Source organism: Marinobacter sp. V34 (assembly GCF_055524115.1).
The window spans coordinates 170,994-217,113 of the sequence record NZ_JBUPZY010000009.1; the positions used below are offsets into that span (position 1 = coordinate 170,994).

Genomic DNA, 46,120 nt, shown 5'->3' on the forward strand with positions numbered 1-46,120 from the left:
CGCCACCGATACCGTGACCTACTTTTTCTACCTGATCGCTGGCGCCACCTCCATTCTTGTGGTCATTGGCTGGAATTCGATTCGTGACATGCGCAATCAGCTCACCAGCCTCGCCGAGAAGCGGGTCAATGAACTGGTCGTTGAATATGAAAAGCGCCTGGAATTCATCGAGGACCAGCTGAGACAGAAATCTGACATCATTCATCAGAACCAGGCCGAAATCGAACGCACCAACGAAGTGCACTCCCTTTGGCTGAAGGCCAGCCAGGAAACCTCTCAACAGAACAAGATTTCTGCCTACGATACCATCCTGGATCTTCGGCCTGACGACGTGGAAGCATTGAGTTACAAAGCCGATGCGGTGCTGGAAATGCAGGAACCACTGTGGGCCATCAGTCTTTGCCAGCGCGCCCTGAAGTTGGCGCCTGAAAACGGCCATGCCCACTATCAGTTGGCCTGCGCCTACGCCGAGATCGGACGCTGGGACGATGCCGTGATGACACTGCAAAAGGCGATTAATATCTCTGAGGCGTACAAAGACGACGCGTCCGTCGACCCAAGCTTTGAACAACTGAGAGATCACGAAAGCTTCCGGAAACTGATTTTCCCGGACGACGGGGAGCAGTCTGACGCCTGACACGACAGGCCGGCACGCTCTTTGCTCGTCCACTGCCGGGAAAACGACCCTCGACGGTCCGGCGCATTCACTAAATTTGCCTGCTTGACAAGGTGGCAGGTGTGGTGTTTGTTTACATCGCTGAGAACATAAGAAAAACCCTGACACAAAACAGGACAGACCCAATGAGAACACCAGTCAAGAAACTCGTAACTGCAATTGGTACTTCTATCGCTGTAATGGGCGCGGGCCAAGCGGCCGCCGAAATCAAAATCGGTATCGCAGGGCCAATGACCGGCCCTGTCGCTCAATACGGTGACATGCAATTCTCCGGCGCCCGCATGGCAATCGAACAGATCAACGCCAATGGCGGTGTTATGGGAGAGAAACTCGTCGGCGTTGAACAGGACGACGTTTGTGACCCCAAGCAGGCCGTGACCGTTGCCAACAACATGGTGAACGAAGGCGTTCGTTTCGTGGTTGGACACCTGTGCTCCAGCTCTACCCAGCCCGCGTCCGACATCTACGAGGACGAAGGCATCCTGATGGTGACGCCTGCCTCCACCAGCCCGGACATCACCGAGCGTGGGTATGAACTGGTATTCCGTACCATCGGCCTGGACAGCATGCAGGGACCGGTCGCCGGCAACTACCTGATCAGCCAGAAGCCGGAGCGCGTTGCCGTTATTCACGACAAGCAGCAGTACGGTGAAGGTATCGCGACAGCGGTGCGTGACACCCTTGAAGAAGCCGATGTTGAAGTGGCCATGTTCGAAGGCATTACCGCCGGCGCCAAGGATTTCTCATCGCTGGTAACCAAGCTCCGACAGGCCGACGTAGATTACGTCTACTATGGCGGCTACCACCCTGAACTGGGTCTGATTCTGCGCCAGGCTCGCCAAGCTGACCTCGACGCCACCTTCATGGGCCCGGAGGGCGTTGGTAACAAGGATATCAACACCATCGCCGGTGATGCCGCTGAAGGCCTGCTGGTCACACTGCCACCGAGCTTCGACGAGAAAGACGAGAACCAGGAACTGGTTCAGGCCTTTGAAGATAAAGGCGAAGATCCCTCCGGTCCTTTCGTACTGACTTCCTACACTGCTGTGCAACTGATAGCCGACGGCATTGAGGCCGCCGAATCAACCGACCCATTCGATGTAGCCGAAGCGCTGCGCGCAGGCACGTTCCAGACGCCAATCGGTACTGTTGAGTACGACAGCAAAGGCGATATGGAATCGTTTGAGTTTGTTGTCTACGAATGGCATTCAGATGGCAGCAAAACTCCGGTAAACTAGGCCGCAATCGTTAACAAACGGTAATTATGAGAGCACCTTCTCACCGCGATCCGGGAGAAGGTGTTTTTCTAGGCCCCTGTTGATCCTGCATTCAGTACCCCCGGTACCCCGGGCTGTGCCTGCATGCAGAGGAAGGGGCAGGCTATCGGAGTCCCACACAGATGCAAGACCTCCTGTATTTTATTCAGCAGCTCATTAACGGGCTGACGATCGGGAGCACCTACGCCCTGATCGCCATCGGTTACACGATGGTTTACGGCATCATCGGCATGATCAACTTTGCCCATGGTGAGATTTACATGATCGGGGCCTACACCGCCCTGATTGCCATTACCGGCCTCGCCGCTCTGGGCATCGCCTGGTTGCCGCTGATACTAATCGTGGCGCTTGTCTGCGCAATGATTGTTTCCAGCTCGATGGGATGGGCCGTGGAACGGGTGGCGTATCGACCGGTTCGGGGGAAGCACCGCCTGATTCCGCTGATCTCGGCAATCGGCATGTCGATTTTCCTTCAAAACTACGTTCACCTTGCCCAGGGATCACGCAACATTGGCTTCCCTGCGCTGATTGAGGGCGGCTTCCAGTTCGGCGCCGCGGATTCGTTCCAGACCTCGATTTCCTACATGCAGATCACCATCTTCATAACCACCCTGATCTGTATGACCATTCTTTCGTTATTCATATCCCGCTCCCGTATCGGCCGCGCCTGTCGAGCCGTTTCCCAGGACCTGGGCATGGCCAACCTGCTGGGCATCGACACCAACCGTATCATCTCGGCAACGTTCGTCATCGGCGCCGCACTGGCGGCAGTCGCGGGCCTGCTTCTCGGGATGTACTACGGCTCCATCGATCCGTTGTTTGGATTCATTGCCGGGCTGAAGGCGTTTACGGCTGCCGTTCTGGGGGGTATTGGAAGCATTCCAGGCGCCATGCTTGGAGGGCTTATTCTCGGGGTTTCTGAGAGCATGACCTCGGGCTACCTCAGCGGTGAATACAAGGACGTTGTCTCCTTCGGACTACTGATCCTGATTCTGCTGTTCAAACCCACCGGCCTGCTTGGCAAACCGGAGGTTGAAAAGATCTGATGGCTGCTCATAACCTGAAACACGCGCTGTTTTGCGCCATTGTCACTCTGCTGATTTCGTACCCCATTCTGGGCTTCAACCTTGCTAGCGAAGGTATAAACGTCACCCTAGAGGGGGCTCAAACCTCCACTATCCTTGGCGTACTACTGGCTGCGGTTATTGTCTTCCTGTTTCAGTTGTTCCGCGACAAACTGATGGGCTCACTGCGCCAGCTGCCCGCCGTGAGCCCACTGGCGAACCGCAAGCCGATGGAACAAAGCAAACGGCTGAAGCTGGAATCCACACTGCTCACACTGATGGTAATCGGGGCGCTCATCTGGCCCTTTATCGCCTCCCGTGGCGCGGTGGACCTTTCAACCCTGGTACTTATCTACGTCATGCTGGCTCTGGGCTTGAACGTGGTGGTCGGCCTGGCCGGACTGCTGGACCTTGGCTACGTCGCCTTCTATGCCGTGGGCGCGTATACCTTCGCCATGCTGTCCCAGTATTACGGTATTTCCTTCTGGTTCGCCTTGCCCATAGGCGCTGTGCTGGCCGCGCTATTCGGCCTGGTGCTTGGCTTCCCGGTATTGCGGTTACGAGGGGACTACCTGGCCATCGTTACCCTGGGTTTTGGTGAGATAATCCGCATCCTGCTGAACAACATGACCAGCCTGACTGGGGGCCCCAACGGAATTGGCGGCATTCCCGACCCGACCCTGTTTGGGATGGAGTTCGGCCGCCGGGTCAAGGAGGAAGGCAACACGTCTTTCCACGAAACCTTTGGCATTGCTTACAGTGGCGAGCACAAAGTGATTTTCCTGTACCTCATCGCTCTGGTGCTGGCTGTCATTACCGCTATCGCCATCCGTCGCCTGATGCGCATGCCCGTTGGGCGCGCCTGGGAAGCTCTGCGAGAAGATGAGATCGCCGCCAAGTCCCTGGGGCTGAACAGAACCGCCGTCAAGCTTTCCGCTTTTACCATCGGCGCTTTCTTCGCCGGCTTTGCCGGTACGGTTTTCGCCTCCAAGCAGGGCTTTATCAGCCCGGAATCCTTCGTATTCCTGGAATCGGCCATCATCCTGGCGATTGTGGTACTCGGCGGCATGGGCTCCCAGATGGGGGTTATTCTCGCTGCGATTGCCGTCACCATACTGCCGGAACTGGCGCGAGAGTTCTCCGAATACCGGATGCTGATCTTCGGCGCCGCGATGGTGCTGATGATGGTCTGGCGCCCACAGGGCCTGATGCCCATGCGACGCATCCACATTGAACTGAAAAAGCAGGAGTGACGGATAATGCTTGAAGTACAGAATCTGTCGATGCGCTTTGGCGGGCTCCTGGCGGTGGATCAGGTGTCGTTGGACGTACAGGAACATGAAATCGTGGCCATTATCGGCCCCAACGGGGCCGGCAAAACCACGGTATTTAACTGCATGAGCGGCTTCTACAAGCCCACCGGCGGGAAGATCCTGTTCCAGGGAAATGAAATCCAGGGCAAGCCGGACTTTAAGATCTCCCGTCTTGGCCTGGTCAGAACCTTCCAGCACGTGCGCCTGTTCAGCCGCATGACGGTGGTGGAGAACCTGCTGGTGGCCCAGCATCGCCACCTCAACACCAACCTGCTCGCCGGCATACTCAATACGCCGAACTACCGCGAGAAAGAGCAGAAATCGCTCGACCGGGCTGCTTACTGGCTGGACCGGGTAGGACTGACGGACATGGCGAACCGGGAGGCCGGCAACCTGGCCTACGGCCAGCAACGCCGTCTTGAGATCGCCCGCTGCATGGTGACCGAGCCCAAACTGCTGATGCTGGATGAACCCGCTGCTGGCCTGAACCCGGCCGAAACCAAGGACCTGAACCAGCTGATTATCAGCTTGAAGGAAGACTACAACGTCTCCGTGGTGTTGATTGAGCACGACATGAGCCTGGTGATGGATATCTCCGACCGCATCAATGTGATCAACCAGGGGCGCCCCCTGGCTAGCGGAACACCGGATGAGATTCGCCGCAACGATGATGTCATCAAAGCCTATCTGGGTGAGGCCTGAGGAATAACCATGCTAGTACTAGAAGATGTCCATACCCATTACGGCAAGATCGAGGCGCTTCACGGCGTGTCTGTGGAAGTAAATAAAGGTGAGATTGTGTCCCTGATCGGTGCCAATGGCGCCGGTAAGACCACCCTGCTGATGACCGTCTGTGGGAACCCCCAGGCCACCTCCGGTCGGGTAATTCTCCAGGGGCGGGATATCACCCGTGACCTCACCTCAAACATTATGCGCTCGGGCATTGCCATCGTGCCGGAAGGCAGGCGCGTATTTTCCGGCCTGACTGTTGAAGAAAACCTCCATATGGGCGGTTTTTTCAATACCAAATCGGAGATTCGCAAGAGCCAGGACCACGTCTACGAACTGTTTCCACGCCTGAAGGAACGGGAACATCAGCGTGCCGGCACTATGTCTGGTGGCGAGCAGCAGATGCTGGCCATCGGGCGGGCGCTGATGAGTAGACCAAACATGATCATCCTGGACGAGCCGTCCCTCGGGCTGGCCCCACTGGTGATCAAACAGATCTTTGAGATCATCGGAAAGCTGCGCGAGGAAGGCATTACCGTATTCCTGGTGGAGCAGAACGCACACCAGGCCCTGAACCTGGCAGACCGAGGCTACGTACTCGAAACCGGTCGCATCCGCCTGCACGATACCGGGAAAAACCTGCTGGCCAACCCGGATGTTCAGAATGCCTACCTGGGTGGTTGATGAGGTAGCCATCGACCAGTGGTAAGAACGGCGTGACCAAACGCAAAAAAGCCGGAACATGTTGTCATGTTCCGGCTTTTTTGTAACACCTGGCATTAAGCAAACACTTACTTAACGCTTTTGATGGTGCCCTTGTAACCTTCAACGGTGACGTTGATGGTTGCAAATACCACGTAATCGTCCTTCTGGACGGTGTAACGCGGAGCTACAATCACGTCAGCACCGGATTCCTGAATCGCGTTGTAGGCAGCAGCTGCCTTAACAGATTCAACCGGGTTCGGCAGTGCGAAAGGCAGAACACTTCCACCGCTACCACCGGCAGAGTATGCAACGCCGTCAGCGTATTCAGTTTCAGCGCCCAGGGTAAAGAACAGAACCTTGGTCGCTGAAGATTGACCGGTGATTTTCTCGCCTACTTCGATGTCAGCCTTAACGTCAGTAGCGACGGAGCCGGACAGCGGCAGGGAGGGAGCACTGGTGTTCAGTGAGGAACAGCCAGTCAGTGCGCCGGCGAGAATCAGTGATGATGCGACAAGAACTTTTTTCAAAACTCGATCTCCATGTGTTGTGTACAAGCCTTCATGGCCGCGCGCACTATACCCAAATGAACCCTATATAACAAGATCATCATAAAATGTCGCTTTTTAGCCTATTTAGAAATATGAACACGTGATCACATTTTTACTTTTCGGGCCAAATCAATCACTCAGCGCCTTTGTAATTTGCCTTCCTGATATTTCAACTATACTCAGAATCAACGGTCGACCTGTCTCCACGGGAAATCAGTAGGGGCCGTTGGCGTGCCGGCTTCCGGGGACCCTCTCAGCGGATGTGGCGCGTATGCGACGACAGCTAAATTAAACAAGGAGTGGATAATGAAAAAACTGATCGCAGGTGCACTGCTTATGAGTGCTTCTACTCTCGCTTTTGCCCAGCCCGGCTGCGGTGTCGGTGCCATGATCTGGAAAGGACAGTCTGGTATCGCCCCCCACGTTCTGGCCGCAACCACCAACGGTACCTTTGGTAACCAGACCTTTGGTATGACCACCGGTACCTTGGGCTGCCAAACCAATCAGTCCGTGCAATCCATGGCCATGTACATGGACAGCAACATCGACAAGGTTGCCCGCGACATGTCCCGTGGTTCCGGTGAAAACCTGGATACCATGGCGGTACTGCTGGGTGTGGACGAAGCGGATCGCGACTCTTTCCGCAAAGTTCTGCAGGACAACTTCGCAACCATTTTCCCATCGTCCGACACCACCTCTGGCGAGGCTGTCGATGCCATCGTAGCCCTGCTGGAGCAGAGCAATACGCTGAGCAAGTACGTAGCCGCCTGATTCTCGGGCGCGAAGAAACAGGAAGAAACAGGAGTTTGCGCGCCAGGGACGGCGCAACGACTCTATCGCCACCCATACGTCGCTTAACCCGGAATTGACTGACCATCCATGCGCACTTCGCTTCGGTTCGCGCTGGCCCTTATCTGGCTGGCATCAGGTTTCAATACATACGCCACATCGCTTCCCGACACCGGAAACCTCCATCAACACCCCGCATGGCTGACACTGCTCCACTACCAGCCCGACCGTCTCGGCGATGGCTACACCGGCCAGGCAGACGACGACAGCTTCTTCCTCAGCGACACCGGAAAAACGTCCCCAAAGACGGAAATGGAAGCCACCCTCAAGGCCATTACCCGGCCCGGCGGCGGTGATGAGCACGCGCGCTGCCGTTTCCCGGCAAGGGATCGTTGGCTGAGAGCGCAACTTGACCTGCCTGAGCAGCCCGTAGACTGCCCCGCTTTCGAGCAATGGACCAAAGAGTTGAACACCAAAACCGTGACACTGGTGTTTGCCGCGTCCTATCTGAACAGCCCATCGTCGATGTTTGGCCATACGTTCCTGCGCCTGGACCCGCCCCAGGAAGATGAAGAAACAAACCTGATCCTGGCCAACACTATCTCCTACGCTGCCGATGCGGCCGCCCACGACAGCGAAATCCTGTTTGCCTACAAAGGCATTTTCGGCGGCTACCCGGGCATCACCTCCATCCAGCCCTACTACGAAAAAATCCGCCTCTATTCCGACATCGAGCACCGGGACCTGTGGGAGTACACGCTCAACCTCACCCAGGAGGAAGTGGACATGATGCTCGCCCATACCTGGGAAATACGCGACCGCAACTTCGATTACTACTTTTTTGACGAGAACTGCGCCTACCGTTTGCTGGCCCTGATCGACGTGGCGCGCCCCGGCACCGACCTGCTAGGGGAAGTCGGCACTCATGCCATTCCCTCCGATACGGTGCGATGGGTCGTCGACAAGGGTCTTGTCGACTCCGTTTACTATCGCCCTTCGGCGGCAACCAACGTCAGCCACCGGATTGACTCCCTGCCAGACGACCACAAGACACTCGCCGCCGCCATCGCCAACGGCTATGTGGACGCCGACGCCCCCGAGGTGCGAGCTTTGAATAGGGAACAGCGCGCGCGGGTGCTAGACACCACCTACGACTATGTACGTTACCAAAGCGAAGCCGAAGGCTGGCCCAGAAAGCACGCAGCACCGCTCTCCCACGACCTGCTTAGGGAGCGCAGCCAAATCCGTGGCGTAGCCGCTCAGAATGGCCCACCAGAGCCTGCCATTCGTGACGACCAGGGCCACGGCACCTTCCGCGCCAGCATCAGTGGTGGACGCATGGGTGAGCGCAACTTTACCGAACTGACATTACGCCCGGCCTACCACGACGTACTGGACCCGCCCGCCGGCTACCGGGGTGGGGCGCAACTTCAGTTCCTCCGCCTGGATGCCCGACTCTACACAGACAATGACGAAGTACAGGTTGAACAACTAACCGGCGTGGAAATCCGATCGTTATCGCCTCGCAACCAGTTCTTCACGCCACTCTCCTGGCAGGTTGGCTTCGGTGGTCGCCGCACTGATACTGAAACCAACCGGGTATTTACCCCCTACCTGGAAGGCGGGGCGGGCGGCAGCTGGCAGCTGGCAACCGGCACACAAGTCTTCGCCATGGCCACCGCCGACCTGGAAATCGACGACGACCTGCGCCGCGGCTACGACGCCGCCCCCGGAGCCGACCTGGGTATACTCCACCAGAACAACCAGTTCAGCCTTCTGGGTGGCGTCAAAACCAAAGCCTGGATCGTCAGCAGCCAACACCGCCAGGACCAGGCGTACCTGGAAGGCAACTGGCACCTCGAGCGGGACTTCAGCCTGTTCGGGAAATTCAGCCGTGAAGACCACTACGACAGGTACCGCAGCACATGGCAACTCGGACTCCACGCCTACTTTTGACAATTCTGAGAACACTGGCCGGCCTCACCGCCGCGTTTACCCTGCTGCTGCAGACCGGCTGCAGCAGCGTGTTCTTCTATCCGGACCAGGTCACCTACATCACCCCGGACCGACTGAACTTGAACTACGAAGATGTGTTCGTGGAAACCCCGGACGGCGAAACCCTCCACGGCTGGTGGCTCCCCGCCCAGTCCGATCCAAAAGGCACCGTCTACTTCCTGCACGGCAATGCCCAGAACATCAGCAGCCACATCATGAACGTCGCCTGGCTGCCTGAGAGGCACTACAACGTCTTCCTGATCGACTACCGGGGATATGGGCGCTCCACCGGCGCACCAGACATAGAAGGCACCCTGCACGACGCAGAGACCGGTCTTCGGTGGCTTGTTGAACAGCAGGACGTCGGAAACCAGCCCCTGTTCCTGCTCGGCCAGAGCCTGGGCGGCGCACTGGGAACCGCCCTGGCCAGTGAATGGGTAAAGCGCGACGAGCAACCACCTCTGGACGGCGTGATCCTCGATGGCACCTTCTCCGGCTTCCGCGCCATCGCCCGCGAAAAACTCGGCAATTTCTGGCTCACCTGGCCACTGCAGGTTCCATTGAGCTGGACGATTACGGACGAATACGAGGCTTACGAACGCATCGGTGATATCAGCCCGGTGCCAGTGATGGTGATTCACAGTGTTCGTGATGGCATTATCCCGCTTCATCATGGGGAGCGGTTGTACGAGGAAGCAGAAGAACCCAAAACGTTCTTGCAGACGGATACGCCCCACGCCTCAACATTTGTGATTCCGGGGTATCAGGATGAAGTTCTGGAATTTATGAAGGCGAGTAAATAGCCTGGGCGTCCGTCGCAGACAGGCTTGCAAAACCGTGGAGCGCCAGGGACGGCGCGACCGAGCCCTACAGGGACGTATTTACGTGGCGCGTTTTGAAAGCCTGTCTGCGACGGGCGCTTCACAAAAGTTGAAGGCCTGAAAATGAAAAAAGCCCGCCAGACTCCAGGGAGTGGCGGGCTTTTTATTAGAAGAAGAGCTTACAGCGCGGACAGATCCGTCGGCTGCTCACCTTCCTTCACTTCCTTCATGGACAGCTTCACGCGCCCACGATTGTCCACATCCAGAACCTTCACCAGAACTTCCTGACCTTCGCTCAGCTCGTCAGTCACGTTCTCGATGCGACGCTCGGAAATCTGGGAAATGTGCACCAGACCATCCTTGCCAGGCAGGATGTTAACAAAGGCACCGAAGTCCACAATGCGCTCAACACGACCACTGTAGATAGCGCCAACTTCGATTTCCGCAGTGATTTCCATCACCCGCTTCATCGCCGCATTGGCCGCATCCTGATTGTCGGCATAGATCTTCACATTGCCATCGTCATCCAGATCGATGGAAGCACCGGTCTCGTCACAGATGGAGCGGATAGTAGAACCGCCCTTGCCGATAACGTCGCGGATCTTCTCCGGGTTGATCTTGATGGTCGTGATGCTCGGTGCGCGGCTGGAAAGCTCTTTGCGCGGCGCAGAAATCACCTTCGCCATCTCACCCAGGATGTGCAGACGGGCTGCATTGGCCTGGTCCAGGGCAATTTCCATGATCTCGTCGGTGATGCCCTGAATCTTGATGTCCATCTGCAGAGCAGTGATACCGTCAGAGGTACCCGCTACCTTAAAGTCCATATCGCCGAGGTGATCCTCGTCACCCAGGATGTCGGTCAGAACCGCGAACTGGTCGCCTTCCTTGACCAGCCCCATGGCAATACCGGCAACCGGCGCCTTGATGGGAACACCCGCATCCATCAGCGCCAGGCTGGAACCACAGACAGACGCCATGGAGCTGGAACCGTTGGATTCGGTGATTTCAGACACCGCACGAATGGTGTACGGGAACTCTTCCACGGTGGGCATAACCGCTGCCACACCACGCTTGGCCAGACGGCCGTGGCCAACTTCACGACGACCCGGTGTGCCCACACGGCCGGCTTCGCCAACGGAGTACGGAGGGAAGTTGTAGTGGAACAGGAACGGATCTTTACGCTCACCTTCCAGTGCATCGATGATCTGCATGTCACGGGCGGTACCCAGCGTAGTGGTTACGATGGCTTGAGTCTCGCCACGGGTAAACAGGGCAGAGCCGTGGGTGCTGGGCAGAACGCCAACTTCCACTTCGATGGGACGAACGGTCTTGTTGTCACGGCCATCAATACGCGGCTTGCCGTCAATAACCTGCTGGCGCACGATGGTCTTCTCGACCTTGGCGAAGTACTTCTTCACTTCGTCTTCCGCCGGCTGGCCCTCTTCTTCACCGGCCAGCTTTTCAACGGCAGCGGATTTGATCTCGCTCAGGCGGGCATAACGCTCCATTTTGTCGCGAATGCCATAGGCCTGCTCGATGTCAGCCGAAAAGTCAGCCTTTACAGCGTTCAGAAGCTCAGTGTTCTCTGCTTCTGGCTGCCATTCCCAACGAGGCTTGCCAACTTCGGCTGCAAATTCCTTGATCGCGGTAACCGCTGTCTGCATTTCCTGGTGCCCGAAGAGCACGGCGCCCAGCATCTGGTCTTCTGTCAGGCCCTTGGCTTCGGATTCAACCATCAGAACCGCGTCTTCAGTACCGGCAACCACCATGTCCAGCAGGGAGGTTTCCAGCTCTTCAAACGTCGGGTTCAGGAAGTAGCCACGCTCATTGGTGTATGCGACGCGGGACGCACCGATAGGACCATCGAACGGGATACCGGAGATGGACAGGGCGGCGGAAGCGGCCAGCATGGCGGCGATATCCGGATCCTGGTTCTTGCTGGAGGACATGACCGTAGTGATGACCTGGGTTTCGTTCATGAATCCCTTGGGAAACAGCGGACGAATCGGACGGTCGATCAGACGGGACGTCAGGGTTTCTTTCTCGGACGGACGGCCTTCACGCTTGAAGAAACCACCCGGGATTTTGCCCACTGCGTAGGTTTTTTCGAAGTAGTTGACGGTCAGCGGGAAAAACGGCTGGCCGGGTTTGGCTTCCTTGGCTGCAACCACGGTACCCAGTACCGAAATGTCGTCCACGGTGACCAGCACAGAGCCGGTGGCCTGGCGGGCAATACGACCGGTTTCGATGGTGACGGTCTTGCCGCCAAGTTCGAACGATTTTTTAACGGGATTAAGATCCACGGTAACTCCTGAATTCATCATTTCAATTGGTTGACCCGGACAACTCGCCCCTGCGAATTATCCGCTATAACTGCAACATCGTCTGAAGTAATGAACTGAAGGGTAGCCCGTCTGAAAGCTAACAGGCTGTTGCAAAACCCCGGGGTGGCGCCATCTGGCGAGACCGGGCTTTTCAACAACCTGCTATCAATTTCAGCTTTCCGTTACGACAGGGAGTTCCTTCAGGGTTCACAGACAGACACGATGCAGGAGAGAGGCACAACCAGCGGGGCTATCAAAGCCCCGCTGGCCGTTAAGTACAACCGGATTAGCGACGCAGGCTCAGACGCTGGATCAGGTCCAGGTAGCGGTCTGCGTTCTTACGCTTCAGGTAATCCAGCAATTTACGACGCTGGTTAACCATCCGGATCAGACCACGGCGGGAATGGTGATCCTGCTTGTTGGTCTTGAAGTGATCCTGCAGCTTGTTGATGTTGTGGCTCAACAGTGCAACCTGAACTTCAGGAGAACCGGTATCGCCATCACCCTGCTGAAAATCCTTAACGATCTGTGCTTTCTCGTCGGCAGAAAGTGCCATAAAACTCACCTCATTGTCGCGATGCTATCGAATTCGGCCGAACCACGCATCTCTACAGCCCGGCTAATCAGCTGCACCCCGTTATCTCAAACGGTTGTCAGCCACTCTTCACCAGACGGCGGGGCACCAGTTTGGTCGCCTCCCCCTCCGGGAATCCTTCCGCCAGCCCGACAAAACGCCCGTTGCCATAAAGGCGAACGAACCCTTCCGCAGGCTGACCCGATATTCTAACTGGTTGTCCGTTCAATATCGATACCAGCGAACTGCCTTCCAGATCCCGCTCCGGGAACATGGACAGCGCAGCATCCGGGGCCACCAGCAGGCCATCCAGACTTTCGCCCACTTCACGCATGGACTCCAGCATTGGAACCTCACGGGCATCCGCCAGCGTGAAGCCGGAGGCCATGGTGCGGCGTAATGCCGTGACATGGGCACCGCAGCCCAATGCCTCACCAATGTCTTCCACCAGCGAACGGATGTAGGTGCCTTTCGTGCAACTCACCGCGATATCAATCTCGGTCTCGCGCACCTCCAGCAGCGTCAGCTCGTATATGGTCACCGGGCGGGACGGTCTCTCCACCTCAATACCTTCGCGCGCGTACTCATAGAGCGGTCTGCCCTTGTGTTTTAGCGCGGAGTACATGGAGGGAACCTGCTGGATATCGCCACGAAAGCGATCTAATACCGGTTCCAGGGTTTCTGCATTCAGCCCAGGGGGCACCGGTTTCTCAGCAACCACCGCGCCTTCGCTGTCCCCGGTTTCGGTGCGGACACCCAGGCGAGCGGTGGCGATGTAGGCTTTGTCGCTGTCCAGCATCATCTGGGAGAACTTGGTGGCTTCACCAAAGCACAACGGCAACACGCCGGTGGCCAGCGGGTCCAACGCACCGGTGTGACCGGCCTTGGCCGCCCCGAACAGGCTTTTTACCTGCTGTAGGATGCCGTTGGACGTAATGTCCATCGGCTTGTCGATCACCAGTATGCCGTTAACATCGCGGCCTTTACGACGTCGACTCAAGCTTTTTGCTCCGGATCATCAGACGCCCCGTCGCTGCCGGCGTCGTCGTCTCGGTCAACCACTGGCTTGTCGCCAACCGCTTCCCGAATCAGGTTGTCCATGTGACGGCTGTGCCCAAGCAACGTATCGAAATGAAAACGCAACTGGGGCGTCACCCGCAATTTCATGGCACGGCCGACCTGCCCTTTCAGGAAGCCAGCCGCTTTATTCAGCACTGCCAGGGAATCCCGCACCTGCGGAGATTCCTCGGTCAGCTCTTCGGTGGTCAACAGCGACACGTAAACGTCTGCATAGCCCAGGTCACGGCTCACCTTGACAGCATTCACCGTAACCATGCCCACCCGCGGGTCTTTGACCTCCCGCTGGATGAGCTGGGCCAGCTCTCGCTGCATCTGATCGCCGATGCGATCAATCCGGCTGAACTCTCTTGGCATCAGGCCCCCGTAGACTCAAGCTTACGCTCGACCCGAACGCGATCGAACACCTCGATCTGGTCGCCGACTTTCACGTCGTAACCCTTAACGCCGATACCACATTCCATACCGTTGCGGACTTCCGGCACGTCGTCCTTGAAGCGGCGCAGGGATTCCAGCTCGCCCTCAAAGATAACCACGTTGTCACGCAGAACACGGATCGGCTTGTTGCGGTATACGTTACCCTCGGTGACCATGCAGCCAGCCACCTGGCCGAACTTCGGCGAACGGAACACATCGCGCACGTCGGCGATACCCACGATATCCTCGCGGAACTCCGGTGCCAGCATCCCAGTCAGGGCCGCCTTCACATCATCAATCAGGTTGTAGATGATGCTGTAGTAGCGCAGATCCAGACCTTCCTGTTCCACCAGGCGCTTGGACGCCGTGTCAGCGCGCACGTTGAAGCCAAAGACAACTGCATTGGTCGCCATGGCCAGACTGATGTCAGTCTCAGCGATACCACCGACGCCCGAGGACACGATTTTGACCTGTACTTCGTCGTTACCAAGATCCTGAAGCGACTTGATGATGGCTTCCAGAGAACCACGAACGTCAGTCTTGAGCACCACATTCAGGGTCTTGACCTCATCCTTGCCCATGTTCTCGAACAGGTTCTCGAGCTTCGCGGCCTGCTGTCTGTGCAGACGCTGCTCCCGCTCGCGGGCCTGACGGAATTCCGCCAGTTCCTTGGCTTTCTTCTCGTCGGCCACAGCAAAGAACTCGTCACCAGCGTTCGGCGTACCATTCAGGCCCAGGATCTCCACCGGAATAGAGGGTCCGGCTTCTTTGACCTGCTTGCCGGCCTCGTCGGTCATGGCTCGAACCTTACCGAAGAAGGAACCTGCCACTACCATCTCGCCCTGACGCAATGTGCCGTTCTGGACCAGAACTGTGGCTACGGAACCACGGCCACGCTCAAGACTGGACTCAACCACCACACCTTTGGCAGGTGCATCCGGAGAGGCCTCAAGCTCAAGAATTTCGGCCTGCAACAGCAGCGCCTCAAGCAGATCCTCAATGCCGTCACCGGTATGGGCGGACAAAGGGATAAACTGAACGTCACCGCCCCAGTCTTCCGGAATAACTTCCATACCCGCCAGTTCGGTCTTGATACGATCCGGGTCGGCCTCTTCCTTGTCCATCTTGTTGATCGCAACGACGATCGGAACACCAGCGGAACGTGCGTGATCCACCGCTTCCTTGGTCTGCGGCATTACACCGTCATCAGCAGCCACCACAAGGATAACGATGTCGGTGCACTGGGCGCCCCGCGCACGCATGGCCGTAAAGGCGGCGTGGCCCGGAGTATCCAGGAAGGACACCATGCCGTGATCCGTTTCCACGTGGTACGCACCGATGTGCTGGGTAATGCCACCTGACTCACCGGAAGCGACCTTGGTACGGCGAATGTAATCCAGCAACGAAGTCTTACCATGGTCAACGTGACCCATCACACTGACCACCGGTGCACGCTTGGTCTTTTCCTTGCCTTCAAAGGCAAATTCGCTGAGGACTTCTTCCTCGAACGCGTCTTCACTGACCGTATTGGGCTTGTGACCAAGCTCTTCAGTCACCAGCACGGCGGTTTCCTGATCGAGAGCCTGGTTGATCGTCGCCATTACCCCCATGCCCATCAGTTTCTTGATGACGTCGGCTGACTTGACGGCCATCCGCTGGGCAAGATCACCCACAGTGATCGTCTCGGGAATATCGACTTCTCTTACCATTGGCTTGGTCGGCCTCTCAAAAGCATGACGCTTTTCTTTGGGTTTCTTTTTCGCACGAAGCGGCTTGCGCAGCGTAGTATCTTCTTCCTCTTCATTAATAATCAGAGGTTCTTCCACCGGACGACTGCGAGGTCCACGATGCCCTGCGGACTTCTTCTTCGGCTTGCCATCCTCGGGCTCATCACCGCGCTCACGGGCTTTCTCTTTCTTTTTCTTCGGTTTGCGATCCTTGCCCTCGCCTTCTTCCGGCGGCGGAATAGGCATGTCTTCCGGCGCGGGAACCGGTGACGGTTCTGGCTCAGCAGCCACTTCCGGCTGAGCTTTTTCAGTCGGTTTTTCGTCAGCAGCCGGCTCTTCAGCCGGGGAATCTGACACCGGCTCTTCCGGCTTTGGAGCATCTGCAGGCTGCGCCTGCTCAGCCGCTACTGCCGCTGGAGCCTCTTCCGGAGCGGTAGCTGCTGCCTCCTCGGCAGCCGCTTCCGGTTCGAGCTCAGCGCGCTTGATATACGTACGGCGCTTGCGAACCTCAACATTGACCGTTTTGGTACGGCCCGCTTTCAGCGTGGTTGTTGTCTTGCGCTTAAGAGTGATTTTCTTCGGCTCTGCTTCACTCTCACCGTGATTCTTTTTCAGATAGGTCAGCAACTGTTGCTTCTCATCACTGGTAACAGAATCCCCTTCGGAGCGGGCCTTCAGGCCAGCCTCCACGATCTGTCGCAGCAAACGATCCACGGGAGCGCCTACATCTGCGGCCAGTTGTTTTACCGTTACATCAGCCATACTGGTCCTCCTCCCGATTAAGCCTGGTCTTCAAACCAGGGGGCGCGTGCTGCCATAATCAACTGGCCGGCACGCTCTTCTTCCATTCCTTCAATGTCGATCAGGTCGTCAACCGACTGCTCTGCAAGATCTTCCATGGTACGGATTCCCATACCGGCCAGCTTGAAAGCCAGGCCACGGTCCATACCCTCCATTGCTAGAAGATCTTCTGCGGGCTCAGCGCCCTCGAGCGCCTCTTCACTGGCCAGGGCCTGATTCAACAGGGCGTCCTTGGCACGGCGACGCAATTCAGTCACGGTTTCTTCATCAAAACCGTCAATGGCAAGCATCTCTTCCATGGGGATGTACGCCACCTCCTCAATGGAGGTAAACCCTTCCTCAATGAGGACACCTGCAAACTCTTCGTCCACATCCAGATTGCCGGTGAAGTGCTCGAGCAGAGAATTATACTCCTGCTCCTGTCGCTCACCCGCTTCTTCTTCGGTCATAACGTTCAGCGTCCAACCGGTAAGATCCGTCGCCAAACGAACGTTCTGACCGTTCCGGCCAATCGCCTGTGCGAGGTTATCTTCGGCTACAGCCACTTCCATGGTATGGCGATCCTCGTCCATGACGATGGACGCGACTTCCGCCGGCGCCATAGCGTTGATGACCAGTTGCGCGGGGTTGTCATCCCACAGCACGATATCAACACGTTCGCCACCCAGCTCGTTGGAAACCGCCTGCACTCGTGAACCACGCATACCCACACAGGCACCCACCGGATCAATCCGGCGGTCGTTGGTCTTGACCGCAATTTTGGCGCGGGATCCCGGGTCCCGGGCAGCGCCACGAATTTCGATTAATTCCTCCGCGATTTCCGGCACCTCAATGCGGAACAGTTCGATCAGCATCTGCGGATCGGTGCGGCTCAGGATCAACTGCGGGCCGCGATGATCGGTACGAATTTCCTGCAGCAGAGAGCGCACACGATCACCCATACGGAACGTTTCACGGGGAATCAGGTGTTCGCGGGGCAACAGAGCTTCTGCGTTGGCACCCAGATCCACGATGACGTTATCACGTGTCACTTTCTTTACGGTGCCAGAGACCAGCTCACCCACACGATCACGATAGCTGTCGACAATTTTAGTGCGCTCCGCTTCCCGCACCTTCTGGAATATAATCTGTTTCGCGGCCTGGGCACCGATACGGCCGAAAGCAACGGATTCCACTTTCTCTTCGTGGATATCGCCAGGCTGCAGGCTCTTGTCGATTTCTTCCGCTTCCTGCATGGTCAGTTCGGTGCCCAAAGCAGGAACCGCATCGTTATCAACCACCAGCCAGCGACGGAACGTTTCATATTCGCCGGTGCGGCGATCGATGGAAACGCGGATATCAGCTTCCTCGTCGTCGTAGCGTTTTTTGGCAGCGGTGGCGAGTGCCAGCTCGATTGCTTCGAAGATCACATCCTTCTCGACACCTTTCTCGTTCGAGACGGATTCAACCACCAGCAAGATCTCTTTACTCATTGGATTGCCCTGCCCTTAAAATAAACTTTGCGTCCACTGACTTATTCAAATACCGGAACGATGTTGGCTTTCTCGATGCTATCGAATGGCAACAGGTATTCGTGATCATCAACAACCACGACAACGTCTTCACCCTCAATGCCCTTAATCAGGCCCTGAAACTTGCGACGCCCCTCAAATGCCATCCGTAATTTGATCTGGACCTGGTGGCCTGCAAATGCCTCATACTGCTCCAGACGGAACAACGGCCGGTCCATGCCCGGAGAAGATACCTCCAGGGTATACTCTGTCTGAATGGGGTCTTCCACATCCATCACGCCGCTGGCCTGACGACTGACTTTCTCACAGTCTTCAATGCCGATGCCGTTCTCAGCATCGTCAATGAAAATCCTCAACAGGGAATGGTGTCCCTGAGAGCGAAATTCAATGCCCCAAAACTCGTAACCCAGACCTTCTACAATGGGCCTGAGCAATTCATCCAGCTGCTTCAACTTGGCTGACAAGGTTATCCCGTCTCCGTTACTCGATTTTTCCGACCCCAAAAACAAAAAAAGGGCTGTTGATCAGCCCTTTTTATGCACCAGGGCCTGATGCGCCAGGCCCCTTAATCAAAAAGCCCCGAAAAAGTGGGGCCCTTTGTTGCAAGAACTCACAGGGGAAAAGCAAACTAAACACCCCTGCTGACAGACACCTGGCCTGCCTGGAACCGACAGGACAAACTGTGCCCGGAGCCCGCTCCAATATCCGCCGGAGTATAGAGACGCCGGCCTTACTGGTCAAGGACTGACCAAAAAAAACGGCCTGGTAAATCCAAGCCGTTTTTCTTCTAATATGGTGCCCAGGGCCGGACTCGAACCGGCACGGCTTTCGCCACTACCCCCTCAAGATAGCGTGTCTACCAGTTCCACCACCTGGGCAGCACCCTTACTCGAGCTCGGGGAGTTTATTCTCATCCCCGCGCCCGGCTTCGCCTTCTGTCGCTGATTCACTCTCAGCCTGCCCGGAATCAGATGCCGCCGGTGACTCCTGAACCACAGGAATACCCGCTTCACCTGCCACTTCGGCACGCTGCTTGGCAAATACAGCCAGCGAAAAACTCGTTACAAAAAACACGATGGCCAGCAAGGTTGTGGCACGAGTCAGAAAACTGCTGCTGCCCTCACTGCCAAACACGGTCTGGGAGGCCCCGCCACCAAATGCAGCACCGGCATTGGCACCCTTGCCCTGCTGGAGCAGGACCAGCGTCACCAGCGCCACCGCAATGAGCACGTGCAGAACGACAACCAGTGTTTCGACCCAATCCATAATGACTCTCTAATGACTCTTGCTAATGGCTTTCGCGAACCTTTAACGTTCAGGACTTGCCTGGCACGGCCCGGCAAATACTTATAAAATCGTTTGCATTCAATGACGCGCCACCAATCAACCCGCCATCGATGTCCGGCTGAGCAAAAAGCGCCGCGGCATTATCCGCTTTTACACTACCGCCGTAAAGCAGCGATATTTCATCCGCCGGAGCCCCAAGGGACATCAACACAGCGCGGATAGCCGCATGCATGGCTTGAGCGTCTGCAGCGGTTGCGGTTTTACCCGTCCCTATGGCCCAAACTGGCTCATAGGCGATCACTACCTGCTGCCACAACCCACTTCCAACGTCGGCGACCGCTTTGCGAACCTGCTGCGACACGACTTCTTCAGCCTTGCCCGCATCACGCTCTTCCAGGGTTTCGCCAACGCAAATTACAGCGACCAACCCGGAATCTAGGGCCTGACCGACCTTGGCGGCAACTTGCTCATCGGTTTCACCGAAGAGTTGCCTGCGCTCCGAATGCCCTACCAAGACAACACCACAGCCGCAATCTCTTGCCATTGCCGCGGAGATTTCCCCGGTGTAAGCGCCTGAGTCCCAGCACGCTACGTTTTGGACACCAACCGCCAGCTTACCGCCAGCTTGCTCAACGACATCGCCAATAAACAGGGCGGGAGGAATAATAACAGCCTCCACACCATTATCAAACGATGCTAACTCGGACCGGACTTGACCAACCAGACTGTTCACAAGGTCTTTCGACCCATTCATTTTCCAGTTGCCGGCAACGATCTTACGGCGCATAAAAAACCCCTGAATCAAGGGAGGGCGAACTATACAGCAGTCTTTTACGGCAGACAACTGCCCCTGACCACAAAATCATGCCCGGGAATTCTCAACGACAACAGCCAGTTCCTCGGCAATCGTCACGATTTCAGCCTCATCCTGCCCTTCGGTCATCACACGGATCAGGGGCTCAGTACCCGACGCTCGTAACAGCACACGACCACCGCCACCCAGCCGGGCCTCTGCAGACTCCACGGCCCTGACGATATCCTCACGCCCAAGGGGATCAAAACGCTGATCGACACGTACGTTAATCATTTTCTGTGGCAGCTTGCTCATGCCCTGGCGAAGATCCGCCAGTGAACTGCCTGCGCGGCTGACGGCCAACAGAACCTGTAGGGCCGATACAATGCCATCGCCGGTGCTGGTGCAATCGCGGATGACCATATGGCCGGAACCTTCGCCTCCTAGGAGCCACCCCCTGTCAATCAGGCGCTCCATCACATACCGGTCGCCCACTTTTGCACGCTCGAAATCGATACCCTGCTCCCTCAGCGCAAGCTCAACACCAAGATTGGTCATCAGAGTTCCCACAACACCGCCTTTCAATGTTCCGGCAGCATGACGTTGCGCAGCAATCACGTAGAGCAATTCGTCGCCGTCGACTTCCGAGCCATCACGATCCACCATCAGAACCCGATCACCATCGCCGTCAAAGGCAATACCCAGGTCAGCCTGCTTCTCCAGAACCGCTTTGCTCAAGGTATCCAGATAGGTGGAACCGACATTGAGATTGATATTCAGACCATCGGGGTCTGCCCCCACCACGGAAATCTTCGCCCCCAATTCACGGAACACCTTCGGAGCAACGTGGTAGGTAGCGCCGTGCGCGCAATCCAGGACAATATGAAGCCCTTCAAGTGAAAACGCGTTGGGCACCGTACTTTTACAAAACTCAACGTATCGGCCTGGGGCGTCATCAACCCGAAACGCCTTGCCCAACTCTTTCGAGCCGCAGACCTCAATAGGCTTGTCCAGCCACTTCTCGATCTCTGTTTCCAGAGCGTCATCCAGCTTGGTCCCTGCGGGGGAGAAAAACTTGATACCGTTGTCATGATGCGGGTTGTGGGATGCACTGATGACAATACCCGCGGAGGCACGAAAGGTACGGGTCAAATACGCGATGGCAGGCGTGGGCATGGGCCCAAGTAGCTTCACGTCGACTCCGGCCGCGGACAAACCCGCTTCCAGCGCCGACTCGAACATATAACCCGACAGGCGGGTATCCTTACCAATTAGCACACTGTTACGCTGCCCATCCCGCTTGAAGGCCTGCCCGGCAGCCCACCCCAAACGCAGCATGAATTCAGGCGTTATGGGAAACTCGCCCACCCGGCCGCGGATACCGTCTGTACCAAAATATTTTCTGTCGCTCATCGTCCAGCTTCCTCCATTGCCGTCACAACTCTAACGGCATCGACTGTTTCCCTGACATCGTGGACGCGAATAATGGATGCGCCCTTCATGGCGGATATTGTCGCGGCAGCGAGGCTTGCGGGCAAGCGCTCACTGACATCACGACCGGTGATATGGCCGAGCATGCTCTTACGGGACATCCCGACCAGTATCGGGTGTCCCAGCAACTGCAACTGCTCCAGAGAGGCCAACAGCTGCAGATTGTGCTGCGGGGACTTACCAAAACCAAATCCAGGATCAAGGATAATGTCGTCCGGTCGGACGCCAGCCTTTTCTAGGATCCTCATTCGCTCAGTAAGAAACGAGCTGACCTCCCGCCGCACATTCCGGTAGCGAGGATCATCCTGCATGGTATCCGGCTCTCCCTGGATATGCATGACACACACCGGAACACCGCTACTCGCAGCCATCTCTGGCGCACCATCCCGCTGCAACGCCCTGACGTCATTGATCATCCCTGCGCCCAGCTTCACCACCTCTGCCATAACTTGTGGCGAACTGGTATCAACCGAGACGATGACATCCAGCTCACGCGCAATCGCTTCCACCACCGGACACACGCGCTCGAGCTCTTCCTCGATCGGCACCGGGGCAGCACCTGGCCTTGTGGACTCACCGCCAACATCGATGAAAGCCGCTCCATCCGCAACCATTTCGCGAGCCCTGGCCAGGGCAATCTCCACGGTATTAAACCGGCCACCATCCGAAAACGAGTCCGGTGTAACGTTCAGGATTCCCATCACATGGCAACCGGACATATCCAGCGCCCTGCCCGCAAAGTTCATCTGTATAAACACCCTTTTTCGCAACCCTCAAAAACAAACGCCGCCCCCGTCAGGGGCGGCGTTCAGTCATCAATCCTATCTGGCCAGGATCCAACCTTGCTCAGTGCTCACCGGCCGGCCGGCCAACACCAGGCTGATGACCGTCGTCAGAGCTTTTCGGAGCAGGCGCCTGCTCCGGCTCATCAGCCGGAACACCACCGGAGGGACCACTATCACCCCAACCTTTTGGCGGACGGGGCTCACGACCTTCCATGATGTCATCAATCTGGTAACGATCAATGGTTTCGTATTTCATCAGGGCATCGGCCATCAGGTCGAGCTTGTCACGATTATCGACGAGTAACTGCTTCGCCTTTTCATAACAGCTGTCGATGATATTGCGCACTTCCTCATCAATACGCTGCGCCGTTTCCGGAGAATAAACTGTTTGCGCCTGACCGGCTGAGCGGCCAAGGAAAGGCTCTTCGCTATCAGTATCGTACTGCAGCGGGCCAAGCTTCTCCGACAGCCCCCAGCGTGTAACCATATTACGCGCCAGGCTGGTTGCACGCTCGATATCGTTGGAAGCACCAGTAGTGACGCCATCGAAACCAAGGGTCAGCTCTTCAGCAATACGGCCACCAAACAGGCTGCTTATGGAACTGATCAGGAAGCGCTTGCTGTGGCTGTACTTGTCTTCCTCCGGCAGGAACATGGTGACACCCAGTGCTCGGCCGCGAGGAATGATACTGACCTTGTAGACCGGGTCATGCTCAGGCATCAGGCGTCCGACAATGGCGTGACCGGACTCGTGGTAAGCCGTATTACGCTTCTCTTTCTCGCTCATGACCATGGACTTGCGCTCGGCGCCCATCATGATCTTGTCTTTCGCGAGCTCAAACTCTTCCATGGAAACCAAACGCTGGTTGCGACGGGCCGCAAACAAGGCGGCTTCGTTCACCAGGTTTGCCAGGTCCGCACCCGAGAAGCCGGGCGTACCACGAGCAATCAGCACGGGCTCTACACCATCCGCCAGCGGCACTTTCTTCATGTGCACTTTGAGGATTTGCTCACGACCGATGATGTCCGGCAGTCCGACAACCACCTGACGGTCGAAGCGACCCGGGCGGAGCAACGCCGGGTCCAACACGTCCGGACGGTTGGTGGCGGCAATCACGATCACGCCTTCGTTACCCTCGAAGCCGTCCATCTCTACCAGCAACTGGTTCAGCGTCTGCTCGCGCTCGTCGTGACCACCACCCATGCCGGCGCCACGATGACGGCCAACAGCGTCGATCTCGTCGATGAAGATGATACAGGGGCTCTGCTTCTTGGCCTGCTCGAACATGTCGCGGACACGGGAGGCGCCCACACCCACGAACATTTCCACGAAGTCCGAACCGGAGATCGAGAAGAATGGCACCTTGGCCTCGCCAGCGATGGCCTTGGCCAGCAGCGTCTTACCGGTACCCGGCTGACCTACCATCAGTACACCCTTGGGGATACTGCCACCAAGACGCTGGAACTTGCTGGGATCCCGCAGGAAATCCACCAGCTCCTTAACATCTTCCTTGGCTTCGTCGACACCGGCAACGTCACCAAAGGTGGTTTTGATCTGATCCTCGCTCATCAGGCGGGCTTTACTCTTGCCAAAGGACATAGGCCCTTTGCCACCGCCACCGCCTTGCATCTGTCGCATGAAGAATACGAACAGCGCGATGATAATAAGGATGGGGAAGGCGGCCACCAGCAATTGAGTCCAGAGGCTTTGGCGCTCCGGCTCCTTACCGATGACTTCCACGTTGTTGGCCAATAGATCATCCATCAGCTTGTTATCAGACACCTGAGGGCGGACAGTCTGGAACTGGGAGCCGTCACCACGGGTACCCTGAACCTGCAGACCGTCAATGGTGACCTGACGGACCTGACCGTCCTGCACCATTTCCACAAACTGCGAATAATTGACCTGTTGTCCGCTGGTGGTGGGCGTGAAATTCTGAAACACCATCAGCAGTACGGCGGCTATAATCAGCCAGAGAACCAGATTTTTTGCCATATCGTTCAAGGATCGTCACCTGTGAATTGAAGGATCACTCCGTCAGGAGAAAGCCTTTTCTGACACCTTACACCAATTGTACGTCCGTCCACCAGAATCGGCCTATCCGTATCGACCGCTGCGGGGGCGTCAATCCCTCGGCCATTTCCGTTCCGGGGGCGGGTCAGCCCTTAAATCCCTTGCACACCTGATAAATCTCCCTGGATCTTGCGCGGGAGGAGTCAGGCTTCCTGCTGACAACGGTGCTAAAGCTTTTACGCATCTCAGCCAGCAGGGCATCAAATCCCTCTCCCTGAAATACCTTGGCGACAAACACGCCGCCGGGCTTCAGGACTTGCTGCGCCATATCCAGCGCCAGCTCCACCAAGCCCATGGCGTTGGGAATATCCACAGCCGCCATACCACTCATATTGGGTGCCATATCTGAAATTACAACGTCAGCGCGACGATCGCCCAGCAAATCCAGCAATTCGTCCAGCACTGACTGCTCGGTAAAATCGCCCTGGACAAACGCCACACCCGCAATCGGGCTCATCTCGAGAATATCGCTGGCGACCACCGTGCCATTGTCACCAACCCGCTCTACCGCTACCTGAGACCAGCCGCCTGGCGCGGCACCCAAATCGACAACCGTCTGTCCGGGCCGGAACAACCGGTCTTTGTTGTCGAGCTCAATCAGCTTGTAGCTGGCCCGCGAGCGATAGCCGTCTTCCCGGGACTTTTTGACCCAGACATCATCAAAATGTTCCTTCAGCCAGCGGTCACTGGTTTTTGAGCGAGCCAAGACCTACCTCCATAAAGCGTTCCAATCGGGATTCCGATCGTATGGGTACGTGGTAACGGCGATTTCACCAGCCGATTGATCTGATACAATCCTGCGATTATACGGAATTGGCGAGCGTTTCGCCGCTGACGTTTTATTAATCGCATCCATAAAGAGATCACATAATGAGTCTTTCGCCGGAACAGCGCCGGGAATACCGGGGCATCGCCCACAACCTGAAGCCCGTTATCATTGTCGGCGACAAAGGCCTGACCGAAGAGCTTCAGGAGGAACTGGAACGGGCCCTGAACGACCACGAACTGATCAAAATCAAGGTCGCCAGTCAGGACCGCGAAACCCGCCAGGAAGCGGTCGCCGCCCTGTGCGAAGCGTCACGCGCGGAGCTGGTGCAGACCATCGGCAAGATCGCCGTGATCCTGCGGCGTGCCAAGAAACCCAACCCCAAGCTATCCAACCTGCTGCGCCAAAAACACTGACGCTTTCAGCGCACCAGGGACGCACAACGTAAAAAGCCGGCTGTTGATCCCAGCCGGCTTTTTGTTTGCAGAACCTGCACCCGACGAATGTCAGATGTGCTCTACCTGCTCGATTTCATACTCAACGGTCCCCGAAGGTACACGCACGGCAACCACGTCGCCCTCGCTTTTACCCACCAGTGCCCGCGCGATCGGCGAGGAAATGGACAACTTCCCAGCCTTGATGTCAGCCTCATCCTCACCAACGATCTGGTAGCTGACCTGCTCGTCGGTATCGACATTGAGCAGTTTCACGGTAGTGCCGAAAATCACCTTACCGGTGTTTTCGATGGTATTAACGTCGATCACCTGAGCCGCGGACAACTTGCCCTCGATTTCCTGGATACGCCCTTCGATAAAGCTCTGCTGCTCCCGAGCCGCGTGGTATTCCGCGTTCTCTTTCAGGTCGCCGTGTTCGCGGGCGTCGGAAATAGCCGCGATCACCCGGGGACGATCTTCGGACTTCAGTTTCTGAAGCTCCTCACGTAGGCGGATTTCACCCGCCTTTGTCATGGGTACTCTGTCAGCCATAGTTTTACTTTCCTGCGTGTAGATCCTGGAGGCGGCGCACAGTGCGCTCCGGGCCGAACTTGATGGCCCTGCAGAAGGCTTCGCCGCCCGCCAGTGTCGTTGTATAGGTTACCTTGGTCTGCAGGGCCGACTGGCGAATCTGTGCCGAGTCGGAAATCGCCTTGCGACCTTCGGTGGTGTTAATAATCAGCTGTACCTGACCATTCTTAATGGCGTCCACAATGTGCGGACGCCCTTCACGAACCTTGTTCACCCGATCAACGGTGAGCCCAGCCTGTTTCAGAGCTTTGGCGGTACCGGTGGTGGCAATCACCTTGAAACCGGCGTCAATCAGATCCTGTGCCACTTTGGCGGCACCGGGTTTGTCGACGTCCCGCACGGACATGAAAGCCGTACCCTTGGCTGGCAGACGTTCACCGGAGGCAAGTGCAGCCTTGGCAAAGGCTTCGTCGAAGCTGTCGCCAATGCCCATCACTTCACCGGTGGATTTCATTTCCGGCCCCAGTATAGGGTCCACCGCCGGGAACTTGTTGAACGGGAACACCGACTCCTTGACGGAATAGTAGGTCGGCACAATTTCCTGGGTAAAGCCCTGCTCCGCCAGTGATTTCCCAGCCATGCAGCGAGCCGCCACCTTGGCCAGCGACACACCGATGGCCTTGGACACAAACGGCACCGTTCGGGAGGCCCGTGGATTCACCTCGATTACATAGATCCGACCACCCTGCCAGGCCAACTGTACGTTCATCAGGCCGATGACATCCAGCTCAATGGCCATCTTACGTACCGCTTCGCGCATTTCATCCTGCACGTCTTTCGGCAGCGTGTAGGGCGGCAGGGAACAGGCAGAGTCACCCGAGTGCACGCCCGCCTGTTCAATGTGCTGCATGATGCCACCGATAACCACATCTTTACCGTCGCTGATGGCGTCGATATCCACCTCGATGGCGGCGTTGAGGAAGTGGTCCAGCAGCACAGGACTGTCATTGGACACCAGCACCGCATTGCGCATGTAGCGAACCAGCTCTTCCTCGTCATAGACGATTTCCATGGCACGACCACCCAGCACGTAGGAGGGGCGCACCACCAGCGGGTAGCCAATCTCGCGAGCCGCCAGAATGCCTTCCTCGTGGCTGCGCACGGTGGCATTTTCTGGCTGAACCAGGCCCAGGCGACCGATCATCTGCTGGAAACGCTCCCGATCTTCAGCGCGGTCGATGGCGTCCGGGCTGGTACCGATAATCGGCACACCCGCCGCTTCCAGGCCGCGGGCCAGCTTCAACGGAGTCTGACCGCCGTACTGGACAATCACGCCTTTGGGCTTTTCAACGTGGATAATTTCCAGCACGTCTTCCAGGGTGATCGGCTCAAAGTAGAGTCGGTCCGAGGTATCGTAGTCGGTGGAAACGGTTTCCGGGTTGCAGTTGATCATGATGGTTTCATAACCGTCATCGCGCATCGCGAGAGCAGCGTGAACACAGCAGTAGTCAAACTCAATACCCTGACCGATGCGGTTGGGACCACCGCCGATCACCACGATCTTCTCGCGATCAGAGACATCTGCCTCGCACTCTTCCTCATAAGACGAATACATGTAGGCCGTCGAGGACGCGAATTCAGCCGCACAGGTGTCCACCCGCTTATAGACCGGGCGGATATCCAGGTCATGGCGCAGCTTGCGCAGACTGACTTCAGAAATGCTCAGCAGCTTGGACAGACGCGCGTCGGAGAAACCTTTGCGTTTGAGACGGAACAGCGTGTCGCGATCAATATCGGCCTTGCCAGCAGATTTGAGAGCAACCTCTTCCTTGATCAGGTCTTCAATCTGTACCAGATACCAGGGATCGACGTGGGTGTTGTTGAACACTTCCTCCACGGTCATCCCGGCACGGAAAGCATCGCCGATGTACCACAGGCGCTCGGCACCGGGCACGTTCAATTCCTGGGTCAGGGTCTCCTGGCCATCGGTGGTGTTCAGGTCTACCTTCTCTTCAAAACCGTCGGAGCCCACTTCCAGGCCACGCATGGCTTTTTGCAAGGACTCCTGGAAGGTACGGCCAATGGCCATCACTTCACCCACGGATTTCATCTGGGTCGTCAGGCGGGCGTCCGCCTGGGGAAATTTCTCAAAGGTGAAACGCGGAATCTTGGTGACCACGTAGTCGATGCTGGGCTCGAACGACGCCGGGGTCACGCCGCCGGTGATCTCGTTGCGCAATTCATCCAGGGTATAACCCACCGCCAGCTTGGCCGCCACCTTGGCAATCGGGAAGCCCGTCGCCTTGGACGCCAGGGCCGAGGAACGTGATACACGGGGATTCATTTCGATCACGACGACACGGCCATTATCCGGATTCACGCCGAACTGCACGTTGGAGCCGCCGGTTTCCACACCAATCTCACGCAGGACCGCCAGGGAGGCGTTCCGCATGATCTGGTATTCCTTGTCGGTGAGAGTCTGGGCCGGAGCCACAGTGATGGAATCACCGGTGTGCACGCCCATGGCGTCGAAATTCTCGATCGCGCAGACGATAATGCAGTTGTCGTTTTTGTCGCGGACAACTTCCATCTCGTACTCTTTCCAGCCGATCAGGGACTCATCGATCAGCAGTTCGTTGGTCGGCGACAGGTCCAGACCACGGGTACAGATTTCCTCGAATTCGTCGCGATTGTAGGCAATACCGCCGCCGGAGCCGCCCATGGTGAAGGACGGGCGGATAATGCAGGGAAATCCGATATCGTTAGCCACTTCCCAGGCTTCCGCCATGGAGTGGGCAATCGTCGCGCGCGGGCACTCCAGGCCAATCTTTTTCATGGCCTTGTCAAAACGGTCACGGTCTTCGGCCTTGTCGATGGTGTCGGCGTTGGCGCCGATCATTTCCACACCATGCTCTGCCAGAACGCCGTGCTTCTCGAGGTCCAGAGCGCAGTTCAGGGCTGTCTGGCCACCCATGGTGGGCAGCAAGGCGTCCGGTTGCTCTTTCTCGATGATCTTGGCAACGGTTTTCCAGGTGATGGGCTCAATGTAGGTGGCATCCGCCATCACCGGGTCCGTCATGATGGTGGCCGGGTTGGAGTTCACCAGGATAACCCGGTACCCCTCTTCTCGCAGGGCTTTACAGGCCTGGGCTCCGGAGTAGTCAAACTCGCACGCCTGCCCGATCACGATGGGGCCGGCGCCCAGGATCAGAATGCTTTTAATGTCGGTACGCTTTGGCATCAACGTGCCTCCATCAGGCGGATAAATTCATCAAACAGTGGCGCCACGTCATGCGGCCCCGGGCTCGCTTCCGGGTGCCCCTGAAAGCTGTAGGCTGGCTTGTCGGTACGACGAATTCCCTGCAGAGAACCGTCGAACAGGGATTTGTGGGTCACCTCCAGATTGCCCGGCAGGCTGGTTTCGTCCACTGAAAACCCATGGTTCTGGCTGGTGATCATCACGGTGCCGTCGGCGATGTTCTGCACCGGATGGTTGGCGCCATGGTGACCATGCCCCATTTTGATGGATCTGGCACCGCTGGCCAGAGCCAGCAACTGGTGACCAAGGCAGATGCCGAAGACGGGAATGTCGGTCTCCAGCACATCTCGGATGGCGCTGATGGCGTAGTCGCAAGGCTCGGGATCGCCGGGGCCATTGGACAGGAAAATACCATCCGGATTCATCGCAAGAACGTCGGAGGCCGGGGTCTGGGCCGGCACCACGGTAATGTCACAGCCGCGACTGGCCAGCATACGCAGGATGTTGAGTTTCACACCGTAGTCCCAGGCGACGACCTTGAACTTTGATTCAGTGCGCTCGCCATAGCCACTTTCGATATCCCACTCGCTCTGGCTCCAGGTCCAGGCTTTCTCCGAGGTGACTTCCTTCGCCAGATCCATGCCTTTGAGTCCCGGGAAGGCGTTGGCCAGTTCCAGGGCACGTTCGGCCGTGGCGTCCGCGCCAGCAACCACGGCGCCATTCTGAGAGCCTTTATCCCGCAGGATTCGGGTCAGGCGACGGGTATCGATGTCGGCAATGCCGACGATGTTGTTGGCGCGCAGGTAATCCTGAAGAGAACCCGTACTGCGCCAGTTACTCACCAGCAACGGCAGGTCGCGGATAATCAGGCCAGCGGCCTGGACGCGATCGGATTCGATGTCTTCTTCGTTCACACCGGTACTGCCGATGTGGGGGTATGTGAGGGTGACAATCTGGCGGGAGTAGGACGGATCGGTCAGGATTTCCTGATAACCGGTCATGGCGGTGTTGAACACCACCTCTCCGCTGGTTTCCCCTTCAGCGCCAATGGCGGTGCCGTAGAACAGGCTTCCGTCTGCGAGTGCAAGGATGGCAGGTGTACTCAAGGCTTGTATCCTCATCGAGTGGCGTACAGGTTCGTCACGAACAGGAACGCAAGCGCAAATTCAGGTCGCAAAAAAGCGAGAGGGAGTTTTGAACTCCGTCCCGCTTTTTCTGTTGAGCGTTGTCAAAGCTACGCTTGGTGCAGTTAAACCGCCTTATTGTACGAAATATGGCAGTTTGTGTCCATGCGAAATCTCGTTAGTCGTTACACCGACGATTGGCTGAAGCCTATTTCAGACCCAGAACATCCTGCATGTCGTAGAGCCCTTCAGGCTTTCCTTCCAGCCACAATGCCGCACGCATCGCACCTTTGGCGAACGTCATCCGACTGCTCGCTTTGTGGGTAATCTCGATGCGCTCACCCTCGGTGGCGAACAGAACGGTATGGTCGCCAACCACATCGCCAGCCCGGATGGTTTCGAAGCCAATTTCCTTGCGGGTGCGTTCGCCGGTGAAGCCTTCACGACCATAAACAGCGCATTCTTTCAGGTTGCGGCCGAGGGCGTCGGCGACAACTTCGCCCATTCGCAACGCCGTGCCAGAAGGCGCGTCTTTCTTGTGACGATGATGAGCTTCGATGATCTCCACATCGTAGTAATCACCCAACGCTGCGGCGGCAGTGCGCAGCAGGTTGAGGGTAACGTTGACGCCAACGCTCATATTGGGCGCGAAGACCACCGGGGCCTTTTCTGCGGCAACGGCGAGCTGCTCTTTCTCGGCGTCGGTCAGACCAGTGGTGCCGATGACGATCATCTTGCCGTTCGCTTTACAGAATTCCGCATTTTCCAGCGTCAGATCCGGAAAGGTGAAGTCGATGAGGACGTCGAAATCGTCTTTTACGTCGGCCAGACTGCCGGCCATTTTGACGCCAGTCTTGCCGATGCTGGTCATTTCACCGGCGTCGGCGCCGACAAGACTACTGCCCGGCTCAACGACCGCCGCACCGAGCTCCAGGCCCTCGGTGCCATCAACCGCTTCGATCAGTACCTTGCCCATGCGCCCTGCGGCGCCGATGATTGCTACCCTCATCTTGTCTGCCCTCAGAATTTCATTTCGTCGAAGAAGCTTTTCACGCCTTCAAACCAGGAGGTTTTGCGCGGGCCGTGCTGGTTGCCGTCGCCACCATCCAGAGTCTTCTGGAACTCATCCAGCAGCTCTTTCTGGCGCTTGGTAAGGTTAACCGGAGTTTCCACAACCACGCGGCACAGCAAATCACCGGACGGACCACCACGAACCGGACTGACGCCCTTGTTACGCAGACGGAACAGTTTTCCGGTCTGGGTTTCCGGTGGAATCTTCAGCTTAACGCGACCGTCGAGCGTCGGCACCTCAAGCTCTCCGCCGAGACTGGCATCAACAATGCTGATAGGCACTTCACAGTAAAGGTTACGGCCATCACGAGTGAAGATGGAGTGCTCTCGCACGGCAACCTGAACGTAAAGATCGCCCGGCGGACCACCCTGAACTCCCATCTCCCCTTCACCGGAGAGACGAATTCTGTCGCCAGTATCCACGCCTGGCGGCACTTTGACCGACAGCGTTTTTTCTTCCTGAACCCGCCCTGCGCCATGGCAGCTCTTACACGGGTTCTTGATAATCTTGCCTTCACCGCGACAGGTCGGGCATGCCTGCTGCACAGTGAAGAAGCCTTGCTGCATCCGCACCTGCCCCATGCCGTTACATGTGCTACAGGCTTCCGGACGGGACCCTTTCTCAGCACCGGAACCGTCGCAAGTGTTGCACTCGGTGTGGCCGGGAATGCGGATCTGGACGGTTTTGCCCTTCACGGCCTCTTCCAGATCCAACTCCAGCGTGTAGCGCAGATCAGCCCCGCGCGTATTGCGACCACGGCCGCCGCCACCGAAGATATCACCAAATACATCGCCAAAGATGTCGGAGAAGCTGGCGCCGCCACCGCCTCCGAATCCGCCACCGGCCGAGCCATCTACACCGGCGTGGCCAAACTGGTCATAAGCCGCGCGCTTAGAGGAATCAGAGAGTATTTCATAAGCTTCACTGGCTTCCTTGAACTTATGATCGGCGTCCTCATCATCCGGATTCCGGTCAGGGTGATACTTCATCGCAAGCTTGCGGTAGGCTCGCTTGATCTCTTTTTCATCCGCTTCCCGGGACACCCCGAGAATCTCGTAATAGTCGCGCTTGGCCATGCTCTAAAACCCTGTTGGTAAAACGAGGAAAACGCGGGAGAGCTCCCGCGTTTTCCAACTGCCTGATGATCTTAAGTTTTATCGCTTGTCGTCGTCTTTGACTTCTTCAAACTCAGCATCAACGGCGTCGTCGCTGGAACCGGACTGAGCTGCTTCTTCGCCCCCGGCCTGCTGCGCCTGCTCTGCCTGATCCGCATACATCTTCTGGGCCATTTCAGAAGATGCTTCCGTCAGCTTCTGGGTCTTGGCCTCGATGTCGTCCTTGTCGGAACCGGCCAGAGCTTCTTCCAGATCCTTGATAGCAGCCTCGATAGACTCCTTCTCGCTGTCGGACACCTTGTCACCGGCATCGGTCAGCGTCTTGCGAACGGTGTGAACCATCGCGTCGCCCTGGTTGCGGGCCTGGACCAGCTCTTCGAACTTGCGGTCCTCATCGGCGTTGGCTTCTGCGTCCTGAACCATCTTCTCGATTTCGTCGTCATTCAGACCTGAAGACGCTTTGATCACGATGGACTGCTCTTTACCGGTCGCCTTATCCTTCGCCGCCACGTTCAGGATACCGTTGGCATCAATGTCGAAGGTTACTTCGATCTGCGGGGTACCGCGCGGTGCCGGCGGAATGTCCGCCAGGTCGAACCGGCCCAGCGACTTGTTCTGCGTAGCCTGTTTACGCTCACCCTGAACCACGTGAATGGTTACCGCGGATTGGTTGTCATCCGCTGTCGAGAAAGTCTGCGACTTCTTGGTCGGGATGGTGGTGTTCTTATCAATCAGCGGCGTCGCAACGCCACCCATGGTTTCGATACCCAGGGTCAGCGGTGTGACGTCCAGCAGCAGAACGTCTTTCACATCACCAGACAGAACTGCGGCCTGGATGGCAGCACCCATGGCTACAGCTTCATCCGGGTTAACGTCTTTGCGCGCCTCTTTACCGAAGAAGTTTTTCACCTTCTCCTGAACCTGGGGCATGCGAGTCTGACCGCCTACCAGAATGACTTCGTCGATTTCGTCAAGCTTGCAGCCAGAATCTTCCAGCGCGGTGCGACAAGGCGCCAGACTACGCTCAACCAGATCTTCTACCAATGACTCCAGTTTCGCGCGGGTCACCTTCACGTTCATGTGCTTCGGCCCGCTGGCATCTGCCGTCACATACGGCAGGTTCACGTCCGTCTGCTGGCTACTGGACAGCTCGATCTTAGCCTTCTCTGCAGCTTCTTTCAGACGCTGCATTGCCAATGAGTCACCGCGCAGGTCGATGCCGCTGTCTTTCTTGAACTGATCGGCAAGGTATTCGATCAGCTTCATGTCGAAGTCTTCACCGCCCAGGAAGGTGTCGCCATTGGTAGCCAGCACTTCAAACTGGTGTTCGCCGTCCACGTCGGCAATCTCGATGATGGAGATATCGAAGGTACCACCACCCAGATCATAAACAGCTACGGTGCGGTCGCCGCTCTTCTTGTCCAGGCCATAAGCCAGGGCTGCCGCGGTCGGCTCGTTAATGATCCGTTTCACGTCCAGACCAGCGATCTTGCCGGCGTCTTTGGTGGCCTGACGCTGGCTGTCGTTGAAGTAGGCCGGCACGGTGATAACCGCTTCGGTCACTTTCTCGCCCAGATAATCCTCAGCGGTTTTCTTCATCTTCTTGATGATTTCCGCAGACACCTGCGGAGGCGCCATCTTCTCGCCCTTAACTTCGACCCAGGCATCGCCGTTGTCTGCCTTGGCAATTTTGTACGGCACCATTTTGATATCTTTCTGGACCACGTCGTCTTCAAAGCGACGGCCGATCAGACGCTTGATGGCGTAGAGAGTATTGTTCGGGTTGGTGACCGCCTGGCGCTTGGCAGATTGACCTACCAGCGTTTCACCGTCTTCGGTATACGCCACGATGGACGGGGTAGTGCGATCACCCTCGGCATTTTCGATAACCTTGACCTTGTCGCCATCCATAATGGCTACACAGGAGTTTGTGGTTCCCAGGTCGATACCAATGATCTTACTCATGCAATTACTCCAATTCGGTTGTTCAATTCAGTTCCGGCTGCCTTGAAAGTTGCCCCCGGAGTCCCGGTGCGCCGCCTGTTTACTGGCTATATTGGCGCTTTAATCTGCTTTTCAAGCCTGCTCGTCGATTTTTGGCGCATCTTCAGCCTTGGCGACCACCACCATCGCAGGACGAACAAGACGATCGTTCAGGGTGTAGCCCTTCTGGACCACAGCCACCACACTGTTGGGCTCGGCATCAGGCGCCGGCACCATGGACATTGCTTCATGCTGCTGGGGGTCGAACGGCTCGCCCACGGGATTAAGCTGCACCACATTGAACTTACCGAGGCTGCCCATAAACAGGTTCAGAGTCATCTCGACCCCTTCGCGAATGGAGGCTACCAGCTCGCCGGCATTTTCGTGCCCTTCAGTGCTTTCAACCGCCTTCTCCAGGCTATCAGCGACTGGCAGGAGCTCCTTCACAAACTTCTCCAACGCGAATTTGTGGGCTTTTTCCACATCAATTTCGGCGCGGCGGCGAACATTCTGCATCTCCGCCTGGGAACGCAGCATTTGCTCCTGGAACTCCTGAGCCTGGGCCTTCAGCGCCTCAATTTCACTTTCCGGGCCGACTTCAGCACTGCCTTCGGTCGCCGTCTCTTCTTCGGGAGCGGCTTCCGCAGCGTCTTTTAGCTCTTCTTCCACCTGTTCGTTACGATTCTCGTCAGCGCTCATGACTACTCCTGCTTGATCGTCGGCGGCCAGACGACCGGCCGGTTAACGTTTGGATTCCGACCACCAGAGGCCGAAAAAAACATGTTTGCGAACGGATATGGGGCCCGTATCCGATGTTTCAACCGTTGCGCACCTCATTCATTCACAAATTCGCCAGCCGATGTTTGCAAACGGAGAAAACCCTGTATATATTCACAGTCACTGTATGTAATCACAGTATTCAGGAATCGAGCGGAGGACCTCTGCATGCTCACACAGCTCACCGTTTCCAATTACGCCATTGCCGAGCGGGTCGAACTTCAGTTTGGAAAGGGCATGACGGCACTTACCGGGGAGACCGGTGCCGGCAAATCCATTGTTCTGGATGCCCTTGGCCTGGCCATGGGCGGGCGCGCCGACGCTGGCGCTGTACGCCATGGCGCCAAACGTGCCGACATCACCGCCACCTTTGACGTGTCCCGCATTGCCGAAGCCCGGCAATGGCTGGAGAACCATGAGCTCGACGACGACAACGAATGCATCCTGCGCCGAGTGATTAGCAAGGACGGCCGCTCCCGCGCCTACATCAACGGCCAGCCCTGCCCCCTTGCCCACCTGAAGGACTTGGGCAGCGCCCTGATGGACATCCACAGCCAGCATCAGCACCAATCGCTGCTGCGCAAGGAAACCCACCGCAAACTGCTGGACGAATTTGCGGGAGCAGAAGGGTTGGAGGAACAAACCAGGAACGCCTGGAAGGCCTGGCATAAAACCCGCCAGCGGCTGACAGAACGTCAACAGAATGCCGACGAAGCGGAAGCCCGCCTGCAATTGCTGCGCTACCAGGTGGAAGAACTGGACCGCCTTGCCCTGGAAGACGGCGAACAGGCAGAACTGGAGAAAGAGCAGGAACAGCTCAGCCATGCCGACACAGTGATGCACAGCAGCCATCAGGCCACCCTGCTGTGCACGGAAGACGAGAATAGCGCAGCCGATCTGGTGCGCCAGGCATTACAGCAACTGGAACAGTTGCCTGTGGAGGTACCGGCACTGGCGGAAACCATCCAGATGCTGAATGAGGCCCAGATTCAGATCACTGAGGCCGGCGACAACCTGCGCCACTTTGTGGAAGATTACGACGCCGATCCAGCCCGGCTGACCGAAGTGGAAGAGCGCCTGAGTGCCATTTACCAGATGGCCCGCAAGCATCGCATCACCCCCGAGGCCCTTCCAGAACTCCACCAAAGCCTGAGCGCCGAGTTGGCGTCGCTGGACGATGGCGAAGGCAGCGTTGAGAAACTGGAAGCGGAGCTGGAAGAACAACGAAGCCACTTCAATACACTCGCAACCGAGCTGTCGAACGCCCGCCAACAGGCCGCTGCCAACCTTGATCAGCGCATCGCGGAGGAGCTCGCCCAACTGAGCATGCCAGCGGTTCAATTTGTAACCCACCTGAGCCGGAACAAAGGCGACGAGCCTGCCCCACATGGTTTGGAAGACATTGAGTTCCTGGTCAGCGCCAACCCAGGCCAGCCCGCACGTCCGCTAGCCAAGGTAGCGTCTGGCGGCGAGCTCTCACGCATCAGCCTCGCCATTCAGGTGGTGGTAGCGCAAACCTCCACCACACCAACACTGGTCTTTGATGAGGTGGATGTGGGCATTGGTGGCGGCACCGCCGAAGTGGTTGGTCGCCTGCTTCGCAGCCTGGGCAGTAATGGACAGGTTCTGTGTGTAACTCATCTCGCGCAGGTAGCGGCCCAGTGCCATCAGCACCTGTTCGTCAGCAAGTTTACGGAATCAGACGCCACTTACTCGAAGATTGAGTCACTGGACGACAATGGCAGGATCAGTGAAGTGGCAAGAATGCTCGGCGGTGTGGATATGACCGAACACACCATTGCCCATGCCCACGAAATGTTCACCAAGGGTCAGGCAACGCATCACTGAACAGTTTGAAAGGTAAGCGTATTCCCCTCTCGATCCTGAGAGTTGTTGGGGCGGGCTAAAAACCCGCCCCCTTTTTTTCTTTTTACCCGGAACAATCCCGAGTGATCAGGACTTGATGGGTTTGACGTAAAGAATCAGGCTGTGATCGACAATCTCATAGCCTCGCTCTTTGGCAATCTTTTGCTGCCGCTCTTCGATAACCTCATCGACGAACTCGATGACCTCACCAGTCTGAGTGCAGACCATGTGATCATGATGATCGTCGCCGGCCATTTCAAATACGGCATGCCCACCCTCGAAGTTGTGGCGCAGAACCAGGCCAGCCGCCTCGAACTGAGTCAGCACCCGGTAGACGGTTGCCAGGCCCACGTCATCACCCTGTTCAAGGAGCTTTTTGTACACATCCTCGGCGCTGAGGTGATGCTCCTCGGAATTCTCCAGTATATTGAAGATCTTCACTCTTGGCAGAGTGACTTTAAGACCGACTTTTCGTAATTCGGTGTTTTCGGATGACATGTTACGATTCACTCTTTGGTGTGCCTCACGGCTTCCGGTATGATGAAGCCGCATGTTAACGGTCAGACCGTGTCACACCTGCCCCTGGCAGGCGATTTCAAGATAGAGGATTTCCCCCGGCGATGCAAAAGCTCACAGCTCTCATTCTAACTCTCATCATGGCTGGCTGTGTTTTCCCAGGCGTATACAAGATCAACGTACAACAGGGGAACATACTGACCGACGAAGAGCTGACATCACTGGCCGAGGGCATGTCCCGCAGCCAGGTTCATTCCCTGCTGGGAACCCCGCTGATGACCAACCCCGTTGACCCTTCGCGGGAATACTATGTATATACCTTCCAGCGCCGCGGTGGCGACATCAAGGAGCAACGGGTCATCGTCTACTATGACAACGACCAGTATTCCCATTACGAAGCCCAACTGCTGGAAGAAACACCCGCCTACTGAGCCCGATTCATCCCTTCTTCTTTGCCCGGTTGAGCCGGGCTTGCTTGGGATCGATTTGCAGCGGCCGGTAGACTTCAACCCGGTCGCCTTCCCGCAACTCGTGGGCGGACGGATTCTTGATCACCTTGCCGAAGATCCCCATATCGTCATTTTCCGGATCGACCTCAGGGAATACGGCGACAATGCCGGAACGCTTCACAGCCTCCACAGCGGTGGTTCCCTCTTCAACGCTCAAGCTGATGATTTCCTGCTTGTCCGGCCTGGCAAAGGCCACCTCAACTCGAATCATTGCTATCCCCCGAGATACACCTGATCTGCACGGCGGCAGAACGCATCCACCATGGTATTCGCAGCCTGATTGAAGACCGGCCCGAACGTCATCCTCGACAACGACCCGGAAAACTCGAACTCCAGCGTAAGAATCACCTTGCAGGCGTTATTCTGCAAAGGCTTGAACTGCCAACGCCCACTAAGGTTGCGAAAAGGGCCATCCACCAGGCACATTTCAATGGTATGCGGCAGATACAACTGGTTGCGCGTAGTCAGCCGGTGACGAATACCACCCTTGGCAATATCCATGGACGCCATGATTTCGTGATCGGTCTGCTCGTGCACCTGGCTGGCCGAACACCAGGGAAGAAAATCGGGGTAGCTGGCAACATCATTGACCAGGTGGAACATGCGTTCCGCCGAGTGCATGACCAGCGCGGTCTTGTCGATCTGATGGGGCATTGGAACCGAACGTCCTACTTGCAAATACGCTTGAATTGAAGACCCTGCAAAGGTAGCGCCCCTTTAAACGGGACGCCTATATCAGACGCTATGATAAAGGATATCGCCGTTGTTGGGGTCACTTTCCTGCCCAGCCGGACCGTTCTTACCGCTTTCCTCTCCCCGCTTGGTTCCTGGCTCGCCACTTGCGTCGGCATCATCGGCCTTGGTGTTCGTATCATCCGCATCGGGCGCGGATGGCGTCATTGAGCCCGGCGCCAACTCTGCGGAAGGTTCGCACCACAAACCGTTGCTGCCGCTGTCGCACAGAGCCACCAGCGACGTGGCGGTGTACTGCAAGCCGATATACGCTACCACCAACGGCAAAACCAAACGCATCACCCAGAACCAGATACGCCCAATCAGGCGTGGCGCCTTTCCGAGTATGGTGAAGGTCAGATTACGGGTCAGGTACCAACCTACGAAGACGGAAATCAGGATACTCACCAGCGGAATCAGCAAGCCACCCGTGACCAGCTCCAGCCAGCGAAACAAGGTGCCACCGGCAAAACGCTCGTCGGACCACAGATTGAAGGATAGCAACGACCCAAGCCCCGCCAGCCAGGCTGAGCTGCCCATCAAAAAGGCGGACAAGCCCCTTGGCGCGCCCGTCCACTCCTGAAACCAACCGACCACCGGCTCAAGCAATGAAAGAGACGTCGTCCACACAATCATGACGATGACCAGAAACACTGCCGCCACCAGAAACTGACTGCCCGGCAGATCCGCCAGGGCCACCGGCAACGACAGGAACAGTAGCCCAAAGCCGCGCTCGCCCTCCATGGAATGGCCATCGGGCGCCAACGAATAGATCGCCAATCCGGCTCCGATGGCAATCAGGGTATCCATCAACACAACGGCCAGCACAGAACGCTTAAGACGAGTGTCCGCGGGTGTATAGGCACCGAACAGGGTCCACACGCCCATACCGAGCCCAAGAGTGAAAAACGCGTGAAACAACGCCGCCCGCAAACTGTCCAGGGTCACGTCGGCAGGGCGAAAATCCAGCATGAAGCCCGACGCACTGCGGAAATCCCCGCTCCAGGCAGCCAAGCCACAGAGCGCCAGCAAAATCAGCATCATTGCCGGCGCCACAACCCGCACCACACGCTCGATACCGTCCACCACGCCCTGCATCGACACCCACACCACCAGTAACAGGAAGAACCCGTGCCAACCCATGAACACACGATAGTCCCGTGAATCCGACACCAGCGCCGAGAGGATACCCGCGGCCTCCGCCTCCCCGGCACCCATAAACCAACCCATGGCGCCATAGAACACGTAAGCCAGAGCAATGGCACCGAACACCGCGGTAAAGGAAAGCACCAGGAAGGCTGCCAGCACCCCCAGCCGGCCAGCCCACATCCACACCCGGGACCGCCGCGCGCTGCGAACGAAACCATCCATCGCCAGCACCAAACCATGGCGGGCGTATCGCCCCATGGCGGATTCGGTCACCATCAACGGCAGCGTCACCAATAGCAGACACGCCAGGTACAGCAATATGAACAACCCGCCGCCATGCTGGCCGGCCAGGTAGGGGAACTGCCACACGTTCGCGAGGCCAAAGGTTGCCCCGGTCGCGGCCCAGAAAAAAGTGGTTGGTCGGGTCCACGACCCGATTGGTGTTTCGTATGGAGTAGGCATTCCATTCCCTGACGACATCTCAGCGCACATTGTAGCGGAGGAATCACAGCCCATACGACCATCGACTCAGTCAATCGCGCCGATTTCGTGACCAGTCTGGTACTACTGGGCTACAATGCGCGCTTTTCCGGCACGATTACGCACGGTAAATTTTCTGTCCGACTCCGGATCAACGATTCATGAGCAAGAAGAAACCCGGCGCCCCGAGCGCCACCATTGCCCTGAACAAAAAGGCAAAACACGAGTATCACATCGAGGAACGCTTTGAGGCGGGCCTGGCCCTGCTCGGTTGGGAAGTAAAGTCCATCCGTGCCGGCAAGGCACAGCTCACCGATGCCTACGTGCTGCTCAAGGACGGAGAGGCCTGGCTGCTGGGGTCCCACATCATCCCACTGACCGCCGCGTCAACCCACGTTATCGCGGACCCGACCCGAACCCGCAAACTGCTGCTGCACGCCAAGGAAATTGCCAAAATCGTCGGCAAGGTTAACCAGGCAGGCCATACCTGCATTCCGCTGGCCATGTACTGGAAGAAGAACAAGGTGAAGTGCGAAATTGCCCTGGTGAAAGGCAAGAAACTCTTCGACAAGCGCGCCACCGAGAAAGAACGGGACTGGAACCGGCAGAAGCAACGCATCCTCCGCGAAACCAACGTCTGATCCTGCAGCCGGGCACCAGGCCCGGCGCACTCGCCCAGCAACTTATGTCGCATCTGCATCCTCTTTTAGGCCCTCCCTGATCGGCCTATACTCGATCCCTTACCCCAATCCGCATACGGACAGCGGCCACCCAGGGACAGACGGGAACTAAAGGGAGCAAGTGATGACACGCCGACAAACACCCATGTCCGCAGTAGATCGCTCGTGGCTACGTATGGAATGCCCCGAGAACCCCATGATGATTTCAGCGGTGCTGGTGTTCGATCAGCCCATTGCCCTTAAGCGCCTCAAACGCACGCTTGACGAACGCTTTCTCACTTTCCAGCGCTTCCGCCAGCGCGTCGTTACCGAAGGCGACCGCGTTTACTGGCAGGACGACCCACTCTTTCATATCGACAACCACATTCACGTTCTGGCCCTGCCCGGCGACGGTGGTAAACAGGAACTGCAGACATTGACCAGCGACCTGACCAGCACCTCGCTGGACTTCAGGCGGCCACTCTGGCAGATCCACTATATCGAGAACTATCAGGGCGGCTGTGCATTGCTGGTTCGCATCCATCACTGCATCGCTGACGGCATTTCACTGGTGCGTGTGCTGCTCTCGCTGACCGATAACTCACCGGAGCCTAGGCTCAGTCGGGTATCGACATCCAGCCATCCCAAGCCCCACGCACCCCAAGGTTTACGCCAGCTCGCCAGTCGCGCGTTGCACAATGGACAAACCGCCATCGACCAGGCCGGGCTTTTTCTCAAATCCGTCCGTAACGAGCCGGGTTACCCGTTCAAACTGATCACAACCGCCGGCAACATCGCTGTCGACCTGCTCAAACTGGGCCTGACCCCGGCGGAACCAGACACCTGCCTGAAAACACCCCTGAGCGGTCGCAAGCATGTCGCCTGGGCTGACCCCCTGAGCCTGGCCGAGGTGAAGGTGTGTGCGAGGGCCCTGCGCGGCACCGCCAACGATGTACTGCTATGCGCTGCCGCCGGCGCGCTGCAGCGGCATTTTATCGCCACTGGCGAGGCTACCCCGGAGTGCGGCATTCGCGTTGCCGTGCCCTTCAACTTACGCCCTATGAGGCAACCCATCGAAACCCTGGGCAATCAGTTCGGTCTGGTACTGGTTACCCTGCCCGTGGAGGAAACCGACCCCGTGATGCGGTTCCGCCAGGTACAGGAAAACATGAACCGCCTCAAACGCTCCTACCAAGCACAGGTAACCTACAGCCTGCTGGACCTGTTCGGGCGCGGCCCGGATGTCCTGGAACGGCGGGCACTATCCATGCTCAGCAACAAGGCTTCTGCGGTACTCACCAACGTGCCGGGCCCGAAAGAACCCGTGTACCTGGCAGGAGCAAAGCTCACCCAACCCATGTTCTGGGTGCCCCAAAGCGGCAATATCGGTATCGGCCTGAGCATTTTCAGCTACGCCGGCACCGTGCAGTTTGGCATCACCATCGACAAGAACATCAAAGCCGACCCCGAAGGCGTGATGGGGCATTTCCGCAACAGCTTTGCCGAACTCCTGGATGCGGCTCTGCACAGTAGCGAACAAAGCACAGCCCGTGTTGCAGGCTAATAGGTACAACTGACCAACCAACACCACAAAACAAAACCAGGAAAACCTTGAAGTTGGCGGAACCAGCCACATATACTGTCGGTAAGGGGACGACATGGCTTCGACGCCGGTGGCGAACCCTTGGGTGCATGTCGAGATGGCAGCCAATCTCGTTAATCCAAAGCTGCAACGCAATAGTCGCAAACGACGAAAACTACGCACTAGCAGCGTAAGCTGCTAGTCGTCCTGACCGGGTCGCCCGTAGCCCGGAAGCAACATCTCAGGACGTCATCGCTTACGGGATGCTCCGTTTTCCAGAGTTCACTGGCTAACGGCTAAGATTTAAAGAACTCGGTTCTTGCACCCTGGCTCTCGGGTCGCTTGAACTTAAATCAATAGAGAGACGCTAAACATGTAGACCTCAAGGCTGAGTGCTGGCGGACGCGGGTTCAATTCCCGCCGTCTCCACCAACCAAAGAGAAAAAAGCCCCTGATTTCAGGGGCTTTTTTTTCGTTTTCAAGACCATATAACAAAGGACTGTCCACCAAATGTCCACATGGAAAAAGTCTTGGATATTGAGAATATGGGAACGGATTGGCGCTCCAATGAAAGCGACAAACCACCTACACGACACTCGAATATTTCGCGCAGCGGTATACGGCCCGGTGATAATCGGTGTGATGCTCGCATTAGTCGTGGTATTCCCCCAAAAAAATAGACACGCCCCATCAGTTAGCTCCCTCGAACTCTATCGGAGTCCGGTAACCAAGGCTACTGTGGAGCCGTTGGGCATTATAGAAGCGCTCAATATAGTGTTTTATATGATGTCTCAGTTGGCGAAGCGTGACGTAGCTGGTGGCGTGCAGCAATTCTCCCTTCAAGCTTTTGAAGAACGATTCCACCTCGGCGTTGTCCGTGCAATACCCCGGACGGCTCATACTGTGACGAACCTGATGGCGTTTGAGCATGTCACGCATTTTCACGGCTCTGAACTCGGTGCCGCAATCCGTATGCAGCAGGAGCCCTGGTAACGGCGAACGGTCAGCCATGGCCTGCCTGAGAGCACCACGAGACAGGTCACTGTTCAGGTTGGCTTCCAGCTGCCATCCGACAATGCGCCGAGAGTACAGATCCAGAACTACCGCCAGAAATACATTCTTCCGTCCCATCTTGATGTAGGTAACATCGCTGCTCCACTGCTGATTCACCGTCACCGGTTTATCCAGGGTCAGACGGTGGTTCGGCCAGGCCTTAAGAACCGCTCTTCGGGTGAGCAGCCTGCGGTAGATTCTGTGAGTCCGAGCCTTCATGCCCCAGACCTGCATCAGCCGGGCAACCCGATTCTCACCCACCCGAACACCTTGGCGTTTGAGGGCGCGATACACTTTCGGGCTGCCATAGCGGCCCTCGCTCTCATTGAATACCCGCCGTATCTTAAGCAGCAGTTCCGCGTTCTCAGAAGCCCGCTTACCGGGCTTGCGATTCACCCAGGCGTAATACCCGGAGCGTGAGATGTTCAGGTAACGGCACAAGGCCTTTACGCCGTGTTCTCGTTGGTGTTTCCAGACGAACCGGAACGCTTCTGTCGTTCCTCGGCCTGAAAACGTTGAAACTTTTTTAGGACGTCATTTTCCTCCTGAAGCTCTGCTATCTGGCGCTTCAATCGGTTGATCTCATCCTGCTCACTAATCTTCTTCTTGGCTTCCGCTGGCGCTCGCTTGACCCGTTTCATGGCGAATTTCCCCTCACGGTGTTCCTTACGCCAGCGTGACAGCATCATCGGGTGAATATCCAGCGCTTCGGCTACGCTCTTCACACTTCGGTGGGCTTGGTGACTCCACTCAACGGCTTTGACTTTGAACTCGGTCGTGTACTTCTCGGTTTTCTTGCCAGTCTTTATCGCAGGCATCGGTTCTCTCCTTCGTCGGAGTTATCGATGCGTGTCTACTGAAGTGGGGGAAGTGCATCGGCTACTTGCGGTCCCCGATAGAACCCAACTGGACACTCCAAGGCTTTAACAACTTTATTGCTCTGTTCAAACTACCTATTGGCATCGCAGGGATAGCAATACCTCTAGCAGTGTCAACGCCAGTTTAAAAGTGACCCACTTATCGGCAATATCGCCGGTTGAAAACTGACCCACCTTTGGCGTTTAAGTGTTGGTTAATAGTTCTTGGCTGCTGGCTGAGATTGGTGCGATGCCAGCCGTTTTCTTATCCTTCAGTCGATAGCTTTCTCCCCGGATCTGGACGATATGCGCGTGGTGTAACAACCGGTCCAATAGTGCAGCCGTTAATGTAGTGTCGTCGGCGAAGGCGCTGGCCCACTGCGAGAACGGCAAGTTACTGGTGACGATGACACTGCCTTGCTCGTAGCGTTTGGCGATGACATTGAAGAACAAGTTGGCTTCCTCACGACCAAACGGCAGATAGCCGATTTCGTCAATGATCAGTAGCCGTGGCGCAAGAATGCTACGTTTCAGGTACTGATCCAGACGCTCCTGTTTCCGCGCAGTGGCCAGTTGCAGCATCATGTCAGCAGCGGCAATAAAGCGCGTTTTGATGCCTTGGGCAACGGCCTTATGACCCAGGCTAATGGCCAAGTGGCTTTTGCCGACGCCACTGGGGCCCAGTAGTACCACATTTTCCGCCCGCTCTACGAAGGCCATACTCGTCAGTTCATTGAGCTGTTTGCGGGGGCCCCCTCTGTCAGCCTAGTTGTCCAGTTGGCGATCTCGCCTGAGTTTCACTAGACGGGGGCGGCATGGGAGCATTCATGCCACGCTATTCCGAAGAACGTAAAGCCGCAGTCCTGAAGAAGCTGTTA

General features: G+C 56.9%; 40 protein-coding genes, 1 tRNA gene, 1 other RNA gene and 2 pseudogenes (1 of these 44 running past the window's edge). 15 read left to right on the plus strand and 29 right to left on the minus strand.

Translation table 11 applies throughout. The annotated features are described in order from the left end of the window. The 6 genes from AC0B60_RS15570 to AC0B60_RS15595 form a co-directional block, all read left to right on the plus strand. Positions 1–637 carry the 3' portion of a TPR end-of-group domain-containing protein gene (locus AC0B60_RS15570; protein ID WP_465086842.1) on the plus strand. 209 nt of this gene lie to the left of the window's left edge, so 637 of the gene's 846 nt are visible here — the last part of the coding sequence; its start codon lies beyond the left edge, outside the window; it ends in the stop codon at positions 635–637. Positions 638–801: 164 nt separating this feature from the next. Further along, the gene (locus AC0B60_RS15575) at positions 802–1,914 is read left to right on the plus strand and encodes a branched-chain amino acid ABC transporter substrate-binding protein (RefSeq protein ID WP_465086793.1); all 1,113 of its coding nucleotides are present in this window, start codon (positions 802–804) and stop codon (positions 1,912–1,914) included. A 161-nt stretch (positions 1,915–2,075) separates the two neighbouring features. Beyond that, positions 2,076–2,999 (plus strand): high-affinity branched-chain amino acid ABC transporter permease LivH, encoded by a 924-nt coding sequence (gene livH, locus AC0B60_RS15580; RefSeq protein ID WP_465086794.1) that lies wholly within the window; start codon positions 2,076–2,078, stop codon positions 2,997–2,999. After that, complete coding sequence (locus AC0B60_RS15585) at positions 2,999–4,270, plus strand: high-affinity branched-chain amino acid ABC transporter permease LivM (protein WP_465086796.1); 1,272 nt, start codon at positions 2,999–3,001, stop codon at positions 4,268–4,270. The genes livH and AC0B60_RS15585 overlap by 1 nt, the downstream gene beginning before the upstream one ends. A gap of 6 nt (positions 4,271–4,276) precedes the next feature. Then, the gene (gene livG, locus AC0B60_RS15590) at positions 4,277–5,032 is read left to right on the plus strand and encodes a high-affinity branched-chain amino acid ABC transporter ATP-binding protein LivG (protein ID WP_465086797.1); all 756 of its coding nucleotides are present in this window, start codon (positions 4,277–4,279) and stop codon (positions 5,030–5,032) included. A 9-nt stretch (positions 5,033–5,041) separates the two neighbouring features. After that, the gene (locus tag AC0B60_RS15595) at positions 5,042–5,743 is read left to right on the plus strand and encodes an ABC transporter ATP-binding protein (RefSeq protein WP_465086798.1); all 702 of its coding nucleotides are present in this window, start codon (positions 5,042–5,044) and stop codon (positions 5,741–5,743) included. Between the two features lie 107 nt (positions 5,744–5,850). Here AC0B60_RS15595 and AC0B60_RS15600 read toward each other — a convergent pair whose 3' ends face one another. Beyond that, complete coding sequence (locus AC0B60_RS15600; protein ID WP_007153093.1) at positions 5,851–6,291, minus strand: hypothetical protein; 441 nt, start codon at positions 6,289–6,291, stop codon at positions 5,851–5,853. Between the two features lie 327 nt (positions 6,292–6,618). Here AC0B60_RS15600 and AC0B60_RS15605 point away from each other — a divergent pair, with 327 nt between their 5' ends. From AC0B60_RS15605 to AC0B60_RS15615, 3 genes are all read left to right on the plus strand, one after another. Continuing rightward, entirely contained in the window at positions 6,619–7,083 is a 465-nt protein-coding gene (locus AC0B60_RS15605) for a DUF3015 domain-containing protein (RefSeq protein ID WP_465086801.1), read from the plus strand. A gap of 108 nt (positions 7,084–7,191) precedes the next feature. Then, complete coding sequence (locus tag AC0B60_RS15610) at positions 7,192–9,057, plus strand: Lnb N-terminal periplasmic domain-containing protein (protein WP_465086803.1); 1,866 nt, start codon at positions 7,192–7,194, stop codon at positions 9,055–9,057. Further along, on the plus strand, positions 9,027–9,899 hold the full coding sequence (locus AC0B60_RS15615) for an alpha/beta hydrolase (RefSeq protein WP_465086804.1): 873 nt from the start codon (positions 9,027–9,029) through the stop codon (positions 9,897–9,899). The genes AC0B60_RS15610 and AC0B60_RS15615 overlap by 31 nt, the downstream gene beginning before the upstream one ends. Before the next feature lie 197 nt (positions 9,900–10,096). Here the strand turns inward: AC0B60_RS15615 and pnp are convergent, their stop codons facing one another. The 14 genes from pnp to rlmE form a co-directional block, all read right to left on the minus strand. After that, complete coding sequence (gene pnp / locus AC0B60_RS15620; RefSeq protein WP_465086805.1) at positions 10,097–12,220, minus strand: polyribonucleotide nucleotidyltransferase; 2,124 nt, start codon at positions 12,218–12,220, stop codon at positions 10,097–10,099. Positions 12,221–12,527: 307 nt separating this feature from the next. After that, positions 12,528–12,797 carry a 30S ribosomal protein S15 gene (rpsO, locus tag AC0B60_RS15625; RefSeq protein ID WP_007153099.1) on the minus strand — a complete coding sequence of 90 codons (270 nt, stop codon included), beginning with the start codon at positions 12,795–12,797 and terminating at the stop codon, positions 12,528–12,530. A gap of 97 nt (positions 12,798–12,894) precedes the next feature. Further along, positions 12,895–13,815, minus strand: a complete 921-nt coding sequence (truB, locus tag AC0B60_RS15630) for a tRNA pseudouridine(55) synthase TruB (RefSeq protein ID WP_465086806.1) — start codon at positions 13,813–13,815, stop codon at positions 12,895–12,897. Further along, positions 13,812–14,249, minus strand: coding sequence for a 30S ribosome-binding factor RbfA (rbfA, locus tag AC0B60_RS15635; RefSeq protein ID WP_465086807.1), 438 nt, complete (start codon positions 14,247–14,249; stop codon positions 13,812–13,814). Before rbfA ends, truB begins: the two co-directional genes overlap by 4 nt. Next, on the minus strand, positions 14,249–16,798 hold the full coding sequence (infB, locus tag AC0B60_RS15640; RefSeq protein WP_465086808.1) for a translation initiation factor IF-2: 2,550 nt from the start codon (positions 16,796–16,798) through the stop codon (positions 14,249–14,251). Before infB ends, rbfA begins: the two co-directional genes overlap by 1 nt. 17 nt (positions 16,799–16,815) lie before the next feature. Then, a complete protein-coding gene (nusA, locus tag AC0B60_RS15645) occupies positions 16,816–18,309 on the minus strand; it encodes a transcription termination factor NusA (RefSeq protein WP_465086809.1) in 1,494 nt (497 codons plus the stop codon). A gap of 41 nt (positions 18,310–18,350) precedes the next feature. Then, a complete protein-coding gene (gene rimP / locus AC0B60_RS15650) occupies positions 18,351–18,812 on the minus strand; it encodes a ribosome maturation factor RimP (RefSeq protein WP_465086810.1) in 462 nt (153 codons plus the stop codon). A 329-nt stretch (positions 18,813–19,141) separates the two neighbouring features. Continuing rightward, a tRNA-Leu gene (locus tag AC0B60_RS15655) sits at positions 19,142–19,226 on the minus strand. 7 nt (positions 19,227–19,233) lie between these two features. Further along, positions 19,234–19,614, minus strand: a complete 381-nt coding sequence (secG, locus tag AC0B60_RS15660; protein WP_465086811.1) for a preprotein translocase subunit SecG — start codon at positions 19,612–19,614, stop codon at positions 19,234–19,236. 49 nt (positions 19,615–19,663) lie between these two features. After that, positions 19,664–20,422: a triose-phosphate isomerase gene (gene tpiA / locus AC0B60_RS15665; protein ID WP_465086812.1), complete on the minus strand. Its 759-nt coding sequence runs from the start codon at positions 20,420–20,422 to the stop codon at positions 19,664–19,666. A gap of 75 nt (positions 20,423–20,497) precedes the next feature. Further along, positions 20,498–21,841: a phosphoglucosamine mutase gene (gene glmM / locus AC0B60_RS15670; RefSeq protein ID WP_465086813.1), complete on the minus strand. Its 1,344-nt coding sequence runs from the start codon at positions 21,839–21,841 to the stop codon at positions 20,498–20,500. Next, a complete protein-coding gene (gene folP, locus AC0B60_RS15675) occupies positions 21,838–22,671 on the minus strand; it encodes a dihydropteroate synthase (protein WP_465086844.1) in 834 nt (277 codons plus the stop codon). The genes glmM and folP overlap by 4 nt, the downstream gene beginning before the upstream one ends. Positions 22,672–22,765: 94 nt before the next feature. Further along, the gene (ftsH, locus tag AC0B60_RS15680; RefSeq protein WP_465086815.1) at positions 22,766–24,709 is read right to left on the minus strand and encodes an ATP-dependent zinc metalloprotease FtsH; all 1,944 of its coding nucleotides are present in this window, start codon (positions 24,707–24,709) and stop codon (positions 22,766–22,768) included. 154 nt (positions 24,710–24,863) lie between these two features. After that, a complete protein-coding gene (gene rlmE / locus AC0B60_RS15685) occupies positions 24,864–25,484 on the minus strand; it encodes a 23S rRNA (uridine(2552)-2'-O)-methyltransferase RlmE (RefSeq protein ID WP_465086816.1) in 621 nt (206 codons plus the stop codon). A gap of 164 nt (positions 25,485–25,648) precedes the next feature. On the opposite strand from rlmE, the gene yhbY reads away from it, so the two are divergent. Further along, the gene (gene yhbY / locus AC0B60_RS15690) at positions 25,649–25,960 is read left to right on the plus strand and encodes a ribosome assembly RNA-binding protein YhbY (RefSeq protein WP_465086817.1); all 312 of its coding nucleotides are present in this window, start codon (positions 25,649–25,651) and stop codon (positions 25,958–25,960) included. 90 nt (positions 25,961–26,050) lie between these two features. On the opposite strand, the gene greA is transcribed toward yhbY, so the two are convergent. The 7 genes from greA to grpE all read right to left on the minus strand — a co-directional run bounded on the left by greA (position 26,051) and on the right by grpE (position 35,761). Continuing rightward, positions 26,051–26,530 (minus strand): transcription elongation factor GreA, encoded by a 480-nt coding sequence (gene greA, locus AC0B60_RS15695; protein ID WP_465086818.1) that lies wholly within the window; start codon positions 26,528–26,530, stop codon positions 26,051–26,053. Between the two features lie 4 nt (positions 26,531–26,534). After that, positions 26,535–29,750 carry a carbamoyl-phosphate synthase large subunit gene (gene carB, locus AC0B60_RS15700; protein ID WP_465086819.1) on the minus strand — a complete coding sequence of 1,072 codons (3,216 nt, stop codon included), beginning with the start codon at positions 29,748–29,750 and terminating at the stop codon, positions 26,535–26,537. Next, positions 29,750–30,874 (minus strand): glutamine-hydrolyzing carbamoyl-phosphate synthase small subunit, encoded by a 1,125-nt coding sequence (carA, locus tag AC0B60_RS15705; protein ID WP_465086820.1) that lies wholly within the window; start codon positions 30,872–30,874, stop codon positions 29,750–29,752. Before carA ends, carB begins: the two co-directional genes overlap by 1 nt. A 226-nt stretch (positions 30,875–31,100) precedes the next feature. Continuing rightward, complete coding sequence (gene dapB / locus AC0B60_RS15710) at positions 31,101–31,901, minus strand: 4-hydroxy-tetrahydrodipicolinate reductase (protein WP_465086821.1); 801 nt, start codon at positions 31,899–31,901, stop codon at positions 31,101–31,103. 11 nt (positions 31,902–31,912) lie between these two features. Next, positions 31,913–33,040 carry a molecular chaperone DnaJ gene (gene dnaJ / locus AC0B60_RS15715; protein ID WP_465086823.1) on the minus strand — a complete coding sequence of 376 codons (1,128 nt, stop codon included), beginning with the start codon at positions 33,038–33,040 and terminating at the stop codon, positions 31,913–31,915. 78 nt (positions 33,041–33,118) lie between these two features. Further along, on the minus strand, positions 33,119–35,044 hold the full coding sequence (dnaK, locus tag AC0B60_RS15720; RefSeq protein ID WP_465086824.1) for a molecular chaperone DnaK: 1,926 nt from the start codon (positions 35,042–35,044) through the stop codon (positions 33,119–33,121). 111 nt (positions 35,045–35,155) lie between these two features. Continuing rightward, the gene (gene grpE, locus AC0B60_RS15725) at positions 35,156–35,761 is read right to left on the minus strand and encodes a nucleotide exchange factor GrpE (protein ID WP_465086825.1); all 606 of its coding nucleotides are present in this window, start codon (positions 35,759–35,761) and stop codon (positions 35,156–35,158) included. 246 nt (positions 35,762–36,007) lie between these two features. Between grpE and recN the strand changes: the two genes are divergently transcribed. Next, positions 36,008–37,687 carry a DNA repair protein RecN gene (gene recN, locus AC0B60_RS15730; RefSeq protein WP_465086826.1) on the plus strand — a complete coding sequence of 560 codons (1,680 nt, stop codon included), beginning with the start codon at positions 36,008–36,010 and terminating at the stop codon, positions 37,685–37,687. Positions 37,688–37,792: 105 nt separating this feature from the next. On the opposite strand, the gene fur is transcribed toward recN, so the two are convergent. Continuing rightward, positions 37,793–38,203, minus strand: a complete 411-nt coding sequence (fur, locus tag AC0B60_RS15735; protein ID WP_285356174.1) for a ferric iron uptake transcriptional regulator — start codon at positions 38,201–38,203, stop codon at positions 37,793–37,795. A gap of 122 nt (positions 38,204–38,325) precedes the next feature. Here fur and AC0B60_RS15740 point away from each other — a divergent pair, with 122 nt between their 5' ends. Further along, positions 38,326–38,652 (plus strand): outer membrane protein assembly factor BamE, encoded by a 327-nt coding sequence (locus tag AC0B60_RS15740; RefSeq protein ID WP_465086827.1) that lies wholly within the window; start codon positions 38,326–38,328, stop codon positions 38,650–38,652. Positions 38,653–38,659: 7 nt separating this feature from the next. On the opposite strand, the gene AC0B60_RS15745 is transcribed toward AC0B60_RS15740, so the two are convergent. The 3 genes from AC0B60_RS15745 to AC0B60_RS15755 all read right to left on the minus strand — a co-directional run bounded on the left by AC0B60_RS15745 (position 38,660) and on the right by AC0B60_RS15755 (position 41,073). Then, positions 38,660–38,941, minus strand: coding sequence for an RnfH family protein (locus tag AC0B60_RS15745; protein WP_465086828.1), 282 nt, complete (start codon positions 38,939–38,941; stop codon positions 38,660–38,662). Positions 38,942–38,943: 2 nt separating this feature from the next. Further along, complete coding sequence (locus AC0B60_RS15750; protein WP_465086829.1) at positions 38,944–39,384, minus strand: type II toxin-antitoxin system RatA family toxin; 441 nt, start codon at positions 39,382–39,384, stop codon at positions 38,944–38,946. An 81-nt stretch (positions 39,385–39,465) separates the two neighbouring features. Continuing rightward, positions 39,466–41,073, minus strand: coding sequence for a sodium-dependent transporter (locus AC0B60_RS15755; protein WP_465086831.1), 1,608 nt, complete (start codon positions 41,071–41,073; stop codon positions 39,466–39,468). A 179-nt stretch (positions 41,074–41,252) separates the two neighbouring features. Here AC0B60_RS15755 and smpB point away from each other — a divergent pair, with 179 nt between their 5' ends. From smpB to ssrA, 3 genes are all read left to right on the plus strand, one after another. After that, the gene (gene smpB, locus AC0B60_RS15760) at positions 41,253–41,732 is read left to right on the plus strand and encodes an SsrA-binding protein SmpB (protein WP_007153125.1); all 480 of its coding nucleotides are present in this window, start codon (positions 41,253–41,255) and stop codon (positions 41,730–41,732) included. A 163-nt stretch (positions 41,733–41,895) separates the two neighbouring features. After that, entirely contained in the window at positions 41,896–43,314 is a 1,419-nt protein-coding gene (locus AC0B60_RS15765; protein ID WP_465086832.1) for a wax ester/triacylglycerol synthase family O-acyltransferase, read from the plus strand. An 85-nt stretch (positions 43,315–43,399) separates the two neighbouring features. Further along, positions 43,400–43,764, plus strand: a transfer-messenger RNA (tmRNA) gene (gene ssrA / locus AC0B60_RS15770). 258 nt (positions 43,765–44,022) lie between these two features. On the opposite strand, the pseudogene AC0B60_RS15775 reads toward ssrA, so the two are convergent. The 3 genes and pseudogenes from AC0B60_RS15775 to istB form a co-directional block, all read right to left on the minus strand. Continuing rightward, positions 44,023–44,847, minus strand: a pseudogene (locus AC0B60_RS15775) (IS3 family transposase); the annotation flags it as partial. Beyond that, complete coding sequence (locus tag AC0B60_RS15780) at positions 44,832–45,203, minus strand: transposase (protein WP_465086834.1); 372 nt, start codon at positions 45,201–45,203, stop codon at positions 44,832–44,834. The pseudogene AC0B60_RS15775 and the gene AC0B60_RS15780, both read right to left, overlap by 16 nt. Before the next feature lie 243 nt (positions 45,204–45,446). Continuing rightward, positions 45,447–45,998 (minus strand): annotated as a pseudogene (gene istB, locus AC0B60_RS15785) (IS21-like element helper ATPase IstB); the annotation flags it as partial. Positions 45,999–46,120 lie beyond the last annotated feature (122 nt).

Excerpts from the sequence above, each read along its gene's own strand:
- AC0B60_RS15575 (WP_465086793.1), top strand. The coding sequence starts at position 802 with ATGAGAACACCAGTCAAGAAACTCGTAACTGCAATTGGTACTTCTATC.
- livH (WP_465086794.1), top strand. The coding sequence starts at position 2,076 with ATGCAAGACCTCCTGTATTTTATTCAGCAGCTCATTAACGGGCTGACG.
- AC0B60_RS15585 (WP_465086796.1), top strand. The coding sequence starts at position 2,999 with ATGGCTGCTCATAACCTGAAACACGCGCTGTTTTGCGCCATTGTCACT.
- livG (WP_465086797.1), top strand. The coding sequence starts at position 4,277 with ATGCTTGAAGTACAGAATCTGTCGATGCGCTTTGGCGGGCTCCTGGCG.
- AC0B60_RS15595 (WP_465086798.1), top strand. The coding sequence starts at position 5,042 with ATGCTAGTACTAGAAGATGTCCATACCCATTACGGCAAGATCGAGGCG.
- AC0B60_RS15605 (WP_465086801.1), top strand. The coding sequence starts at position 6,619 with ATGAAAAAACTGATCGCAGGTGCACTGCTTATGAGTGCTTCTACTCTC.
- AC0B60_RS15610 (WP_465086803.1), top strand. The coding sequence starts at position 7,192 with ATGCGCACTTCGCTTCGGTTCGCGCTGGCCCTTATCTGGCTGGCATCA.
- AC0B60_RS15615 (WP_465086804.1), top strand. The coding sequence starts at position 9,027 with ATGGCAACTCGGACTCCACGCCTACTTTTGACAATTCTGAGAACACTG.
- rpsO (WP_007153099.1), bottom strand. The coding sequence starts at position 12,797 with ATGGCACTTTCTGCCGACGAGAAAGCACAGATCGTTAAGGATTTTCAG.
- rbfA (WP_465086807.1), bottom strand. The coding sequence starts at position 14,249 with ATGCCAAGAGAGTTCAGCCGGATTGATCGCATCGGCGATCAGATGCAG.
- infB (WP_465086808.1), bottom strand. The coding sequence starts at position 16,798 with ATGGCTGATGTAACGGTAAAACAACTGGCCGCAGATGTAGGCGCTCCC.
- nusA (WP_465086809.1), bottom strand. The coding sequence starts at position 18,309 with ATGAGTAAAGAGATCTTGCTGGTGGTTGAATCCGTCTCGAACGAGAAA.
- secG (WP_465086811.1), bottom strand. The coding sequence starts at position 19,614 with ATGGATTGGGTCGAAACACTGGTTGTCGTTCTGCACGTGCTCATTGCG.
- tpiA (WP_465086812.1), bottom strand. The coding sequence starts at position 20,422 with ATGCGCCGTAAGATCGTTGCCGGCAACTGGAAAATGAATGGGTCGAAA.
- glmM (WP_465086813.1), bottom strand. The coding sequence starts at position 21,841 with ATGAGCGACAGAAAATATTTTGGTACAGACGGTATCCGCGGCCGGGTG.
- yhbY (WP_465086817.1), top strand. The coding sequence starts at position 25,649 with ATGAGTCTTTCGCCGGAACAGCGCCGGGAATACCGGGGCATCGCCCAC.
- greA (WP_465086818.1), bottom strand. The coding sequence starts at position 26,530 with ATGGCTGACAGAGTACCCATGACAAAGGCGGGTGAAATCCGCCTACGT.
- carB (WP_465086819.1), bottom strand. The coding sequence starts at position 29,750 with ATGCCAAAGCGTACCGACATTAAAAGCATTCTGATCCTGGGCGCCGGC.
- dapB (WP_465086821.1), bottom strand. The coding sequence starts at position 31,901 with ATGAGGGTAGCAATCATCGGCGCCGCAGGGCGCATGGGCAAGGTACTG.
- dnaJ (WP_465086823.1), bottom strand. The coding sequence starts at position 33,040 with ATGGCCAAGCGCGACTATTACGAGATTCTCGGGGTGTCCCGGGAAGCG.
- dnaK (WP_465086824.1), bottom strand. The coding sequence starts at position 35,044 with ATGAGTAAGATCATTGGTATCGACCTGGGAACCACAAACTCCTGTGTA.
- grpE (WP_465086825.1), bottom strand. The coding sequence starts at position 35,761 with ATGAGCGCTGACGAGAATCGTAACGAACAGGTGGAAGAAGAGCTAAAA.
- recN (WP_465086826.1), top strand. The coding sequence starts at position 36,008 with ATGCTCACACAGCTCACCGTTTCCAATTACGCCATTGCCGAGCGGGTC.
- fur (WP_285356174.1), bottom strand. The coding sequence starts at position 38,203 with ATGTCATCCGAAAACACCGAATTACGAAAAGTCGGTCTTAAAGTCACT.
- AC0B60_RS15740 (WP_465086827.1), top strand. The coding sequence starts at position 38,326 with ATGCAAAAGCTCACAGCTCTCATTCTAACTCTCATCATGGCTGGCTGT.
- AC0B60_RS15745 (WP_465086828.1), bottom strand. The coding sequence starts at position 38,941 with ATGATTCGAGTTGAGGTGGCCTTTGCCAGGCCGGACAAGCAGGAAATC.
- AC0B60_RS15750 (WP_465086829.1), bottom strand. The coding sequence starts at position 39,384 with ATGCCCCATCAGATCGACAAGACCGCGCTGGTCATGCACTCGGCGGAA.
- AC0B60_RS15755 (WP_465086831.1), bottom strand. The coding sequence starts at position 41,073 with ATGCCTACTCCATACGAAACACCAATCGGGTCGTGGACCCGACCAACC.
- smpB (WP_007153125.1), top strand. The coding sequence starts at position 41,253 with ATGAGCAAGAAGAAACCCGGCGCCCCGAGCGCCACCATTGCCCTGAAC.
- AC0B60_RS15765 (WP_465086832.1), top strand. The coding sequence starts at position 41,896 with ATGACACGCCGACAAACACCCATGTCCGCAGTAGATCGCTCGTGGCTA.
- AC0B60_RS15780 (WP_465086834.1), bottom strand. The coding sequence starts at position 45,203 with ATGCCTGCGATAAAGACTGGCAAGAAAACCGAGAAGTACACGACCGAG.